The 41,156-nt window shown below is 42.7% G+C and carries 36 protein-coding genes and 1 pseudogene; 11 read left to right on the forward strand and 26 right to left on the reverse strand.

Annotated elements, in window-relative coordinates:
* Positions 1-122 (forward strand): annotated as a pseudogene (locus tag IM475_RS11565) (IS982 family transposase); the annotation flags it as partial.
* 161 nt (positions 123-283) lie between these two features.
* On the opposite strand, the gene IM475_RS11570 reads toward IM475_RS11565, so the two are convergent.
* Positions 284-1,558: an O-antigen ligase family protein gene (locus IM475_RS11570; RefSeq protein ID WP_287727637.1), complete on the reverse strand. Its 1,275-nt coding sequence runs from the start codon at positions 1,556-1,558 to the stop codon at positions 284-286.
* 1 nt (position 1,559) lies between these two features.
* The gene (locus tag IM475_RS11575) at positions 1,560-2,390 is read right to left on the reverse strand and encodes a YaaW family protein (protein ID WP_287727638.1); all 831 of its coding nucleotides are present in this window, start codon (positions 2,388-2,390) and stop codon (positions 1,560-1,562) included.
* A 97-nt stretch (positions 2,391-2,487) separates the two neighbouring features.
* On the opposite strand from IM475_RS11575, the gene IM475_RS11580 reads away from it, so the two are divergent.
* From IM475_RS11580 to IM475_RS11595, 4 genes are all read left to right on the forward strand, one after another.
* Complete coding sequence (locus IM475_RS11580) at positions 2,488-3,432, forward strand: NAD(P)/FAD-dependent oxidoreductase (protein ID WP_287727639.1); 945 nt, start codon at positions 2,488-2,490, stop codon at positions 3,430-3,432.
* A gap of 98 nt (positions 3,433-3,530) precedes the next feature.
* Complete coding sequence (locus tag IM475_RS11585) at positions 3,531-3,785, forward strand: DUF7219 family protein (RefSeq protein ID WP_002740468.1); 255 nt, start codon at positions 3,531-3,533, stop codon at positions 3,783-3,785.
* A 379-nt stretch (positions 3,786-4,164) separates the two neighbouring features.
* On the forward strand, positions 4,165-6,228 hold the full coding sequence (locus tag IM475_RS11590; protein WP_287727640.1) for an ABC transporter ATP-binding protein/permease: 2,064 nt from the start codon (positions 4,165-4,167) through the stop codon (positions 6,226-6,228).
* A gap of 186 nt (positions 6,229-6,414) precedes the next feature.
* Positions 6,415-6,948, forward strand: a complete 534-nt coding sequence (locus IM475_RS11595) for a GNAT family N-acetyltransferase (protein WP_287727641.1) — start codon at positions 6,415-6,417, stop codon at positions 6,946-6,948.
* Positions 6,949-7,311: 363 nt separating this feature from the next.
* Here the strand turns inward: IM475_RS11595 and IM475_RS11600 are convergent, their stop codons facing one another.
* The 7 genes from IM475_RS11600 to IM475_RS11630 form a co-directional block, all read right to left on the reverse strand.
* Positions 7,312-8,286: an MvdD family ATP-grasp ribosomal peptide maturase gene (locus IM475_RS11600; protein WP_159249523.1), complete on the reverse strand. Its 975-nt coding sequence runs from the start codon at positions 8,284-8,286 to the stop codon at positions 7,312-7,314.
* A 105-nt stretch (positions 8,287-8,391) separates the two neighbouring features.
* Positions 8,392-9,369 (reverse strand): MvdC family ATP-grasp ribosomal peptide maturase, encoded by a 978-nt coding sequence (locus IM475_RS11605; protein ID WP_287727642.1) that lies wholly within the window; start codon positions 9,367-9,369, stop codon positions 8,392-8,394.
* 276 nt (positions 9,370-9,645) lie between these two features.
* Positions 9,646-9,798 (reverse strand): microviridin/marinostatin family tricyclic proteinase inhibitor, encoded by a 153-nt coding sequence (locus tag IM475_RS11610; RefSeq protein WP_287727643.1) that lies wholly within the window; start codon positions 9,796-9,798, stop codon positions 9,646-9,648.
* Positions 9,799-10,347: 549 nt separating this feature from the next.
* Entirely contained in the window at positions 10,348-11,628 is a 1,281-nt protein-coding gene (rodA, locus tag IM475_RS11615) for a rod shape-determining protein RodA (protein WP_287727644.1), read from the reverse strand.
* Between the two features lie 17 nt (positions 11,629-11,645).
* The gene (locus tag IM475_RS11620; RefSeq protein WP_002733003.1) at positions 11,646-12,707 is read right to left on the reverse strand and encodes an Mrp/NBP35 family ATP-binding protein; all 1,062 of its coding nucleotides are present in this window, start codon (positions 12,705-12,707) and stop codon (positions 11,646-11,648) included.
* 295 nt (positions 12,708-13,002) lie between these two features.
* Entirely contained in the window at positions 13,003-13,794 is a 792-nt protein-coding gene (locus IM475_RS11625; protein WP_287727645.1) for an MOSC domain-containing protein, read from the reverse strand.
* Positions 13,781-15,058, reverse strand: coding sequence for a glycosyltransferase (locus tag IM475_RS11630; protein ID WP_287727646.1), 1,278 nt, complete (start codon positions 15,056-15,058; stop codon positions 13,781-13,783). The genes IM475_RS11625 and IM475_RS11630 overlap by 14 nt, the downstream gene beginning before the upstream one ends.
* A gap of 165 nt (positions 15,059-15,223) precedes the next feature.
* On the opposite strand from IM475_RS11630, the gene IM475_RS11635 reads away from it, so the two are divergent.
* Complete coding sequence (locus IM475_RS11635) at positions 15,224-16,384, forward strand: glycosyltransferase family protein (protein WP_287727647.1); 1,161 nt, start codon at positions 15,224-15,226, stop codon at positions 16,382-16,384.
* On the opposite strand, the gene IM475_RS11640 is transcribed toward IM475_RS11635, so the two are convergent.
* Both IM475_RS11640 and IM475_RS11645 read right to left on the reverse strand, forming a co-directional pair.
* Positions 16,381-17,697 carry an AtzE family amidohydrolase gene (locus tag IM475_RS11640; protein WP_287727648.1) on the reverse strand — a complete coding sequence of 439 codons (1,317 nt, stop codon included), beginning with the start codon at positions 17,695-17,697 and terminating at the stop codon, positions 16,381-16,383. The two genes, IM475_RS11635 and IM475_RS11640, sit on opposite strands and share 4 nt — an antisense overlap.
* Positions 17,694-17,870, reverse strand: coding sequence for a DUF4089 domain-containing protein (locus tag IM475_RS11645; RefSeq protein ID WP_002740449.1), 177 nt, complete (start codon positions 17,868-17,870; stop codon positions 17,694-17,696). The genes IM475_RS11640 and IM475_RS11645 overlap by 4 nt, the downstream gene beginning before the upstream one ends.
* 348 nt (positions 17,871-18,218) lie before the next feature.
* On the opposite strand from IM475_RS11645, the gene IM475_RS11650 reads away from it, so the two are divergent.
* The 3 genes from IM475_RS11650 (at position 18,219) to IM475_RS11660 (ending at position 22,180) form a co-directional block, all read left to right on the forward strand.
* Positions 18,219-19,820, forward strand: a complete 1,602-nt coding sequence (locus tag IM475_RS11650; protein ID WP_287657056.1) for a B12-binding domain-containing radical SAM protein — start codon at positions 18,219-18,221, stop codon at positions 19,818-19,820.
* A 191-nt stretch (positions 19,821-20,011) separates the two neighbouring features.
* Positions 20,012-21,427, forward strand: a complete 1,416-nt coding sequence (locus IM475_RS11655; RefSeq protein ID WP_287727649.1) for an ABC transporter substrate-binding protein — start codon at positions 20,012-20,014, stop codon at positions 21,425-21,427.
* Between the two features lie 27 nt (positions 21,428-21,454).
* Positions 21,455-22,180 carry a WecB/TagA/CpsF family glycosyltransferase gene (locus IM475_RS11660; protein ID WP_287727658.1) on the forward strand — a complete coding sequence of 242 codons (726 nt, stop codon included), beginning with the start codon at positions 21,455-21,457 and terminating at the stop codon, positions 22,178-22,180.
* Positions 22,181-22,186: 6 nt separating this feature from the next.
* Here the strand turns inward: IM475_RS11660 and ureG are convergent, their stop codons facing one another.
* The 4 genes from ureG to psbP form a co-directional block, all read right to left on the reverse strand.
* On the reverse strand, positions 22,187-22,783 hold the full coding sequence (gene ureG, locus IM475_RS11665) for an urease accessory protein UreG (RefSeq protein WP_287727650.1): 597 nt from the start codon (positions 22,781-22,783) through the stop codon (positions 22,187-22,189).
* 175 nt (positions 22,784-22,958) lie between these two features.
* Positions 22,959-23,546 (reverse strand): Maf family protein, encoded by a 588-nt coding sequence (locus IM475_RS11670; protein WP_287727651.1) that lies wholly within the window; start codon positions 23,544-23,546, stop codon positions 22,959-22,961.
* Between the two features lie 133 nt (positions 23,547-23,679).
* Positions 23,680-24,093: a hypothetical protein gene (locus tag IM475_RS11675; RefSeq protein ID WP_287657047.1), complete on the reverse strand. Its 414-nt coding sequence runs from the start codon at positions 24,091-24,093 to the stop codon at positions 23,680-23,682.
* Positions 24,094-24,270: 177 nt separating this feature from the next.
* Positions 24,271-24,819 (reverse strand): photosystem II reaction center PsbP, encoded by a 549-nt coding sequence (psbP, locus tag IM475_RS11680; RefSeq protein WP_002801162.1) that lies wholly within the window; start codon positions 24,817-24,819, stop codon positions 24,271-24,273.
* Positions 24,820-24,881: 62 nt separating this feature from the next.
* On the opposite strand from psbP, the gene IM475_RS11685 reads away from it, so the two are divergent.
* Complete coding sequence (locus tag IM475_RS11685) at positions 24,882-25,664, forward strand: tetratricopeptide repeat protein (RefSeq protein ID WP_287657044.1); 783 nt, start codon at positions 24,882-24,884, stop codon at positions 25,662-25,664.
* 74 nt (positions 25,665-25,738) lie between these two features.
* On the opposite strand, the gene psb34 is transcribed toward IM475_RS11685, so the two are convergent.
* The 8 genes from psb34 to IM475_RS11725 all read right to left on the reverse strand — a co-directional run bounded on the left by psb34 (position 25,739) and on the right by IM475_RS11725 (position 33,947).
* The gene (gene psb34 / locus IM475_RS11690; RefSeq protein ID WP_024969104.1) at positions 25,739-25,918 is read right to left on the reverse strand and encodes a photosystem II assembly protein Psb34; all 180 of its coding nucleotides are present in this window, start codon (positions 25,916-25,918) and stop codon (positions 25,739-25,741) included.
* 229 nt (positions 25,919-26,147) lie between these two features.
* Complete coding sequence (locus IM475_RS11695; RefSeq protein WP_159253314.1) at positions 26,148-27,197, reverse strand: DNA-methyltransferase; 1,050 nt, start codon at positions 27,195-27,197, stop codon at positions 26,148-26,150.
* A gap of 235 nt (positions 27,198-27,432) precedes the next feature.
* Positions 27,433-28,443, reverse strand: coding sequence for a tryptophan--tRNA ligase (gene trpS, locus IM475_RS11700; protein ID WP_106908992.1), 1,011 nt, complete (start codon positions 28,441-28,443; stop codon positions 27,433-27,435).
* Positions 28,444-28,504: 61 nt separating this feature from the next.
* Positions 28,505-29,818, reverse strand: coding sequence for a dolichyl-phosphate-mannose--protein mannosyltransferase (locus IM475_RS11705; protein ID WP_287727652.1), 1,314 nt, complete (start codon positions 29,816-29,818; stop codon positions 28,505-28,507).
* 15 nt (positions 29,819-29,833) lie between these two features.
* Positions 29,834-30,460 carry a Uma2 family endonuclease gene (locus IM475_RS11710; RefSeq protein ID WP_079207946.1) on the reverse strand — a complete coding sequence of 209 codons (627 nt, stop codon included), beginning with the start codon at positions 30,458-30,460 and terminating at the stop codon, positions 29,834-29,836.
* Positions 30,461-30,494: 34 nt separating this feature from the next.
* Positions 30,495-32,543 carry a DNA phosphorothioation-associated putative methyltransferase gene (locus IM475_RS11715; RefSeq protein ID WP_287727653.1) on the reverse strand — a complete coding sequence of 683 codons (2,049 nt, stop codon included), beginning with the start codon at positions 32,541-32,543 and terminating at the stop codon, positions 30,495-30,497.
* 43 nt (positions 32,544-32,586) lie between these two features.
* On the reverse strand, positions 32,587-33,366 hold the full coding sequence (locus IM475_RS11720; RefSeq protein ID WP_287727654.1) for a photosystem II electron transport protein, Sll1252 family: 780 nt from the start codon (positions 33,364-33,366) through the stop codon (positions 32,587-32,589).
* Positions 33,367-33,437: 71 nt separating this feature from the next.
* Positions 33,438-33,947, reverse strand: a complete 510-nt coding sequence (locus IM475_RS11725) for a hypothetical protein (protein ID WP_002789175.1) — start codon at positions 33,945-33,947, stop codon at positions 33,438-33,440.
* Positions 33,948-34,278: 331 nt separating this feature from the next.
* Between IM475_RS11725 and pyrC the strand changes: the two genes are divergently transcribed.
* Complete coding sequence (gene pyrC / locus IM475_RS11730; protein ID WP_287727655.1) at positions 34,279-35,313, forward strand: dihydroorotase; 1,035 nt, start codon at positions 34,279-34,281, stop codon at positions 35,311-35,313.
* Positions 35,314-35,357: 44 nt separating this feature from the next.
* On the opposite strand, the gene IM475_RS11735 is transcribed toward pyrC, so the two are convergent.
* From IM475_RS11735 to IM475_RS11745, 3 genes are all read right to left on the reverse strand, one after another.
* Entirely contained in the window at positions 35,358-38,090 is a 2,733-nt protein-coding gene (locus IM475_RS11735; RefSeq protein ID WP_287727659.1) for a cation-transporting P-type ATPase, read from the reverse strand.
* 152 nt (positions 38,091-38,242) lie between these two features.
* Positions 38,243-39,538, reverse strand: coding sequence for a Glu/Leu/Phe/Val family dehydrogenase (locus IM475_RS11740; protein ID WP_287727656.1), 1,296 nt, complete (start codon positions 39,536-39,538; stop codon positions 38,243-38,245).
* A gap of 400 nt (positions 39,539-39,938) precedes the next feature.
* A partial coding sequence (locus IM475_RS11745; RefSeq protein WP_287727657.1) for a S8 family serine peptidase occupies positions 39,939-41,156 on the reverse strand: 1,218 nt, incomplete at its 5' end.

Here is a 41,156-nt window from a genome sequence, read left to right on the forward strand (position 1 = left end):
ATTCCCGCCACCGCAGCCCTGTTAATTTTTGCGTTAATCTTCTCTGTGGTTTGATTGCTTACTGTCACCAGCCGAAAAAACCCTCCTTGAAGATGGAATGGGCTTTACCCCCCGCTGCTTAACCCGAACTGGGGTTATTTATAGCAGTTATCTTAATGGTGAAGTGCGAAGTTTTCGTTTTGTTAACTGTTCACTGAAAATGCTCCGGCGCTCCCTTCTCCCTTCTCCTCATCTCCCCAATTCATAATTCATAATTCATAATTCATAATTCCCAATTCATAATTCATAATTCATAATTTAACCTTTGACTCACCCCGGCAATAGCAGCCAAGAGAAACCAAACAATAGTATTAATCTTGACATCGGAGAGGGTGACATCGACGAGATTAAATAAAACACAAGCACCAAAGGCTACCAGATAGGTAAAGATAATTAACTCACCCCCGGCTTTTTGTTGCCGTAGAAAGATAAATAAACGCACCCCTTGGGCATAAATCCAACCCACCCAAGCAGACAATAAAATTAAGCCGATAATTCCCGTTTCTGCCATTAACATCAAATATAAATTATGGGGATGACCTAACCATAATCCCTGACTTTTTTCGTAGAGAGGTGTAAAACTGCGTAATCCCCAACCGAATAGGGGTCTTTCTTGGGTCATTTCTAGAGTAAAACGCCATTGAGTTGATCTGAGAGTAGCTAGAGGGCGATTGGGGAACATTTCATCGGATAATCGCGCCCAAATCGCCCTAGGAACCAAAAAACGCACACTATCCCTGAAAGGATTTGGTCCCCAAGAAGCGAGGGAAATCACCCCCCCCAAGAGGACAAAACCGGCGACTAAGGCATTCCAACCCAGATAAAGGGCGAAAATTAGGCCTCCTAAAAAGGCTAAGGCCCAAGCATTGCGAGAATTGCTTAAAAATAGCCCTACACTATCGATAAATATGGTTAAAGTTAAAAACCCGATTTTGAGATTTAAATTCCGATTTCTTTGTCTGTGCCACTGCCGCCAAGTTAGAATTAATAAACCGAGGGCTAAAATCAGAGTTATCAGTAAATAAGCCCCCAAAAGATTAGCATACATAAAAACCGAAGACATTCGCCCCAAAGGTTCACCCCCCACCCCGTAGGGCCAGGTAAAAATCCCTTTTAATGCTTCCGGTTTTTGCCAACCGAGAAAAATCTGTCCCCATCCCATCACCACGACCCAAACTGAGGGGATAACCATCACCCAAGCTAGTTGACGCAATTGAGAGGGTTTTTTAATTAATTGCCGAATATTGCTAAAAAAGAAGAAAAAAGGCAGGAAATTTCCTAAACCAATCCAAGCATCCCCCGGAGTTGGGGAAAGACTGGCACTAATCATTAACCAAAGTGTGACGATACCGAGACCTTGATTGAGACGTGACTGGATAATTGCCCGAAAATTGCCAGTAAAAACCCTAATTAAGACGATAATAATGCCGATACCCGCCAACTCCGGCAGGATCAGGGCGATAAAAACTGAAAAAAGTATTAAATTCCACTCCCACCCTTGACAAAAAATCTTTTTCATGTCATGCAGGTTGCCAACAATCGTCACGAGTCAGACGAATTTGGGCAAGGGCAAAAATAGTCGGGATAATCCGGCCGTAATCAGTGGCGATCGCCTTCCAACCGAGATCAGCAATAAACCAACCCCATAAAGCAGGTCCTGCCAAGCTTAACACGGTTCTGACGGCTCCGTAGCGGGCGGCAGCCCTAGTCATGCCCTGTTTAGCCGTTTGTAGGGCGATTTGATTGGCAATCGCTGTTCCTCCTTCAATTAAAGCTGTTTTTGCCCCTTGATAGCGGGCAAAATGGAGAGCGAACTGCCCGGCGATATGTTTGAGCAGAATCGGTTTCAGGATAGAATTAACGGCGATGACGCTACTGCCTTTGAGGACTATATCGAGGGGATTGTGTTGTAGGTGAACGGGTAAGGGTTGGGGAGTGCGGCAATCCGCGAGCGCCTTTTGAATTTGAATCGAGAGGGATTTTTGTTCCGATGGGGGGAGACGTTTCCAAGCTTTGTTAACGAGGTGAAGATAGATTTCCGCTTCAATTTCCGTTGTCGGCATTTTTTGGGAGTAGGGAACCTTGAGGAAATGACAGACACGAACCAGAATTTGACGATAACTAACTTTTTCAGTTTGACCTTTTAATACTGTCACACCATCGGCAGCCAAATAACGAAAACGATCCTCGACGCTATCTAACCAACTTTCCCAATCTTGACTTTGAACGGCGATGGCGTCCGGCGCTCGTAGATAATCGAGAGGGTTAAAACGACGGCAAAAGAGGATGTTAGTGATTTGCTGTAGTTCCTCCTCGGTGGCTAACTCCAAAGCTGTGCGTAGTTCGTCCAATGTGGTTTGTCCTCCTCAGCCCCAATAATCAACTTAGTTTCGCTAGTGCTGATTACTACTAATATTAACTCAAGGGTTCACAGGATTAGGAAGGCTAGTGACAAATTTTTCGATTAAGGTTGGGATCATTGGTGCGGGTTTAGCCGGGTTAACCTGCGCTCGTCAGTTGTGCGATCGAGGTTATACTGTTAAGCTATTTGATAAGTCTAGAGGCATTGGTGGTCGTTTAGCCACGCGACGGGTTAATCGAGCCAATCAAGAGATGGCTGTGGATCATGGCTTGCCTTTTTTGACTGTTCAGGGGGAAAAAACGGCGGCTTTAATTGATAATCTCCTGAGAGAGAATATAGTTACTTCTTGGTTTGATTCTAGCTATGTTGCTCCTTCTGGCATCAATAGCGTGGCGAAATTTTTAGCTCAAGGTTTAGAAATTGAACGAGATTTTCTGGTTACTCGTCTGGAAAATCGTCAAGAAAAATGGGTTTTAAACAATAACGGTCAAATTCGGGGAGAGTTTTCGGCGATTGTCCTAGCTATTCCCGCCCCGCAAGCAGCGTTATTGTTAGAAAACTCTCATATAACTACTATGCCAGAATTGCGATCAATCGTTTACGATCCCTGTTTAACGGTAATGGCGGGTTATGGCGCTTCTTTACCCGCAGTTGCTCCCTCCACCGCTATCGCTTGGTTAGGACTTGATAGCAGTAAACGGCAATCATCCCCTGATTATGTCTTTGTTGTGCATAGTAGTGGAGATTTTGCGGTTAAATATCTCGATAGCGAGGATTTAGAAGCAGTTAAGCTAGATTTACTCGCTCGCGCTTCTTTGCCTCTCCCGGATTGGTCTCAGATGCACCGTTGGCGTTATGCTTTAGTCCGTCAGGGTTTAGCTGTACCCTGTTTAAGTGTTAATAGTCCTTTACCTCTAGTTGCCTGTGGTGATTGGTGTCAAGGGGGAGATTTATCGAGAAATTCTTCCCTAGAAACGGCCTTAACTTCTGGGATAGCGGCAGCTAATCAAGTTCAGCAGCTACTCTCTTAAGAATCTAGAGACAGGTTTAAATTCTTAGGTTAAGCATAAGTTAACAAAAGTTTAAATATATAATAATGTAGATATCCTATACTGGGGGGTCGGTAACAATGGAAAAATTCAATTCTAAAGATAACTTTCTCTACCCTAAAACCAGCTACAGGGGTTTATTCACGCCACAAAATTTAGTTTTTAACGCTAACTTGCAGGAATTCGCCTTGAGAGTCTCTTTTATCGCTGGTTTACACAGTGGAGGAAAACTTACCTCCACGGAAGCTTACGAGAAAATTAACCAGCTTTGGCAAGAGTTGAATACCAGTCAAAAATTCCTACTAGCTAATCATTTTGAGGATCACGGAGATTGAGAGATGGGGGTTTTTCAGTGATCAGTAAACAGTATCTAAAGTGGCACAGTAACAAAAGTGGGTCAAGTAGTTATTAGTTATCTCAGAGCTTTCTCGCCATAGTTGGCAGTATTCTGAGAGACTGGGACTGGGTAAGTAGCGACTAATTCCGGTTTAGTCGTCAGAATCGAATATTCACAAGACTGCGGATTGTCCATCCGCTCCTGAGCATTTCGGCAGATGACTTAAGGTGATTTTGAGAGCATCAACGACCGGATCATAGGTCACTTTCGTCTTCGAGATAAAAATGTTACCAAAAGACAAAAACGGGTAATTCTCCCGCTACAATGTGATATTGAGTTGTCAAGAGAACAGTAAAAGAACTGCCAATTGCATCTAGATGCCCCAATATACTACTAAACAAGCAACGGAAAACCCTGTTGTGTCCGACCAGTCCGCCAAGAATCCCTTTTCACTATTTGGTCAATTTTGGGAAAGCCTAAAAATTGTGGCTCAACCCTATTGGTATCCAACGGAGTTAAATGGACGTGCCTTTGGAGATGTGATCATTTCTTGGGGAATGTCAGCTTTGATCCTCTTAAGTATCTTGGCAACGGTGGGGGTAGAAGCTTTTAGTAGCTACTGGAATCGTTATGTACTCGATATTATTATTGAAGATAGAGATCTTTCTAAATATCTAAATACGCTGTGGTTATCCAGTTTGTTGATTATAGGAACAACGGGGTTATTTGCTTTTTCTCAATTTATTCGTCGCAAAGTAGCCTTAGATTGGTATAAGTGGTTAACCAAACAAACCGTTAAAAAATATCTCAATTATCGCGCTTATTATAACATTGATTTTACCTCGAACTTAAAAAATCCCGATCAAAGATTATCTCAAGAAATTGAACCAATTACGACCATGACCATGAGGTTGTTAATCACCTTCGTGGAAAAAGGGTTACAAATGATTACTTTTGCGATTATTCTTTGGACAATTTCTCGGCAAATTGCGGTTTATCTAATAATTTATACGATCGCAGGAAATTTAATAGCAATTTATCTAACTCAAGAATTAAACAAAATTAATCAATCTGAACTTAATGATAAGGCGGATTATAGTTATGCTTTAACTCATGTGCGTAACCACGCCGAATCCATTGCTTTTTTTCAGGGAGAAGAGCAGGAAGAAAAAATCATTGAAGGCCGTTTTGAACGGGTTATTCAAAGCTCGGAAAACCTGATAAATTGGGAACGGTTTAATAATATTTTTAATCGAGGCTATCAGTCAGCAATTAGTGTATTTTCAATGTTTATTTTGACCCCTATGTTTATTCAAAATGAAATTGATTATGGAGAAATTAGTCAAGCAAGTTTATGTTGTTTTCTTTTTTCTAATGCCTTGGGACAATTAATTACTGAATGGGGAACATCGGGTAAAGTTTCAAGTTATATTGAACGGTTAGCTACCTTGACAGATGCCTTAAAAGTTGCTAGTGAAGAGCCGAAAAACTTAAGTCGTATTATCACCCTGGAAGATAATCGTCTAGCTTTTGAAAATTTTACCCTACAAACTCCCGATTATGAAAAGGTAATTGTGGAGAATTTATCGGTTTCTGTCCCTTTGGGAGAAAGCCTACTGATTATTGGCCCCAGTGGTCGAGGTAAAAGTTCCTTGTTACGAGCAATCGCCGGTTTATGGAAAGCAGGTAGCGGTCGTTTAGTGCGTCCTCCTTTAGCTAAAATGTTATTTTTACCCCAACGTCCTTATATTATCCTTGGCAGTTTACGCCAGCAATTACTTTATCCCCATGCCAATGATCAGGTGAGCGATGAAGAATTAGAAAACATCTTAAAAAAAGTCAACCTGCAACATTTATTAACTGACAAAAATAGCTTAGATAAAGAAGTAAACTGGGAACAAATTTTATCTCTGGGAGAACAGCAAAGATTAGCTTTTGCTCGACTATTAATCACTAAACCCACTTTTACTATCTTAGATGAAGCAACCAGCGCTTTAGATTTGGCCAATGAAGCCAGCTTATATCAGCAATTACAGGAAAGTGAAACCACTTTTATTAGTGTTGGTCATCGGGAAAGTTTATTTAATTATCATCGATGGGTCTTAGAGTTAACAGAAAATTCCCATTGGCAGCTGTCAACTGTAGAAGATTATCAGCGCAAAAAAGTGAATAACCTAGTGATGATGTCAAAAAAATCAGAAAATTTTTCGTCGGTAAAAATCGAGACTTTGTCTGAGGTTAAAACTGAGCATGATGCGGAAATTGCCGGAGTTTCTGAAATAGCCGAAGGTTTGTCCCATCAACAAATGCAGTCCCTAACTGATTATTCTTTAAGTAACGTTCGGAGTCGTGCCAGTTTAGGTAAAATCATTACTGCCAAAGATGGTTTTAATTATCGTTACGATAAAGACCCAAAAGCCTTAAAATGGGTGAGAATATAGCTAATGGGGTGACAAACAGATTGAAATTGAGACAGGGTGTGGGGTGTGGGGGGTAGGGTGTAGGGGGTAGGGAAAATTTTTCAGACTTCCCCCTCTCAGGAGAACTAGAGAATGAGGTTTTTGCTGGGTAAGTTGATTAACAAGCTACTAACTGATAACTGATAACTGGTATAGGAGTTTTATCAAATGAAAGCACTGGAAAAACTGGTGACGGAACGATTATATTTAGTCCCCTTAAAGCTTGAACTTCTCAAGGCCGCAATTATAGGTATCGATGAATTAGCAACAATTTTGGGGGTAAAAGTTGTAGCTGACTGGGCCGAACAAGAGTTGATTCAAGCTTTCCCTGATATTGCGAATATTTTGCTGCAATTCCCCTTACAAAATGAATGGGGATGGGGTAGTTTAATTATTCATCAAACAGAAAATACTCTTATTGGTCATGTGATGATCAAAATTATTCCTGATGCCACAGGTTTACCCACAGATGCTGTAGAAATTGGCTATCAAGTAGCGCCGTTATATCGACGACAAGGCTACGCATCTGAGGCGACAAAAGCAATGATGGACTGGACACTTTCTCAACCTGGTATGCAAACAGTGACCGCCGGCTGCGCTCCCGATAATATAGCTTCAAAGCGAGTTTTAGAAAAAATCGGCATGGATCTGATAGAAGCACGAGAGAAAGTCTTGGTCTGGAAATTAAGTAGGGTTTGCTGAAAAAGTTTGTTGGTGGGGTTAACGGATTTAGTATTACTTCCCACTTGATCACTCAATCCAAGCTTTTGGGGGGTTCTACCCCCCAAACCCCCCGTTGGGGGCGTGGCGCCGCCCCCAAACCCCCCGCGCATTAGTTTTTCGGTGGGATGCTTACACGCAGCCGCTGACGCATCTGTAATAATTTAAGAGTCACTCCCCTTGTAGGAGTATCTCTCCTGATATGTAGCCTATACTCAACGGATTTAGTATGATCGACGAATTTGCGTTATTTCAGCCTCTATTTTCAAGTCAGTAGTCGGGGGGGAAATCTGGAGTCAGAGCCTCGTCGATGCGATAAAATACTCTGGCTCTGTCTTTGCCGGTTTATGAGTTGACGAGAATTTCAGCGATTGCCTGGGAGATAGGAAAATAAGGAGGATAAAGTTCTAGCCAGAAAAACTCGCCAACGGGATTAATTTCTAAAAAGATATAACGTTCATCTGGTGTGACAATCATATCAATTGCACCATAATTGAGACCGAAATATTTCATTAATTCTAGTAGTTGTTTTTCAATAGTTTTCGGTAAATCGTAGGGTTGCCATTGTTGATGGAGCGCTCTTCCCTCTTTTCGCCAATCGTAGATAGCACCGTCTAATTGTTGGGAATTAATCGCCGCCGTAAATATTTGTTCACCGACGATAGTGATGCGTAATTCCAAAGCTTTAGGAATGTTTTCCTGAAAAGTCATGGGACAAAATTGCAAACCTTCCAAATTATCTAGGTCTTCCTTTGTAACAGGACTGGTAAAAACAACCATTTCCTCTTGCTTGTCTCCATAAATAGCAAATTGAGAAAGCATTTTAGTCACAATTCCCGTCGCTTCAAACTCCTGAGCAAATTGCTTGACAGCTTCAGGATTATTAGAAGTTAAAGTCCCCGGAATTAATAAACCTAATTGTTGCGCTACTTGTAACTGCAATTGTTTATGATTGGCATGATCTACCTTAGCAATTGGATCAAGATGAAAACCAGATAAACTAGCAATCATTCCTCGAATACTTAACCGACATTCCTTAAGAGAAGCTTCGCGAAATTGACTATCCATCCCATCGGGTAATTTTAGTCCGTATCTCATGCGTCGATACCAGACAGAAGAAACTTCTTTTAGCTCTAATTTTTGTTCTCCATCGGTAATAATTCCGCCTTTTTGACCGCCTGAGTAAAGATCAACTTTCACCTCTGTAGGGAAGCGATCGGTATCAAAACGGAAGGCTTTTTTCCCCATCGTTTCTATGGCTTTGATTACCAGAGGAATACTTTCATTATCGTGGCTAAAAGTAACAATTAAAACGGTCATAGATTTCCTTGATGATTTGGGATTGAGAATCCTGATTAGATTTTGGATTGAGAATCTTGATAATCCTAAAATCCTCAAAATCCTGATTAGGTTTTGGTTTGATTTTTAGCATACTAAAAAATCAGCGATCGCATTAGAAATAGGTAAATCTAAATCCCGTTCTAACATTCCCCACTCACCACAGGGATTAACTTCTAAAAAAACGTATTCTCCCCCAGGAGTTAAGATAAAATCAAAGGCCCCAAAATTCAACCCTAAATTAGCCATAAAAATCTGAAGTTGCTGCAATAGTGAATCGGGTAAAGTATGATGTTGCCAAGCACCCGGATCAATACCCGGTCTTCGCCAATCTACGGCAGAATTATTATACTGAGAAGATTCTAAAGCTCCCACAAATGTCTGTCCATTAACCACGACAACTCTCAATTCTAATTGTTTGGGAATTTCCGCTTGAAAAACCATAGGACAATAGCGTAAAGATTCCGCTTCCTCAAGGTCTTCTGCTTTCACCCTACTGGTATAAAGAAAAAATTCCGGCGATTCCATACTTCGGGCGATCGCAGTTAACAATTTACTCACCATTCGTCCCTGAACCTGGGAAAAAAACTCCCGGGCAGCATCAGGATTATTGGTAACTAAAGTGGGGGGAATAATTAAGCCAACTTCTGAGGCCAAACGAAGTTGTAATAACTTATTTTTAGCCTTCTCAATTTGCGCTAAATTATCTAACCAACGCGCTGACCTTAAACTATCCCAAAAACCGGCCAAAGTCGTCTGGGATTCTCGCACACAAACCTCCCGAAACTGAGGATCTAAATCCCCTGTTAGTTCAGGCTGCCAAATACGTCTTGTCCAAACAGATTGCACCTGTTGACTATCAATAGATTGATGGTTATAGGTTAATTGATAAAAACTTTTTTTCCCATTAAATTGGGCTGCTAATTGAACCTCTAAGGGAAATTTATCGGTATCTAAGCGAAAAGGTGTGGCTCCTTTTTTTTCTATCGCCTCAGCCACGCGGTCAATCGTGAAAAAATCGCCGCTATGGGTCAACAATAAAACAACTTTAGGCGATTCTTTCATGTCAATTGCAAATCTCTATATTTTAACCCATTTTAAGGCTTTTGGGCTGGTATTTATTGGCCAGAATCTCAATAAAAGGCGGCAAAAATTGCTGCTTTTGCTTAACTAATTGCAGTATTGGTTTTTTGTTGAGTAATTACTAAATTTAGTTGACAGCACTTCTCAGGATCTCAACGTGCAGTTTTTTGGCTGCAAGCCTTGCTTAGTGGAGCCTTTAGCTTTTTGTCTGTACGGTGTAATCAAGAAAAGTGCTGCAATTACTCAAGTCACCTGAGTTTAAAAGTCTTCCCAGTCAGAAGGGTATTTAAAGGTGTTCCCGTAGGTAGGCTCAGGGGAAGGAGACTTGATGGAAGATTCCTCTTTGCTTACGGACAAGAAACGAGCAAAGAAAGGAAGTGCTTTACCTTGTTGATCGTTGGGATATGCCATTGTTATTCCTCTGGTAATTTCGAGTGAATAGGTTTAATCACTCAGACAAAACTAACAACCAGTACTAACCCTTGAAAGCTTTGCTGTCCATGGCTTTCAGAATTGGGATTGTGCAAATAATTTGCCTTTGTTTGGGTGATGGAAAACATCATAAGCACTAATCCGGCCAATGTCAAGCACTTAAGAAAAATTTAAGAAAAATTTCCGCTAAATCATACTAAATCCTTTGATTATCGGCTATTTATGAGGACAGGCACTCATGCAAAAAGCACTCACGCAAAAGGCAAGTGGATAAAAATAAATAGATTAGTAGATTGGATGATTTAAATTGTAGTCCTTCGATTCGAGAGTTTTCTGGTGAAAGAAAGTTTTTTAATGTCGGTTATTGGCTCTCCCGTACCCAAGATCAACTCAGTGATCAGTGATCAGTAAACAGTAAACAGTAATCAGTAAAAAGATAGTAGGAAACTTCTATTTAATACTCCACACTTAAAACTCAAATCTGATAACTGATAACTGATAACTGATAACTGATAACTGCACAACTACTTAGTATAAACGCTTACGGGGGCGATAATTAGCCACGGATTCCACTAAACCCAAGGCGATAAAATTGGTTAATAAAGATGAACGTCCATAACTTAACCAGGGTAAAGGAATCCCTGTAATCGGGGCTAATCCCACGGTCATGCTAATATTAAGAATTGCCTGAAAAGCGATCATCGAGAGAACACCGATCGCTATTAAAGAACCGAAGTTTTCTTTGGCAGTATTAGCAATAACTAACAAACGCCAACAAACTAACCAGAAAGCTATTAAAACTAGAATACTGCCGACAAAACCGAATTCTTCCCCGACTACGGAGAAGATAAAATCGGTGTGTTGTTCGGGAATAAAATTTAATTGGGTTTGGGTGCCTTGGTGTAATCCCCTTCCCAATAATTCTCCGGATCCGATGGCAATGCGGGACTGAATTAATTGATAACCTCCCCCCAAAGGATTCTTTTCTGGGTCAAGAAATAGGGTTAAACGATCTTTTTGATATTCTTTTAATAAACCCCAAAAAACCTCGCCTAATTTACCCACTGCCAGATTAGTTGCCACCACGATGAAAGTAGATAAAAAACGGTAGGGAAGGGTAAACCAAGCAAGGACACCGATAATAATTGCTAAAACAATCCAAGCAGGAAAAAGTAAATTAAACAGAAAAACCGATGCGAGGGGAGATAAGAGGATAATCATCCAAGGCAGTTTCGCATTAGCCCAGTAAATCATGCCTAGGGTAATTGCCCCAAAGACTAATCCTGTCCCCAAGTCCGGCTGCGCCATAATTAACACCCAGGGGATGGCAGTGACGGCAAAGACACGAGCGATCGCAAAAAGATTATCGGCGGGACGATGATGTAGGAGGGCTGCTAGGGTGATAATTAAACCTACCTTGGCAAATTCCGACGGTTGCACGTTAAAACTGCCGATATTAATCCAACTTTGCGCCCCATTCGCCGTCACCCCTAGGACAATTACCGCAATTAGGGAGAGATTGGTAAGAAGATAGGTTAACCAGTGCCATTTCAGCAGACTTTCGTAACGACAACGGGCCAGAAATAAAGCGATCGCCACTCCCACGGCCCCGAATAACCAGTGTTGCCACCAATCGAGAGCGGTGGTATGTCTTTCGGCACTACGAATCATTAAACCACCGAAAACGGTTAAACCCGTCACCAAAACGAACAAAAGCCAATCAATTTGGGCTATATCCCGGAAAATGAAGCTAAACTGCTCACCAAAACCGCTTAGTTTCCTACTAATAAGGGACTGTCTTCTCACCATTTCTCTCCCCACATTTATTAACTATAGGCTGCTACGGATACTTTCGCCGCCACCTGACGAGCGATCGCTATCAGGGCTTTAGCTGAGGCCGATTCCGGTTGCCCCAAAACCACTGGTACACCAGTATCACCACCTTCCCGTAGGGCTATCTCCAGAGGCACACATCCCAGTAAAGGAATGCCCAATTCTTGCGAGGTTTTTTCCCCACCACCGGACCCAAATAGATCATAGGAGCGATCGGGCTGATCGGGGGGGATAAAATAACTCATATTTTCCACGATACCCAAAACCCGCGCTCCTAGCTGTTGGAACATTTTTAAACCCCGACGCGCATCAATTAAAGAAACCGTCTGGGGAGTGGTGACAATCACCGCACCCGCTAGGGGGACTGATTGAATTAAAGTTAATTGTGCATCCCCGGTACCGGGAGGCATATCGACGATTAAATAGTCTAAATCGCCCCAATTGACTTGATAGAGAAACTGACGGATAATGCCGTTTAACATCGGACCGCGCCAGATGACTGGTTGATCGGGGTTGATCAAAAAGCCCATGGAAACCATTTTGATGCCATGGTTAAAAGCGGGTTCCAATATCTCGCCATTTGCGCCCTGTACGGTCACTTGTGCGTCATTTAAGCCCAACATTGTCGGCGCGTTGGGGCCGTAGATGTCCGCGTCTAATAGCCCCACTTTTGCCCCTAAATGAGCCAAGGCGACGGCGATATTGACAGCCACGGTACTTTTCCCCACACCGCCCTTACCACTGGAAACGGCGATAATATTTTTAACCCCCTCCACGCCTTGGCGATCGGGTAAAGCTTTTTGTTGCGGGGTTTCGGCAGTTACCTCCACGGCGACACTTTCCACCCCGGGCAGCTGTTTAACGGCTTTTTGGCAGTCTTCCACGATAAATTCGCGCAAAGGACAGGCGGGAGTGGTCAAAACTAGGGTAAAGCTAACTTTTCCGCCATCGATCGCCACATTGCGGATCATGTTCAATTCCACTAGGCTTTTTTGCAGTTCCGGATCTTGAACGGGACGTAATACTTCTAAAATCGATGCGGTATCAAGGGGCATGGTTTCAGTGTCTCTAGTCAAGTATTGTTCTTATGGTTATTTATCTTAACCTTGATACCCGCACAGTTATCAGTGGCGAGTGGGGAGTTTTTTGCTGTGAACAGTGAACAGTAAGTAGTCGTGCAAAATTAATTTCCTAGTGAAGATAGGCAAGAGGCAATAGGCAATAGGCAAGAGCGGGGTTAGATATGTGTAATTAATTTTGCTTAGGTACTTAATCAGTGAACTGAAAGCTCACATCTGATAACTGATAACTGATAACTGATAACCTCTATCCCCCTAGATCTCTAGATCTCTAGATTACGGTAATAGGATCGCCGACTTTAATTGTACCTGTCTTTTCGGGGATGACATTTTCTCCGAACATGATGCCTCCGGGGAAACGGCGAAAAGTGCTTAAGGTTTTTAAAGGTTCTTGCTGGGGATTTCTCCTACCTGTTTCTTGATCGGTGGTGGTGATAATACAGCGACTACAGGGTTTAACCAGAGCATAATTTATCTCTCCAATTGTGATCTTTTGCCAACTACTTTCGCTAAAAGCTCGATCGCTACTAATAACAATATTAGGACGAAAACGATTCATCGGCACCGGTGCAACTAAACGCTGATTTAAGTCCTCTAAAGAAGCAGTATTAGTTAATAAAATTGGATAACCATCGGCAAAGCTGACGGGAGTATGATCATTCCCTGCATAGCGAGGATTCGCAGGACGTGGATAATCGGGAGATTGTCGCACTAAACGACAAGGAATGTCGAGAATTTTCTGGAACCATTCGGCAATTTCATCCCCTTGATCCATGGCTATGGTTTGAGATTCCCAGATTTGAACAGCTCTTTTTTCTCCTGTGAAATTAGGCTGAAAAGTCAGGGAATCTTGAGATGTTTTCAGAGAAAGTTTATCTCCTGTAATCGTGACAGAAACGGTGGCTAACTGCGGATATTCTCTTTGGGTGATAAATTTACCCTTGCCATCCACTAACATCATTTCTCGATCCCAGAGTAAACCTTTAGGAGTCACTTCAGATTGGGATAATTGAATACCTCGACAGGATTTAATCGGGTAGATATAGAGATCAATAACCTGCATTTTCTTTCAGTAGTTCTACATATTTTTTGGCCACATCTTTCCAAGTCCAGAGATTAACTTTATTGGGAATATCTTCGGGGAACAAGCGAGGAATTGGATTGAGGATAAATTGTTCTAAACAGTTGGCTAAACTGTCCGCATCTCCCCTAGGATAGAATTGCACTCTTTCGGGACAATTATATAATTCTACCTGTTCTTGAAACACTTCTAAATCGGAAGCGATAACGGGAATGCCTTGTAAAATGGCTTCCGCTATTGCCAATCCAAAACCTTCGTATTTTGAGGGAAATACCACACAGGAACAGGTTTGATAATAAAACTGCAAGGTTTCATAGTCTTGATAACCTAATCCCTTGATATGACTCTCAAAAATTTCTTGATTTTCCCGATAAAGTCGGGTACATTCTTTGAGATATTCTTGGTATTCTTGAGTTTTGGATTGTTGAGATAATTGCAGATTTCCATTAACTAGATTATCGGTTTCTTTACCGATCAAAACTATTTGAAATTTTAAACCTTGTTTCGCTAGTTTAATTGCCGCTTTGAGCAAAGTTAGATGATCTTTGTAGATACCAAAAGAGGAGGGAAAATAAAAAGTAACTAGCTCACTTTTGACTAAATCACTCTTGGGATGAGACTGCTCGACAAATCCTGCTAAGGGTACAGCTTTTAATTTACTAGCATAGGTAGCATTGGGAAAAACTTTTAAAACATCGTCTTTAGTTTTTTGGGAAATTGTGAAGAGTAGATCGGCCTTATCTAACCATTCTTTTAAGACTTCATTGTAGGGTTCTTGATAGGATTCTGAGTAAGTTAAGGGAGCAAATTGCCAAAAGACATCATAAATAATGCCACTTAAAGTAACCTTGACATTGGGGGGAGAAATCCGATTAGTCATCCCATACAAACAGTGATCAGCTTGGTAACGATTGATAATCTGGTTAATTCTTGATTCGATGCGTAAAAATTCAATTCTACGAGAGAAAAGACGATGAATATAATTCAGTCTTAGGGTTTTGTAAAAATTCGCTATAAGACCATAAAAATAGATTAATTTTGTCTCAAAACTCTGGGGATAAAAATCAAAATTTTCGTAGATAAGTTTATCGCAATCGGGCATTAAAGACTTAAAATATTCAATATCATTACGAGGGAGGATGATAATAATTTGTTCGACGTATTCTAATAAGCTAGGTATTAAAGAGATAATGACTCTTTCTACTCCTCCTTTGCGATAAAACACGATCGGGATGACAATTTTCATAGATTTTCTTGCAGATAGATATCAATAAAAAGATTGATTTTTGACTTGAACCTATTATATGATAGGCTCGAATTGTTCTACTGAGTCGAGAAATCGAGTTAAATTCAAGGAACTAAGACTCTATCACCCATCGCCCCTATTTTCCCTCGATCTTGGAGAAAAAGAGTGTCACAAGCTACTCCATCCCTACAATCTAATCTCAAACAATGGCTAAGGGCCAGCGCACCTTCCCTATTTCAAATTAAACAGCGTTTGAGCGCCCGTCGTTGGCCGAAAAAATCGATCGTTATTTACACAGAAAAATATCGTCCCATGCTTCCGGCGGAAATTTGGCAACGGGGGGCCAGTGGCACCCAGGCATCGGTGGCTTTTTTAGCGCAGGAATGGACGAAACGCGGCTATAAAGTGACGATTTTCGGCAATTGTGAGGGTATGGAAGGGGAAGAGGACGGTATTCGCTATGTTAATTATTACCAGATGAATTGGCAGGATCACTTTGAGACATTGGTGATCTCTCGTCATCCCACCTATTGCCGTCCGGATACCAAGGCAGAACGAATTTTTTTTGATTGGCAAGATATTAAAGTGCCGGCAGCCTCCTATACCCCCGAAATTTTGGCTAGATATGACAAAATTTTCTGTAAAAGCCAATATCAACGGGATTTACTGGATTTCTGTCCCGATAATCAATGTCCGATTGTTCCTAATGGTATCGATACTTCCCTTTTGGCTGTAAGTGAGACGGTGCCAGAAAGCGAGCATCTTCCCTATCGTCTAGTCTATGCCTCTCGTTATTATCGAGGCCTAGAGTCGATGTTAAAGCATGGCTGGCCGATTATCAAGGCGGCAATTCCCGCAGCCGAGTTACATCTCTACTATGGTTTTACTAAACGGGATGAAATTGGCGATCGCAGGGAATGGCGCGATAATTTAATCGCTTTGATTAAAGCTAGTGCGGGGGTAGTTGATCGCGGAATGATCGGTTATCGTCAACTAATCGAGGAAAAAGCGCGCTCTGCTATTCATTACTACGGTTGCACCTATCGTGAGATCGATTGTATTTCTGTGCGCGAGTCGGCAGTGGTGGGTTGTCTGCCAGTGGTGACGGATTTTGCTGTTTTTCGAGAAAAAGACTACTGTGTGAAAGTGCCGGGGGAAGTAACCGATCCGGCTACTCAGGAAGCTATAGCCCGGAAAATCGTCGAATTACTGAAAAATCCCCAGCTTTTAGCCCAAGAGCGCGAAAGATGTCGTCAAATTGCCCTAACTGACACTTGGGAGCGATCGGCCGCCGCTTGGTTAGATGTGATTGAAGCGGATTCTTAGGCAAGCATTTCCTCTAAAACCCTGGCTACCCTTAGGATTAAGTCTTCGCGATCGGGTGCGGCGATGATTTGTAAACCTAAAGGTAGCCGGGATGAACGTTTAATCGGCAAAGAAAGGGCAGGTAAACCGATAAAAGAAAAAGGTTGGGTGAATCTGCCTAAATTAGGTCTAATTAATAGCTCTTGCCCGTCAATAATCATTTTTTCTACTCCTAACGGCGGCGCAATACAGGGAATCGTCGGGGTGAGGATAATATCGACTTCGCTGAAAATCTCTCGCAGACGATCGCGATACCAACGGCGAAAACGTTGAGCCTGTAAATACCAGCTAGAGGGAATTAATGCCCCTGCCAAGAAGCGATCCCGGGTTGCGGGGTCAAAATCCTCTAATCTGGTCTGTAAACGCGGTAAATGCCAATTTGCGCCCTCGGAAGCGGTAATTATATAGGCGGCTGCCCTGGCGCGGGCGGTTTCGGGAATGGTGATTTTTTGGCTCACTCCTAAACGTTCGGCGATCGCTATCACCGCCTCGATTACTTCCGGTTCGGCTCCCTGCTGAAAATAATCATCGGCAAGGGCTATTTTTACGCCCTCTAAGCCATTTAAAGGAGCTTTAAGGTTATTTTTGGCAAAAAGACTCCAAATAGCCGCCATATCCGCCACATTGCCGCTAAAAAATCCCAGATGATCCAAACTACTAACGAACAAAAATAGGCCCTGACGGGATACGCGCCCAAAGGTGGGTTTTAGCCCCACTACGCCACAGCAAGCGGCGGGAACCCTCACCGAACCATTAGTATCGGAACCGAGGGCGAGAGGGACTAAATTAGCGGCAACGGCAGCGGCGGAACCGCCGGAGGATCCCCCCGAGACGCGACTAGGATCGCGGGGGTTGGCAGTGGCCCCATAATGGGCATTTTCGGTGACAAAACCGTAGGCGTACTCATCCATATTGGTCGCCCCCACCAAAACGGCCCCGGCTGCTTCTAGGGTTTGTATAGCGATCGCATCTTGTCCGGCGGCAGGGTGATCTCGATTGATTTTGGAACCGGCAAGGGTGACAATACCCTCGATATCAAAGAGATTTTTGACGGCGAAGGGGACTCCTGCCAAGGGGCCGACGGATTCCCCATTAGCGATCGCTTGATCGATTTTTTGGGCTTGAGCGAGCGCTCTAGGGTGTAAAATGTCGGTAAAGCAATTTAAATGGGTATTTTTCGCCTCTATCTCCGCTAAAGTCCGATTAATAACTTCTAAGGCGCTAGTTTGACGATTTTGGATCGCTCGAGCTAAATTGCTCACAGAAATAGTCATGGTTCAAAGCTGAGGGCGCTTTCCCCGTCATCCTCTAAGGGAAATTCTGTCACTAAACTGGCGATTTCTTGCAAGCGTTGCCAGTTTTCAACCACAGAATTTAAATAGCGATCGGGAATGGTTAAATCTAGGATTTTCGCCATGATTATAACGTATTCTTCTGGGTTATTCATAGATTTCGTTCCGGCTAGAGTGAAGGGGATCAATCGACACCTAGTTAAGCTGTGAAAATTGCTAGGATATAAGAGAAAATCTCCTGTAAATACAATAGCTATCCCTAGGGAGTAAGTATAACTTGAATTTGTTCTTGACCACCGACTCCCTAGGAGCATAACCTGAGATAGGATCCTAAAACTGTATATTGAGATATTTTCCCCTCCTTCACCTCCAGATTAAATTAAACTTATATATGACCAAAAACAAGAGGGAACAAGTCTCCCCTTTCAAGAGAATGACAATTAAAAACTACTGAAGACTGCTGGTAGTCACTGATAACTGGTAACTGATAACTGATAACTGAAATGACCATCTTACAAGACGAAAAACTCCTCTTCACTCCCGCAATACCCCACAGTGATGCCCTTAGAACTATTTTTGCTTTTCCTAATCAGTATTCTGTCGGTATAACCAGTTTAGGTTATCAAATTGTTTGGGCAACTTTAGCCCTGCGATCAGATATACAAGTTAGTCGTTTATTTACGGATTTTCAAGAATCTTTACCCCGTTATCCCGAATTAGTCGGCTTTTCCTTTTCTTGGGAATTAGACTATGTTAATATCCTCTCGCTGTTAGAATCTTTAGAAATTCCCTGTCACAGTCATCAAAGGCAAGATCAGCAGGCGATAATTTTCGGAGGAGGACCAGTTTTAACCGCTAATCCCGAACCTTTTGCCGCTTTTTTTGATGTAATTTTATTGGGAGATGGTGAAAATTTAATTGCTGATTTTATTAATGCCTATCAAGAGGTTAGAAACGCTGATCGCCCGACAAAACTCCGTCATTTAGCCCAGGTTCAGGGGGTGTATGTTCCTAGTTTATATACCGTTAATTATGATAGTCCTGAAGGTGAAATTACGGCAATTCTACCCATAGATAATAATGTTCCTACCTTTGTTAGTAAACAAACCTATCGCAGTAATACCCTTTCAGCTTCTACGGTAGTAACAAAACAAGCGGCATGGGAGAATATTTATATGGTAGAGGTGGTGCGAAGTTGTCCAGAAATGTGCCGTTTTTGTTTGGCTAGTTATCTAACTTTACCCTTTCGTACCGCTAGTTTAGAATCTTTAATTCCCGCCATTGAAAAAGGTTTAAAAGTGACCGATCGCCTGGGTTTATTAGGTGCTTCTGTCAGCCAACATCCTGAATTTGAAACCTTACTCGATTATCTTTTTCAACCAAAATTTGAGGGAGTTAGACTCTCGATCGCTTCAGTTAGAACTAATACTGTCACGGAAAAATTAGCCAGAATTTTATCCCTAAGAGACAGCAAATCAATTACTATTGCCGTAGAAAGTGGTTCCGATCGCTTGCGGGAAATTATCAACAAAAAGTTAGCCAATGATGAAATTATCCAAGCTGCTATTAATGCTAAAGCGGGCGGTTTAAAAGGGATAAAACTCTATGGTATGGTGGGAATACCGGGAGAAGAAGCCGAAGATATTGGGGCAACTGTGGAAATGTTAATAGCCTTAAAAAAAGCCGCCTCTGGACTGCGAATCTCTTTCGGTTGCAGCACCTTTGTGCCTAAATCCCATACTCCTTTTCAGTGGTTTGGAGTTAATAAAATGGCCGAAAAAAGATTAAAATATCTAGAGAAACAATTAGGTAAACAGGGCATAGAATTTCGCCCAGAAAGTTATAATTGGTCAGTGATTCAAGCCCTATTATCTAGAGGCGATCGCCGCTTGACTTCCCTGTTAGAATTAACCCGTGGCTACGGTGATTCTTTAGGCAGTTATAAACGGGCTTTTAAGGAACTAAAAGGACAAATTCCCCCTCTAGATTATTATGTTCATCAACAATGGCGTTTAGAACAGGTTTTACCCTGGAGTCATTTACACGGTCCTTTATCCTCCAATGTTTTAATAAAACATTTAGAAGATTCCCAAACAAAAAGGTAAAGTATCGCTAATAAGCTAAGACGCATTTCAACAATGTCTTGACTATCAGAACCCAAATGAGGTATTCTATCGAGGTAGATCGTATAGTGGTGACATTCAGACTTGAATTAGCATATTAAAAGCAAAAAAATGTTACTTTTATTAACATAAATCTCGATTAAACCATTAATTTAATCTTAGTTGATCAGCCCATGAGCCAGAAAAATGAGACCGTTACCCTGCTTTTAGCCCTGCTGATTACCCTAATATTTTTTGGGGCTGGTGGTTGGTGGTTATACAATCGTTTTCAAGGATCAAATAACCCAACCAATCTTTCTGAAATCGAGAAAATATCACCAGAGCAAAAATCGGTATCGCCACAAGCAAGATTTAGTCAAGGTGAAAACTTATTAATAGTTGAAGGGGCTTCTTCTGACAAACAAGCCGCCATACAAGCTCTCGGGAAAGGAGACTTTCAGCAAGCAGTTTACCTCCTAGAAAAATCCCTGAAAACTAATCAAAATGATCCTGAAGCTCTCATCTACTTAAATAACGCCCGTATTGGTCAAGCTAAGTCCCATAGTATCGCCGTTTCCGTGCCAATTGGTAGCAATGTCAACACCGCCCTAGAAGTTTTACGAGGAGTTGCCCAATCTCAAAATCAAATCAATCAAACTGGAGGAATTAATGGCACTCCTTTAAAAGTTCTTATTGCTGATGATGCTGATAATCCCGAAATTGCCGCTCAAATTGCCCAAAAATTAACGGCTGACAACAGCATTTTAGGAGTAGTAGGACACACTAGCAGTGACACCTCTTTAGCGGCGGCCGCTATCTATCAAAAAGCAGGATTAGTAATGATTTCCCCCATCAGTACCTCAGTTAAACTCTCCAATTTTGGTGACTATATCTTTCGTTCTGTTCCCAGTGATTTTGTGGCGGCACGGGCATTAGCCGAATCTAGCTTACAAAAAATTCCTAACGTCAAAGCAGTGGTATTTTTTAACTCCCAAAGCAATTATAGTCAATCCCTAAAATCTGAATTTACCACCGCTTTAGGATTAGGAGGAGGTCAAGTGGTGAGTGAATTTGATCTATCTTCCCTCACTTTTACCCCTTCTAAAAGCCTCCAACAAGCTCAACAGGAGGGAGCAAATCTCATCGCCCTTCTTGGGGATAGTGGTACCCTAGATAAGGCTTTGCAGGTGGTTCAGATCAATGGCCAAAAATTACCGATTGTGGCGGGTGATGACGTTTATAGCCCCAAAACTCTGGATGTAGGCGGAAAAAATGCCCTTGGCATGATTGTCGCTGTCGCTTGGCATTTGGGGGCTAATCGGAACAATCCTTTTGTGAATAATTCCCGCCAATTGTGGCAAGGAGACGTAAATTGGCGCACTGCTACCGCCTATGACGCTACCCAGGCTTTAATCGCTGGAATTAAGGCAGAATCTAGCCGAGAGGGAGTTCAACAGGCGTTAAGAAGCAGTGATTTTTCTGTCCCCGGGGCGACTAATCCAGTGCGATTTTTACCGTCTGGCGATCGCAATCAATCCGTGCAATTAGTGGTAGTTAAACCAGGTTCTCGTTCTAGTTTTGGGGTAGATTTTGTGCCAATTTCTCGATAAAATGACAACTAAATCAAGATGACTTATATGTTAGAAACTCCCCCCAAATATTCTGTTCTTGGTTTACCGGTTCATCTCCTCGATAACTACAGTCGTTGGTTAATCGATCGCCTCTATCAAGGTTTTGGTTCCCACGTTGTCACTCTTAATGCAGAAATGGCAATGTTAGGGGAAAATGATGCCAAAGTAGCCCAAGTTATTCGGGAAGCAGATTTAGTTATTCCCGACGGCGCGGGGATTGTCATTTACTTAAAATTAAGAGGCAGAAAACAAACCCGCTGCCCCGGTATTGAATTATCAGAATCCTTAATTACTGAGTTAGGAATGCAGGGAGAAAGTTCTCCTATTGCTTTTTTTGGTGGTAAACCGGGGATTACGGAACAAGCGGCAAGTAATTGGCAAAAAAAGATACCTAATATCCGTATTCTGGCTAACCACGGTTATCTATCCTCCCAGGAAATGTCCGATTGGATCGAGGTATTAAAAGATCAACAACCGCGGTTAATTTTAGTTGGTTTGGGAGTACCCCGACAAGAATATTGGATTAGGGAACATCGCCATCTCTGTCCCCAAGCTATCTGGGTAGGTGTGGGGGGCAGTTTTGATATCTGGTCTGGTACAAAAATCCGCGCCCCTCGCTTTTTCTGTGACAATAATTTAGAGTGGTTGTATCGACTCTATCAGGAACCTTGGCGCTGGAAAAGAATGTTAGCTTTACCTAAATTTTTCTGGCGCTCTCTTTTTTATTCCTAGTAATAGTTAGTATAAATTCTTTTCGATAAAGGCAATCACTCGCTCTAATCCTTCCCGTGTTTTTAAGTTGGTGAAGATAAAGGGTTTATCCCCGCGCATCTTTTTGGCATCTCTATCCATCACTCCTAAATCTGCCCCCACCATCGGGGCTAAATCTATTTTATTGATTACCAATAAATCCGATTTGGTGATACCAGGTCCCCCCTTGCGAGGGATTTTATCTCCGGCTGCCACGTCAATCACATAGATGGTTAAATCTACTAATTCGGGGCTAAAGGTTGCCGCTAAATTGTCCCCACCACTTTCCAGAAAAATTAGCTTTAAGTTAGCAAATTTTCTCTCTAACTGTTCAATGGCAACTAAGTTAATTGAGGCATCCTCGCGAATAGCTGTATGGGGACATCCTCCCGTTTCTACTCCTAAAATTCTTTCCGGGTCTAAAGCTTGCGATCGCAATAAAAATTGGGCATCTTCTTGAGTATAAATGTCATTGGTGACTACGGCGATCGGATATTGATCCCGCAAATTTTTACACAGGGCATCGAGCAGGGCTGTTTTTCCTGAACCCACTGGACCGGCAATTCCCACGCGCAAGCAAGACATAGTTTTTTCGGGAAAAAGTGAAAAGGAAAGGGTTAAAAATTTTGGGGCTATCCGATAGAAAAAAGAGGGGTTCGCAGGGCGACACGGATTCCCATTATAATAAAAGGTTAACACAAATCTGAGAATTTGTCAAGCCCTTTTGTCAATAAATTTGGGGAAATTATCGGCAAAAAGATCACCAAAAGTCAGTGATTTGGTAGCCAAAATCCGTTAACATCTGCCTAAATAGGGGTAAACTTAAACCGATAACATTACTGTGACATCCCTCTAATCTTTCCACGAATAGACCCCCCTTTCCTTCTAGGGCAAAACAGCCGGCACATTTGAGGGGTTCTTCGGTGTCAACATAGGCAATAATTGTTTCATTGCTGATATTGGCAAAGTGAACTTTAGTAATCCCACAACGAGTCAAGGTTTGATGATTAACTCGATCAATTAAAGCATGACCTGTATAGAGTGTACCCACCCGACCGCGCATTTTTTGCCAACGATTGATCGCTTCTGATTTATCCTTGGGTTTGCCATAGACTTCCCCCGCTACTTCTAAGACGGAATCACAACCAAGAATTAATCCTGTATCAAATTGGGGGGCGATCGTTTGCGCTTTACATTGGGCTAAAGTTTGGACAAGATGGAGAGTATCATCGGCATTAATTGTCGATTCATCAAAGTTACTCACTCGCACAATCGGATCGATTCCTACCATTTGTAAAAGTTTTTTACGCGCAGGAGAAGCGGAAGCAAGAATCAAGGGAATGGACATAGTTTTTTCAGTCAAAAGAGATAGGAGATAGTTAGGTAGGGTGGGTTAGGCAATGACAAATTATTAGAATTAATTATTAATTGATCTATTGGCCGTAACCCACCATCAGTTATCAGTTTTTTAGCTATTTCTGCTAAGAATTGGCAGGATTTTCGGGGGGAAAATAACGATCTAAAATCTCAACCATGCGTGATTCTCTTTCTTCAATTTTGTCAAATCGATTGTAAAAATCTGACTGAACCTCATAAAAATCCGACATCGATCGAGTTAATTGTCCTAGCAGTTGATCAAGTCCCCGTCTGTCTTTTTCCCATTCTTTTTTAGACTCAGCAAGACTATTAGTTAACGCTTCGATCGATTTAGCGTTAGAATTAGCGATCGCTCTAGTTTCTTTTAATCCCTGATTGGTTTCCTGTAGTCCTAATTTAATCTCCTGTAATCCTAATCTAATCTCCTGTAGTCCTGATTTAATCTCCCGTAGTTCTGTTAGGGTATTTTCAGCAAGAGATTCGAGTCTATCTAGTCTATTTTCTTCCGAGTTACTCATATTCAGTTACTGGTTATCAGTGATCAGTTACCAGTAATCAGTTATCAGTTACCACACTCCACTTCCCCACCGATTACTGATCACTGATTACTGTTCACTTTTTTAGGATTCGGTCGTCAGGAGATTACTTTTATTTATTATATTTCCCCTATTGCCTATTGCCTGTTGCCAGTTTCCCTAACTAACCGAGAAAGAATCAACGATAGTTTCAAAGAGTTCTTGAATTTGAGTCCAACGTTTTTGGGAAGTGGAAAGATTAAAAGAATAGAGTTTATTATTATTAACCGTGACGCTGGCCAGATTATGACGTTCTTGGCCGTTGGCTAATTTAACTTGATATTCGAGGATATAATAATCTTGTCCGTCGATTTGATGGGATTCTGAGCGAATTAATTCTACTTCCTTATCGAGATTGGGGTTAAGACTATTATTTTTCAGGAGACGATAGCCAACTTCCGAGGGTGTCCCTAAATCTGTTAAGGTTTTATTGTCGGGGACGGGGTTGATAATAACGCTTAAATTTTCGCTCGTTTCGATCAAGTCATGAAAAACCACATCTACTCCCGCAACTTTTTTCACATCCACCTGCGTCCAACCCTTAGGATATAAAAATTGATAGCCTTGGCTGCCACTGGTGTATCCTTGCAGTCCAGCGATGGGAGTTGTACAACCGGTGAAGAGGAGGGTGGTAATTAGGAGGAAAGTCGCCAAAAGAGATTTAATCATGATATTTTGACCTGTAAGTAGGGCTGTTTAATTTTACCTTGAATTGTTTAGGTGAACGGATTATGAAAATTAAGAAAAAATTGACAATTATTATAGCTATAGCGACTTTTTTACTGACTATCTCTCCCCTAAGCGCTCAAACTACCGCTAACCCCGTGAAAGCTGTAGAATTTTATAATCGGGGGGTGGATCGTTTAACCGCAGGGGATTACTCAGGGGCGATCGCAGATTTTACTCAAGCTCTACAATTAGAACCGAAGGATGCCGATGCTTATTATAATCGCGGCTATGCGGAGTTAGTTCTCGGCCAGTACGAGCGAGCGATCGCAGATTATACCCAGGCCTTGACAATCAACTCTAATTATGTTAACGCTCTCGGTAATCGTTGTTATGCCTATTATCTGACGAAAAAATACGAGGCAGCCGTGGAAGATTGCACAAAAGCGATCGCTTTAAACGGAAATTTTGCTGATTTCTTTATTTATCGCGGTAATGCTAAGGATGACTTGGGAAGACACCTAGAAGCGATCGAGGATTACACAAAAGCTTTGAGTTTACAGGGAACTAGAGGACAGGATCGCATTTTCTATAATCGCGCCCTGTCCTATAACCGAGCCGGACAGCAGGAAATGGCTTTAAGGGACTATGATGAGAGTCTGAAAATCAATGCTAATTTTGCCGAAGCGTACCACAATCGGGGTTTGACCTATTATAAATTGGGAAACAGGGAAAAAGCGATCGCTGATTTAGAGGAGGCGGCCCGTCTAGCGTTATCTCAGGGTAAACAGGGGACTGCGGCTAAGTCTCAGTCAGCAGTGGCATTAATTCAGGGTCAAAAGCCTTAAAATAGGGAGTAGTTGTGATATTAGCGGTAAAGAGGAGTGAAAGGGGCTAAATCGCAACTACGAGGGACTAAATTTTAGCCAGCTTGAGATGCGTAAAAAGCGACGGCTAACAGTCCACCGACAAGTGTGATCGCAGCAACACCCCAGAAAAGATAATTACGTTGTTGCGATTTAGTCGGGGGAGCCGCTTGATAAACTTTCGGTTCGGCGGCGAAATTATTTAAGCGTCCACCTTCTTCGTTTGTATAAGGCATAATCAAAACCTCAAATATGACAATTTTTCAGGAAAAAAATCCTCTTATTACAATACTACAACATATTAGTAACCGAGTCGGGGATGTGGGAAATTCTCACGGGGATAACAATTCTTAGTCTGGGGGTAACTGCCGGACTCTGCTATTTTTATTTGCGATCGCATTTCCAATGATTGAAACTGCGAAAACAAGTTAAAAAAGGCTAATCATACCAAATCCGTTTTTAATACTATAATAATGATCCTTGAATATAAGTATTGCTTCTTTCTTTTTTAAATCTTTTAAATCTCTCTGCAGCTATCTCGCAATAGTCTGGTCGAATTTCAAAACCCACAAAAATTCTTCCTAATCCCAAGGCCGCTATTCCCGTGGAACAAGAACCAGCAAAGGGATCAAGAATTATTTCTACCGGATTAGATGAAGCTTGTATAATTCTCTCGACAATTGCTAAAGGAAATTGTGCGGGATGTCCGGTTCTTTCCTTAGAACTGCGCTTTTCTCCTGTAGTGACTTTAGGAACTTCCCACACATCAGAAGGATTTTTACCGAGGGGATTACAACGATATTTACCATTTTTCTTTTGATTGGGATACTTAACGTTAGGGTCACGAATATTATCTAAGTTAAAAGTATATTCTTGGCAATTTTTGAGATAAAAAAGCCATTTTTCATTGCGAGGACTAAGACGATTTTTTGTAGAAACACCAGCCCCATATTTCCAGACAATTTCTTGTAAAAGATAAAAGGGAGACTTATCCCAAAGAAGATAGGGAATCGGAACACATAATCCCTTTTCTGGTACTTCTAAATAACCAACATTTAGCCACAAAGCGCCGTTATCTTGAGTAATCTGATAAATTTGCCGCAGCCAATTAGCACACCAATCAACATAGTCATTGATTGAAAGAACTCGTTCATATTCTTTGCCAATATTATAAGGTGGTGATGTAACAGTGAGGTCAATTTTTATGTCACTATGAGATAGTTTAGACAAAAAGTCTGTGGCATCTCCTTGATAAAGAATAAAGCCGTTGTCCGAGTAAAAAGGTTGACCAAGATGACTAACCAGAATTTCTTTAAGAAAATTAAATTTGTTGGCTCTATCTTTTTCTAACTCTGGAGAAAATGGCTGTAGTAAGGAGGAAGGAGCAATCTGAGTTGATTGATGATCAACAATTCCCTCTGCTAGATAAGAGTTTTGTTCCTTGCTGGCAATTGGACGAGACTCATCTTCCCTAGACGATAGTTTTTTTTGTTTCCGCTGGGACTCTACAACCATAATCTCAAAGGACAGGTAAGTATTTTGATAGTTTTAATTATGCCCTTATTTTACCAAAATATCACTGGAGTTGTGCTTAATTTAATAACTTTTGTAATCATTCTCCTTCCCTTACCCTGGATGGGGGGGTAAAACCCCACCAAGAGTTAAAGATTGACTGATAAAGCAGCGAGTTTTCCTTGAAAAATCTCAACTGAGTAGATTGATAATTAGGGTATGCACCCGAAAATTATCCCTAAAATGGTGGTAAATAACCCATGGCATTTTTGACTCGATCGAGAGTTTGATTGGCCACCGCTTCTGCTTTGAGACGACCTTGGCGTAAAACTGTGGCTAAATAATCTTTATCCTCTCTAATTTGAGCGTATTTTTCCTGAATAGGTTTCAGAGATTCTATGGTAACTTCTGTTAACATCGGTTTAAATTGTCCCCAACCTAAATCGGCACATTCTGATGCGACCACCTCTTGACTTTTTGCCGATAAAATGCTATAGAGAGTTAATAAATTATGGCATTCGGGCCGTTCTGGATCATCGAAAGTTAAACCCTTAACTAGATCGGTTTTACAGCGTTTAATTTTCTTGGCAATGACATCGGGACTATCGAGAATATTAATCCGACTCATCTCGGAAGGATCGGATTTAGACATTTTATTCCGGCCATCGGTTAAACTCATCACCCGCGCTCCTTCCTTGCGGATCATCGGATCGGGAAGTTTTAAAATTGGTTGTTTCGGTTGCCCAAAAAGATGATTAATTCTAACGGCTATATCGCGGGTTAATTCTAAATGTTGTTTTTGATCTTCTCCCACGGGTACTTTATCAGCATCGTAGAGGAGGATATCGGCAGCCATTAGTACGGGATAATCGAGTAAACCTGTGCCAACATTTTCCCCCTGTTTAATCGCTTTTTCTTTAAATTGAATCATATCGGTTAACCAATTTAAAGGGGTGATACAATTCAATAACCAAGTTAATTCTGTATGAGCTTTAACGTGGGATTGGACAAAGATAGTCGCATATTCTAAATCAATTCCGCAGGCTAAATATAAGGCGGCAATTGCTAAAGTATCCTCCGCAAGAGTGGCGGGATTATGGGGAACGGTGATCGCGTGTAAATCGACCACACAAAAGAAATTATCGTAGTCTTTTTGTCCCTCCACCCAATTGCGGATCGCACCGAGATAATTGCCTAAATGTAAATTGCCAGTTGGTTGCACACCAGATAAGATTCTTTGTTTACCCATAACTCATGCGATCGCTTTTTATCATGATTTCATTGTATCAGTTTTTGCCGCTAATTTCATCCTAAATCCAATTGGGAAAAATCATTCTCAGATAATAATCCCGCACTGACAGGGGAATGCCTAAATAAATTGGTAGCCAATGGACAAAAGCAAAAATTATCAAAATTATCAGCGAGCGCGAGCCATTTTTATAAATAGGACTGGAACTTTCTAAACCATCGGCTAAGAGCCAAGCTAGGGCAATCCAAGTGAAGCTATAGGCAGCCATATAATGATAGAGAAAGGTACAGCGACTAATTTTTAACCAGGGCAGCAGATTGGCAATATAGTTACAGATAAGATAGGCGGAAATTACTCGCTCTTTTCGGTTAAATAATCGACTAAAAACCACTAGAATTGCTCCCGTAGAAAACCACCATAAAAACGGATTTCCCATAGCGTGAACATCATAAATTTTATCACCTACTCTCTCAAAATAATAAGCCACCGGTCGTCCCATTACTAACCAACTATACCAGGGAGAACAATAGGGATGGACATCAGATTGATTACCTTTTATTCTCTGATGAAATGACCAAATTTCTTGATGTACTTGCCAAAAATTATATTGATGGTTGACGAGAAGATGCGGTATCCACAGCAAACTATAGGTAACAAGAGGAAAGACAATTAAGGCGATAAAAATGTCCTCTAATCTCAGGTTAGTTGCCTTTGTCCAAAGATGATCTTTTGACTGCTCTTGATTAAATAATTTTATTAACCAAGCAATACCGATAAAAATAAATATTCCTAGTAAAAATCCTAAGCCATTCCATTTAATATTTGCCGCTAAACCGAAACAAACCCCCGATAATAATAGCCAATTGAGTTTCTGATTTTTCTGGAGTGCTAATAAAAAAAATAATTGTCCAGACAAACCGAATAAAATCAAGTAAATATTATTGAGAGCATAGCGGGATTCCACCAGAAATAATCCGTCTAAACTGGCGAGGAAAGTTGTGATTAAAAATACAGTTTTTCTCCGAGTTAATTGATAAGCAATTCCCCCAATAATTAGGGGAATAAAAGAACCAGTCAAAGCATTTAACCAGCGATAACTAAAAGTTGAGCGCAGGGAACCTGTTAAATTATTAATGGTTTCAGGATCGGCAGGAAAATGGGAACCAATCCAGATACTAATAGCAATTAAATATTGACTTAACGGTGGATGAGACTGGAAAAATTCTTTACCGATTAGATATTCATTGCCGTATTTAGCATAATAAACTTCATCGAAAACAAGTGTATTAAATTGACTGAGATTCCAAAATCTTATCGCCAGAGAAAATAAAAATATCGCTAGGATAGATAGGTTAAATTTTACTTGAGAATTCATGGAAAATAATAGTTATTATAACTGGGAATTTTCTGTTAAACGCGAGCGAAATTCTTTGACAGCCAAACGGGGATTAGGATGGTTGACGTATTCGGCTAATAATTCTAAATTTAAATCTGGTAATAAAGCACTTTTAGGGATTAAAATATATTCGCCATTCTCTTGCAAAGAATAGATTTTTAACTGATTATCTTGCCAAAACCAAACCTCTTGAGTTCCTAATCTTTGATAAACTTCTAAAACTTTCAGGCTGCCACTGGTTAAGATTATTTCGATCGCCAAATCAGGAAACTCTTTTTCTGTAAATAAACAAAAACATTTGTCAGGTTCTTTTCCCGCTTCTTTTTCCTGTTTTCGCAAAGTGGTGGAACCTAATCCCCAGAAATCAATTTCAGCATATTCTAAATAAGCTTCTACTAATCTACCAATATCTTCTTTACTAACTTCGTGACGACGACTAGGAGCCATAATTTCTACCATTCCATCTAAGTAAGTAATGCGATAACTGGAACTATCTTCTAAATGTTTTAATAGGGTTTCGTACTGTTGCCAATTAACCCCAGAAATAAACATTCTTTGTTCAGGATCATTCGCTTTTAACTCGAAATCTTCTAATCCTTGTAACCGAATCGTAGTCATCATAAAATTAATTACCTCATCTATTTTACTTAATTACTCAGGAAGACTTATTTTGATTTCTTCTGGCGTTAATTTTAGCGCGTAAAATCCTCACTTTATAGGGATCGGCATCTTTTCGCCACAGAATCTGATAGCCTTTGATTGTAGCACAATGCTCCTCTAAACATTTTTGCCAACCCTGTAAACGTTCGATCGCTTTTCTATCTTCTAACAATCCCCAATCCTTTTCTAATTGAGTTAAGCGAACTAATTTATCATAGTTGGGATAATTAGCCGTTACTAAAAGCTCTTTTTCGTGTAAAATTGGCGGATTAGGACTATCCCGATAATCGCGAAAACTAAAATCAGCGGAACCTAAATATACATCCATGCTAGTAGCTAAAATCGGATGGATTTCTGTATCAAAATCGGGGTAATAGAGATAGGAAATTTTGGGTTGACGAAAGGATAAACGAATAACATTAGCATTTTCTAACCGTCCGATAGTTTGACTAGCACAACCTTCATATAAGCGTAATAACATCGGTAATTTTTCCAGAATGCTAATATGAATAGTTAGGGAATAACGGGAAAGTTTGCCTAAAGAACTATTTTCACAAGTACGAGCGATCGCTGGCAGATTTCCCGCACTTATTAACACTTCTTCTGCTAAAGCGCAAGCATTGCGATAACTGCCAAATAAAGCTTTAAAATCGGCACGGGTAGCGGGGGATAATTCCCGTACTTTCGGACAGTGGCTAAATTGACTTAAAGCTAAATAAAGTAAAAGATCGGCGCGTCTTTTATCGGCAATTATCTCCCAGTCTTCCGCTTCTGTTACTTGTAGAATCACTTGAAAAGCTCGTCTAAAAGTGCCAAATTCTGCCTTAATTTCTTCCTCTTGTAATAATTCTCCTGCGACGGGTAAACGTCCCTGCTGGGTGTAAAATTCCATTAGGGGAGTCAATAGATCTTCGTAATCTTCAAAGCGTTTGAGATGGGTTTTAATTTTAGGAGTGGTAGTGCGGGAACGACATCTCGATAAACGAAAAGTTTCCGCTTTTTCTTCCTCTCGAAAAACTAGATAAATTCCCAAAGTTATCGGAATAGAATCAACCCCCAAAGTGTTATCAATATACTGTTTTAGTTCTTCCTGTTGATAGTATTTTTGAAAGGTATTGCGACGGGTTATAATTCCATCTTCATAAGCCATTAAACCCCGTTCGCTATCATCAATTAAAATCTGTGCTGAAACAATTAAAACTTGACGGGTTAATTGCCAAGCTTTTAATAAAGCTTCCTGCCGTTCTTCGGCGGATTCAATAACATTAATTACATAGCCTAAATTAACAATATCAGATTCAATTAAAGGACTATCGGGACGATAATAAGGATCCCAACCTTCACTTTGATAACCCTGTTCAGCTATGCGTTCTATATCACCTCCATAACCACAACCGTAATCAAAAAAAGTGGTTTCAGGAAGAAATAATCCCGCCGCTAATGCTAATCTTGTCGGACGAGAAAGGGTTTTGCGAACAAGAGCGGCTTTGTGGCGATCAATTATTATCGATTTTTCCTTTTGTCCCTCTAGATTACAAACTAAATAATCTCCTGCAAAATCAAGGTGATGCTTTCTTAAAAGCCGTTGCCATTCCTGTTTAGTACCGATGGGATAAGAACTGTTTAAAAGTCCTAAAGCACTCTCGATTTTTGTGAGATGCTCGAATTCTTGATAAAGAGGATAGTCCCTAGTAACAAAAGTTTCTTTTCGGTGTAAAATGGGCGGATTATCAGCATTTTGATAATTCCATTCACTTAAGATTAATGTCCCCAGATCTACCACTAAACTTTTAGTTAAAACTGGGTGAGGTTCCCGATCAAAATCGGGATAAAAAAGATAGGATATTTTCGGTTTATCGGTGCTAAATTTAATTATTGTTGCCTCGGATAAATGCTGATTAATTCTTGCTTGTTGTTCGTAATTCTGGAGGATAGGATCCAATTGATGTAATGCTTCTCGATGAACATAAAGCGCCCCCGGTAATAGTTTACCGATGGGACTAACTTGACACAGTTGCACGATTACGGCGAAATTCTCAGCCATGGCAATTAATCTGTCTAATAACAAATTCTAGAGACAGAAAAAACTAAATAAATCTAGTTAAATGAACCCGATAGCGCTCTTTTTTTGTCACAGTAACCTCACCCACTTCTAGACGACCTTTTCCCCGAAAAGAAATCAAATCACCGGTTTTAACATTATAACTAGATTGACTGATATCTTTCCAGTTAACTCGCACATCTCCGGCACTAATTGCCTCGGCCATTTTACTGCGAGAAATGCCAAAACCCGCCGATGCAATCGCATCTAAACGTAAGGAAGCTTCCACAGTATTAATTTCTTTTTTTTGCGGGGGTCTAACTTTTAATTCCGTCAAAGGAATCGGGCTAGTTTTCACGGGAACCGAACGCACTTGTCGCAAATTAGCAGATAAAAAATCTGCCAATTCAGGCACTACAATCGCCTGCGCTCCTCGCTCACCTAAAACGATTATATCGCCGACTTTTTCCCGGACGATCCCTGTCCCCAACATTGCCCCTAAAAAATCCCGGTGGTTAGCGGTATCAAAAAGAAAATTACCGGCAATATCAAGGGCAGATAGGGGAATATCTGTCACCGTCAAAGGTAGATCAACTCTAGCAATACCGAGGCGCTGTCTTTCTGCTTGGGGATAACCGCCCCATTTCTGCATTGACACATCGGTTAAACGCTGAAAAACCCGTTCTACTTCTGCCAGAACTGCGGGAGAAAGAAAGTCTGTCACCGTCACTTCCCAAGTCTTAATCGCTTGTTCGGCTTTATCAATAACTTTCGCTATTTCCTCGCGGTTTTCAACACCCTTTAGTAATTCTTCTCTTGGTAACATTGTTTTCTGGTAATTAATCAAAAATTCTTAGGAAAAAATCAGATGAACCATAACTTATTCCCGATAACCGTTCATCTTTCTAGGGCGTATCCTTGCAGATTTTCGGGGTTAAATTGACGGAGGATAAGAGTCGCTTGATTTTTTAGGTTTTCCGAACCCTGCACGATAATAATATATTTTCCAGCACCGAGACGATTGCGATAGGGAAGTGCATCGCCACTGCCGGACGATAAACCCACGCCACCACCGACGAAAATACTGCCCATCGCCCCCCCAATCGCCCCGGCAATACCGCCGACGATATGATTGCCCGGTTCTCCGGCCCAATCAAAGGTATGCAATCCCGTAATCAGGTTAAAAAGGTAGCCCCCGGCAAAACCGAAGGGAATTAGCCAAAAAGCCATGAGAGTGGCCCGTTTTTTGGCTTGTTGAAAGGGATCGATCAAACCGAACTCATCGGCACTTTTATAGCCGCGACCGAGAATGGTCACTTGAGATTGGGGAATTCCCGCCTTTTCCAGGGCAACGGAAGCTTCTTCTGCTTGTATGCGATCAGCTAACACGGCAATGAGATAATTCATATTCTCCAACTTTTCAGGCTATCTTCATCTCCTATTGTAAGGATTTTGGGGACTGAAAAGCCGATCGATCGAGAAAATATTCAAGGGGATGCGTTAGTCAATCTTAGATAGGATTGATTAATGTGGAATTATTAGCAATTCAAGAAATTGCTCTATCTTGGTTATTTCTGGCACTAATTAACCCTAAAGATCGAGGAAGAGATGCGCGGCAGCTTATTAGTTAAAACCGACTTGACTGCTGAAATAAGGAATTGATTCCCTGACCGAAGATTGACTTCTCTCTTGTGTTTAGTTGTGGCGCTGGGATTCCTAACCGTTGTATGATGGAAAAATGCGAAGACTCACAATCACTCGACCCGACGACTGGCACCTTCATCTCCGCGATGGTGCGGCACTGAAAGCGGTTCTACCCCATACGGTGCGTCAGTTTGCCCGTGCCATTATCATGCCAAATTTAAAGCCCCCAGTGCGCTCGGTGGCCGATGCCGCCTCCTACCGCGAGCGCATTCTGGCAGCAGTTCCAGAGGGTCAACAGTTCGAGCCACTGATGACACTATATCTCACCGATAATACCAGTCCCGAAGAAATCATGGCGGCGAAAGCCTCCCAGTTTGTCAAAGCGGTGAAATACTACCCAGCCGGTGCGACAACTAATTCCGACTTGGGGGTGACGGACCTTCGTCGGTGCGATGGCGTTTTGGCAGCGATGGAGCAGGTAGATATGCCGCTACTACTGCACGGAGAAGTCACCGACGGTGATATTGATGTGTTCGATCGAGAGAAAGTGTTCATTGAGAAGCACTTGCTCCCACTGATAACGAGATTTCCGAAACTGCGCGTCGTGTTTGAACACATTACCACTGCCGACGCGGTTAAGTTTGTTCTATCTGCTAACAACAACGTCGCCGCCACAATTACGCCCCAACATTTATTGTTTAGCCGAAACATTCTCTTTACCGGTGGCATTCGTCCCCATTTTTATTGCCTGCCGATTTTGAAACGAGAGGATCATCGTTTGGCACTTTTGCAAGCGGCAACATCGGGCAATCCCAAGTTTTTTCTAGGGACCGATAGCGCGCCCCATTCTCGCTACAGCAAGGAAAGTTCCTGTGGCTGCGCGGGTTGTTATTCGGCTCTGCACGCCCTAGAGTTGTACGCAGAAGCCTTTGAGAGTGTCGATGCAATTGAGCAACTGGAAGGGTTCGCCAGCTTCCACGGTCCAGATTTCTATCAACTCCCCCGAAATACCGAACAAATCACCTTAACCAAAACCCCTTGGCGCATTCCCGATGAATTGCCATTTCCCGAATCCGGACTGGTGCCGTTACGAGCGGGTGAAGAGATAAGCTGGCAATTAGGGGAATAGAAAACCGCCAGTCTTGGTAGTTGCGGTCAAGAATTCAAGATTAGTTATTTCCCATGACAATGAGGAGGATCGATAACATTGGCAAAAATTGCCCAAAACACCATGAGCGGCATCGGCAATAAACAGATTAGCCATTGATGACCGGTTAGGGTCGCCGTTGCAAACAGACTGTTCATCACCCCCCATTGGCTAAACAAAATTTGTAGGGCAACAGCAGCCACAATCCCCAAAATTAGGATTGGTGCATTAGTAATCGAGGTTGACTGACGACGCAGGTAGTTAACTAGGCTCATCCCTAATTGGCTGATACTGAGCAGATAGATAACCCGTGCTGCCACAAGGGATTGAATTGCCATTGTGCGGGCAACGGCAATATCTCCTGTGGTCGATTTAGCCCACTCAAACATACCAAAAATCAGAATCCAGTTAAACAATGAAACAGCCAAAATTCGGCGCAATAGTTTTTTGGTGATCAAAGGTTCATTGGGATTGCGTGGTGGTGACTGCATAATGCTGGGGGATTTTGCTTCAAAGGCCAGGGGAACAGTCATCGTGACCGAGTTGATCATGTTCAACCAGAGTACTTGTAGGGAGAGAATCGGTAAATCTCGTGCCAGTAAAGTACTGATCAGAATGGTCATCGATTCGCCACCATTGACAGGTAAGAGAAAGGAGATCGCCTTGCGTAAGTTTTGATAAACGGTGCGTCCTTCTTCGACAGCGGCCTTGATCGAGGCAAAGTTATCATCAGTGAGGAGCATATCAGCAGATTCCCTGGCGACTTCCGTTCCTCCTTTCCCCATGGCAATGCCGATATCGGCCTGCTTGAGAGCCGGCGCATCATTAACACCATCGCCCGTCATCGCCACGATTTCTCCTTGAGACTGGAGTACTTCCACCAGTTGCAGTTTTTGGGTAGGGGCAACCCTGGCAAATACCGATCCATCTTCAACCGCTCGGGCCAGTTGATGATTATCCATTTGCGCTAATTCTTTTCCCTCAAATGCTAAGACTTGTGCTGCCGTTTCAATGCCCATCCGTTCCGCGATCGCCCGTGCCGTGACAAGATGATCACCAGTAATCATCTTGACCCGAATCCCGGCAGTTTGACAGGCATGAACGGCAGCGATCGCCTCTGGACGAGGCGGGTCAATCATGCCCTGTAATCCTAGAAAAACCAAGCCTGTTTCGATATCCTCATGGTCGATAGAATGCTGATGAGAAGCGGCTGCTTTTTTGGCGAAGGCAAGCACCCGTAAACCCTGCTCTGCCATCGTTTCTACCGCTTGCTCGATCTGTTGGGCGTTCAGCGCGGTCATCTGACCATAGCGATCGATCATCTGGGAACAACGACGCATCAGCGACTCAACCGATCCCTTGACATAGATCAGGCGAGGTATCCCATCATGCAGGGTTGCCATGTATTGGTACTCAGATTCAAAGGGAATTGCATCTAATCGTGGGGTTAAAGACAATAGCCCCAATTGACTGAGACCTGCTTTGGCGGCGGCCGCAATCAGCGCCCCTTCCGTAGGATCCCCCACCACTGACCAATCTTCTCCCGTTTGTTTTAGCCCGGAGTCATTACAAAGCAAACCAGCTACCAGACAATCCCCTAGGGCCGGGGGCAATTCGTCCGCAAATGGGCTGCCAGGGTTGCCATCGGTGATCAGACTAATTTCGCCCTTGGGACTATAGCCACCACCACTAACGGCGTAATATTGCCCCTCGGTATAAATGGACTGTACAGTCATTTGATTTTCCGTTAGGGTTCCGGTTTTGTCGGAACAAATGACGGTCGCACTCCCCAATGCTTCCACTGCGGGCAGTTTACGAATAATCGCATGACGACGGGCCATGCGGTTGACCCCAATGGCCAAGGTAATCGTTACCACTGCCGGCAGCCCTTCTGGAATCGCACTCACTGCCAGGGCAACGGCAGCTTCAAACATATCGATCCAAGATTTCCCCCGTCCTAACCCGATGGCAAAGGTCAAGGTTGCTAGGGTCAAAATTGCGTAAAGTAGGGTGCGGCTAAATTGGGCAAATTTACGGGTCAGGGGTGTGCTAAGGCTGACTCGGCTTTCCATCGACTGGGAAATCTGCCCCACTTCGGTGGCGTTGGCCGTAGAGACAACGATCCCTTTGCCCTGTCCAAAGGTAACGAAACTCCCTGCGTAGGCCATGTTTGTCCTTTCTGCTAGGGGCGTATCCCCGGGTAAGGGTTCGATCGCTTTTGACCCGGGCAAGGATTCCCCGGTCAGGGCAGACTCATCCACTTGCAAATTGCGGACTTTCAGCAGCCTCAAGTCCGCTGGCACTTTATCCCCCGATGCCAATAAAACGATATCTCCCGGCACCAAATCCCGAGATGGAATCCGCAGGGTTTGTCCCTCTCGCAACACCGTCGCTTCTGTGGTTACGGCTTTGGCTAGGGAAGCGATCGCACCTTCCGCCTTAGCTTCCTGCACATAGCCGATAATGGCATTGATCAGGGTAACTCCCCAAATCACCGAGGCATTCGTCCAAGACCCTAAAAATGCCTTAATAGTACCCGCAAGCAAGAGAATATAGAGTAGCGGCTGATGAAATTGCCCCAAAAATCTCAACCAAGCTGGTTTCCCCGGCTTAAATCGCAGTTCATTCGGGCCATATTTTTCGTAGCGACTGGCCACTTCTTCTGCTGATAAGCCCGCTGACCCATCGCTGGTCAAGTATTCAATCACCTCTGGTTGAGAAAGTTGATGATACAAGGGCAACGATAATTGGACTGGCATCATGCTCGACCATATTTAGGGTTTGCGGCAAAAAGTTTTTCCTGGGGAAGTGGGGAAGTGGGGAAGTGGGGAAGCTGTCTCATCACCCTATCACCCCAAAACCCTATCACCCTATTTATTTCCTGACGACCGACGACCGACTCCTGACGACCTTAAGCTCTCGTCTTATTTTGGTAATAGTCGCGGGTTCCCTTGGCATCTAGGGCTTCACCGAGACGATCAATGGCGTGGGCGTAGGCGGCGGTACGCAGAGATATATCGAATTCCTGGGCGAAAGACCAGACTTTTTCAGCTTCTGTCACCATTCTTTCTTTTAGGCGCTCATTTATCTCGTTTAATTGCCAATAAAGACCGCTGCGATTTTGCACCCATTCAAAATAACTCACCGTTACCCCACCCGCGTTAACCAAAATATCGGGGAAAACGAGAATCCCTTTTGAGTCTAAAATGCGATCGGCTTCTGAGGTAGTTGGACCGTTGGCCACTTCAAAGATATATTTTGCCCGCACGCGATCGGCATTTTCGGCGGTAATTTGGTTTTCTAGGGCAGCTGGAATCAAAACATCCACATCTAGGGCTAATAATTCTTCATTACTAATCGCCTCGTGTTCGACGATATTACACACGGTACCCTCACAGTAAATAGCAGTAATTCCGCGATGTTCCTGTTTATACTCACGAATGCTGGCAATATCTAGACCTTTTTCCCGATAAATGCCGCCCTGGGAATCACTTACCGCTACCACTTGATAACCGGCTTTGGCGAGGAGATCCGCCACTACGGCCCCGGCGTTACCGAATCCCTGGACGGCCACGGTAGTATTAGCGGGTTTTTTGTCTAATTTCGGCAAAAGAGAGTTAATAACATGAAAAGCCCCCGTTCCCGTCGCCGTATCGCGGCCGCGACTGCCTCCCATGGTTAAAGGTTTCCCCGTCACCACCGCCGGACTAATTTTACGCTGAATGATGCTGTACTGGTCCATCATCCAACCCATGATCATCTCGTTGGTATAGACATCGGGGGCAAGAATATCGATATCGGGACCGATAAAGTCGGCTATACCCTCGATATAGCCCCGGCTAAGGCGTTCTAACTCGGCTTTTGACAATTCTTTCGGATTGAGGGTAATGCCGCCCTTAGCCCCACCAAAGGGCAAATCCAGCAGGGCGCATTTAAAGGTCATCCAAAAGGCTAGGGACTGCACCTCATCGATGTTGACGTTGGGATGATAGCGCACCCCTCCTTTGCCGGGGCCGCGGGTGTCATCGTAGCGGACGCGGTAGCCTTGGAAGATTCTTAAAGTGCCGTTGTCCATACGGACGGGTATGGAGACGCTGAGACTAGCTTTGGGATATTTTAACCGCTCGATCGCATCATCGGAAATGGAGACATACTTAAGGGCCCGTTCTAGGCGACTGCTGGCATCGGTAAAGAGTGATTTCGACATGATTTTTTTCCCCCTATCTATCCCCATTAGAACATGGAAAAAAAGTATATTTCGCTACAGTTTATTTTTCTTAATTAACCATGGGCGGGAATTGCCGACAAGTGTTCTCAAACAAGGTTATTGTTGAGTTAACTTCAGTGAGTAAGCGATTTTCCGGTACATCATCCACCCCCAGGATGCGATCGCTTAATTCCATTTAATTTTAACTGGCAACAATACTAAATCTGGTTATTAAAAACTGATTATTTATTCTCCGTTTTGCCTGAGTGCCTCTTGCCTGAGTGCCTCTCCTCATAAGTAACCTATACTCAACGGATTTAGTATGAGAGCCAAGAATCAGCCATCAGCTTTTCGCTGATGGCTGAAGATAAGAAATCTGAGGCCGAAAAACAGCCAAGTTTTAGGCGACATTACCTGCTGTGGCCGTAATAATTTGACGTACTTGAGCATCGGTCAGATTCGGATTGGCACTCAACATTAGGGCCACCACTCCGGCCACATGAGGTGTTGCCATGGAGGTTCCACTCAAGAAACCATAGCCACCATTAGGGAGAGTAGAATACACTTGTACGCCTGGAGCGGTGACATAGCTCATCGAAGAATTGGAGCCAGCACGATTGGAGAAGGAAGCCATCTGGTTAGAACTATTAACGGCACCTACGGCAAGACCCCAAGAGGTGGCACTGGAAGCGGGATAACCGGGTTGAGCTGCCCCCTCATTACCAGCGGCCATAACCACGATAACACCGCGACTGCTGGCATACTGGAGGGCCGATTGAATTGCACTGTCAGTGCTACCACCGCCCAAACTCATATTAATCACATCGGCACCGTTGTCCACGGCGTAGCGAATTCCTTGGGCAACGCCACTAGAGCTCCCACTACCAGAATCGCTCAAAACTTTCACCGGCATAATTCTGGAATTGTAGGCCACACCAGTGGCTCCGAAACCATTATTAACAGCAGCAATGGTTCCCGCCACATGAGTACCATGGCGGTTGCCATCTAAAGTGTTATTATTGCCATTGGCAAAGTTCCAGCCATAAACGTCATCAACGTAACCGTTGCCATCGTTATCAAGGCCATCATTGGCAATTTCGCCCGCATTCGTCCAAATATTGCCCGCTAAGTCGATATGATTGCGGTCAACTCCTGTATCTAGTACAGCAACGACGACTCCTTGTCCTGTATAACCTCTTGCCCAAGCTTCCGGAGCATTAACTAAGTTAACCCCCCAGTCATTAGCACCACCAAAAGTGGGGACATTGGCAAAAGGACTTTCATTCAAGGCTCCAGCGACGGCTTTCGCGGCATTAACTAAACCGTATCCTGAAATGGCACTATATCCTGGTACAACTGTGGCTGTGGTCGCCGACAGGGTTAAGTTATAGTTAGTGCTGCCACTGTAGGGATAAACCCGGATATAGTAAGTACCCGCACCGAGTTGACCAGTAATACTCTCACTGCTGTTACTGCCATTAGTGGATCTAGTAATCACACTGCCATTACTATCTAATAAGGACACATCGGCATCGGCACTTAATCCCGTTAAATTGAGGCTAAAGTTGCTGCTGCCTGCTAAACTAAAACGATAGTAATCATTGGTGTCTGTAGAACC

Source organism: Microcystis sp. M061S2, assembly GCF_020245605.1.
Taxonomy (GTDB): Bacteria; Cyanobacteriota; Cyanobacteriia; order Cyanobacteriales; family Microcystaceae; genus Microcystis.

Bases quoted from the DNA above. Each gene is read 5' to 3' on its own strand.
- IM475_RS11695 (WP_159253314.1), bottom strand. From the start codon at position 27,197: ATGGTTGTAGAGTCCCAGCGGAAACAAAAAAAACTATCGTCTAGGGAA.
- IM475_RS11650 (WP_287657056.1), top strand. From the start codon at position 18,219: ATGACCATCTTACAAGACGAAAAACTCCTCTTCACTCCCGCAATACCC.
- ureG (WP_287727650.1), bottom strand. From the start codon at position 22,783: ATGTCTTGCTTGCGCGTGGGAATTGCCGGTCCAGTGGGTTCAGGAAAA.
- IM475_RS11625 (WP_287727645.1), bottom strand. From the start codon at position 13,794: ATGCAGGTTATTGATCTCTATATCTACCCGATTAAATCCTGTCGAGGT.
- IM475_RS11630 (WP_287727646.1), bottom strand. From the start codon at position 15,058: ATGAAAATTGTCATCCCGATCGTGTTTTATCGCAAAGGAGGAGTAGAA.
- IM475_RS11570 (WP_287727637.1), bottom strand. From the start codon at position 1,558: ATGAAAAAGATTTTTTGTCAAGGGTGGGAGTGGAATTTAATACTTTTT.
- IM475_RS11715 (WP_287727653.1), bottom strand. From the start codon at position 32,543: ATGGCTGAGAATTTCGCCGTAATCGTGCAACTGTGTCAAGTTAGTCCC.
- psb34 (WP_024969104.1), bottom strand. From the start codon at position 25,918: ATGCCTTATACAAACGAAGAAGGTGGACGCTTAAATAATTTCGCCGCC.
- IM475_RS11610 (WP_287727643.1), bottom strand. From the start codon at position 9,798: ATGGCATATCCCAACGATCAACAAGGTAAAGCACTTCCTTTCTTTGCT.
- IM475_RS11670 (WP_287727651.1), bottom strand. From the start codon at position 23,546: ATGTCCATTCCCTTGATTCTTGCTTCCGCTTCTCCTGCGCGTAAAAAA.
- IM475_RS11620 (WP_002733003.1), bottom strand. From the start codon at position 12,707: ATGCCCCTTGATACCGCATCGATTTTAGAAGTATTACGTCCCGTTCAA.
- IM475_RS11590 (WP_287727640.1), top strand. From the start codon at position 4,165: ATGCCCCAATATACTACTAAACAAGCAACGGAAAACCCTGTTGTGTCC.
- pyrC (WP_287727655.1), top strand. From the start codon at position 34,279: ATGCGAAGACTCACAATCACTCGACCCGACGACTGGCACCTTCATCTC.
- IM475_RS11735 (WP_287727659.1), bottom strand. From the start codon at position 38,090: ATGCCAGTCCAATTATCGTTGCCCTTGTATCATCAACTTTCTCAACCA.
- psbP (WP_002801162.1), bottom strand. From the start codon at position 24,819: ATGATTAAATCTCTTTTGGCGACTTTCCTCCTAATTACCACCCTCCTC.
- IM475_RS11655 (WP_287727649.1), top strand. From the start codon at position 20,012: ATGAGCCAGAAAAATGAGACCGTTACCCTGCTTTTAGCCCTGCTGATT.
- IM475_RS11720 (WP_287727654.1), bottom strand. From the start codon at position 33,366: ATGTTACCAAGAGAAGAATTACTAAAGGGTGTTGAAAACCGCGAGGAA.
- rodA (WP_287727644.1), bottom strand. From the start codon at position 11,628: ATGGTGAGAAGACAGTCCCTTATTAGTAGGAAACTAAGCGGTTTTGGT.
- IM475_RS11660 (WP_287727658.1), top strand. From the start codon at position 21,455: ATGTTAGAAACTCCCCCCAAATATTCTGTTCTTGGTTTACCGGTTCAT.
- IM475_RS11640 (WP_287727648.1), bottom strand. From the start codon at position 17,697: ATGACTATTTCTGTGAGCAATTTAGCTCGAGCGATCCAAAATCGTCAA.
- IM475_RS11585 (WP_002740468.1), top strand. From the start codon at position 3,531: ATGGAAAAATTCAATTCTAAAGATAACTTTCTCTACCCTAAAACCAGC.
- IM475_RS11725 (WP_002789175.1), bottom strand. From the start codon at position 33,947: ATGAATTATCTCATTGCCGTGTTAGCTGATCGCATACAAGCAGAAGAA.
- IM475_RS11675 (WP_287657047.1), bottom strand. From the start codon at position 24,093: ATGAGTAACTCGGAAGAAAATAGACTAGATAGACTCGAATCTCTTGCT.
- IM475_RS11740 (WP_287727656.1), bottom strand. From the start codon at position 39,538: ATGTCGAAATCACTCTTTACCGATGCCAGCAGTCGCCTAGAACGGGCC.
- IM475_RS11685 (WP_287657044.1), top strand. From the start codon at position 24,882: ATGAAAATTAAGAAAAAATTGACAATTATTATAGCTATAGCGACTTTT.
- IM475_RS11645 (WP_002740449.1), bottom strand. From the start codon at position 17,870: ATGAATAACCCAGAAGAATACGTTATAATCATGGCGAAAATCCTAGAT.
- IM475_RS11600 (WP_159249523.1), bottom strand. From the start codon at position 8,286: ATGACCGTTTTAATTGTTACTTTTAGCCACGATAATGAAAGTATTCCT.
- IM475_RS11705 (WP_287727652.1), bottom strand. From the start codon at position 29,818: ATGAATTCTCAAGTAAAATTTAACCTATCTATCCTAGCGATATTTTTA.
- trpS (WP_106908992.1), bottom strand. From the start codon at position 28,443: ATGGGTAAACAAAGAATCTTATCTGGTGTGCAACCAACTGGCAATTTA.
- IM475_RS11710 (WP_079207946.1), bottom strand. From the start codon at position 30,460: ATGATGACTACGATTCGGTTACAAGGATTAGAAGATTTCGAGTTAAAA.
- IM475_RS11605 (WP_287727642.1), bottom strand. From the start codon at position 9,369: ATGAAAGAATCGCCTAAAGTTGTTTTATTGTTGACCCATAGCGGCGAT.
- IM475_RS11595 (WP_287727641.1), top strand. From the start codon at position 6,415: ATGAAAGCACTGGAAAAACTGGTGACGGAACGATTATATTTAGTCCCC.